Raw genomic sequence first — 55,941 nt, 5'->3', positions numbered from 1 at the left:
TTAGGGGACTTCGGTCCCGGAAAGCAGTGATTCGGAGGATCATCTGCATTTTCCCGATGTTATGGGCGTGCGTCCTTCGTCGAACTCTTGAGAATAGAATTCAGCAATGCTGGCATCACGTAATTGCGGGCAGAGCCCGATCATTCCGCGGCGTCGAGCTCCAGATCCACCATGAGCTCAGCAGCGATCGTCTCGAGCGCCTCACGGACATCGCCCTCATCGGCCGCGGCGGGCAGTCGCAGCTCGGCCTCCGCCTCGAAGAGCATGCCCCCGCCCTCCGGGGCTTCCCGGGTCCAGCTCCGCAGCCCGTCGATGGTGGCGCCCTGCGAGCGCAGTGCGGCGGTCACCTCACGGACCATCCCGGTGCGGTCCTGGCCCAGCAGATGCAGGCGCAGCGCCCGGTGAGGGCTCCCGGCGGGGCCGTCCGTCGTTCCCGCGGTCGCCTCCACCGCGAGACCGACCTCGTCGGCGAGTGCGGGGAGGGACTCCAGGAAGGCGCCGACGCGCTCATCAGGGAGGTCCACCTGCACGATCCCGGCGAACTTCCCCGCGAGCAGGGCGAGCTGGCTGTCGACCCAGTTGCCTCCCTGCTCGTCGACAGCAGCGGCGAGGGCTGCGACGAGGCCCGGGCGGTCGTCTCCGATGGCGGTCAGCAAGTAGGTCGTCATGCGCCCAGAGTAGCGCTCGAACCGGAGGCGGACCATGGAGTCCGTGATCAGACCCCTGATTTGTAGAGCCCATAGGTGTAGGCGTCGTAGATCGCCTCCCACGAGGCTTCGATGACGTTGGGGCCCACGCCCACGGTCTGGAACTCGAGCCCCCGCCCGGAGGTGCGCACCAGCACCCTGGTGGTGGCGTCCGTGCCGTGCTGGGCATCGAGGATGCGGACCTTGAAGTCGCGCAGCTCGAAGTCGTCGATCTCCGGGTGGTGCTCGCGCAGCGCCGCCCGCAGGGCGAGGTCCAGAGCGTTGACGGGTCCGTTGCCCTCGGCGATCGCGACCTCGCGGCGGCGGGGGCCCTCGCCTCCACCGACCAGCTTCACGGTCGCCTCGGATTCGAGGGTGCCATCGCGTCCGAGCTGCGAGGTGGCCCGCCAGGACTCCACGGTCGAATAGCTGGGTGCCCGCCCGAGCTCGTCGAGCAGGAGCAGCTCGAAGGAGGCGTCCGCGGCCTCATAGGAGTAACCGACCGACTCCCGCTGCTTGACGGTCGTGGCCAGGCGGGAGAGCAGCTCCGGGCGGTCGGCCAGGTCGAAGCCGAGCTCACGACCCTTGAGCTCGATGGAGGCGCGTCCGGCCATGTCGGAGATGATCATGCGCATGTCATTGCCGATCGTCCGGGGATCGGTGTGCTGATAGAGATCCGGATCGACCTTGATCGCGCTCGCATGCAGGCCCGCCTTGTGGGCGAAGGCGCTCGTGCCGACGTACGGGGCCCGCGCGTTCACCAGCATGTTGACGATCTCGCCGATCGCGTGGGCGATGCGGGTGGTCTCGGCGAAGTTCTCCGCCGGGACCAGGTCCATCCCCATCTTCAGCTGGAGGTCGGCCATGAGGGTGACCAGGTCGGCGTTGCCGGTGCGTTCACCGTAACCGTTGATGCAGCCCTGGACGTGGGTGATCCCGGCGCGCACCGCGGAGATCGCGTTCGCGACCGCGCAGCCGGTGTCGTTGTGGGTGTGGACGCCGAGTCGGGCGTCGTGCGCGCCGGCGGCCGCCAGCCGCTCCCGGAGCTCCTCGATGATCTCGGTGACCTGGTGCGGGAGCATCCCGCCATTGGTGTCGCACAGGACCATCACTGCGGCCCCGGCCTCGTGGGCGGCGAGCAGCACGGAGGTCGTGTACTCGGGGTCGTGCAGGAAGCCGTCGAAGAAGTGCTCGGCGTCGACGAACACCTCGCGGCCGAGCCCCACCAGGTGCTCCACCGTGTCCCGCACCATCGCGAGGTTCTCCTCGGCGGTGGTGCGCAGGGCGCCGGTGACGTGCCGGAGGTCCGACTTCGCGACCAGGGTGATGGTCGGGGCGCCCGAGTCCACGAGTGCCGCCACCTGGCGGTCCTCCCCCACTGCGACCCCGGCCTTGCGGGTCGCGCCGAAGGCGGCGAGCCGGGCGGTGCGCAGCTCGAGCTCGCCTGCGGCACGGGCGAAGAACTCGGTGTCGCGCGGGACGGCACCGGGCCAGCCGCCCTCGATGTAGGTCACCCCGAGCTCGTCGAGGTGACGCGCCACGGCCAGCTTGTCCGTGACCGATAGGGTGAGCCCCTCCTGCTGGGAGCCGTCACGCAGCGTCGTGTCGTAGAGGTGGAAGGCCTGGATCGGCGTCGTGGCGGGGCTGATCGTCATCGTGCGCTCAGACCAGCCGGGTCAGCCAGCTGTGACGGTCCGGGATCCGGCCGTACTGGATGTCGGTGAGCTCCTTGCGCAGGGCCAGCGTGACCTCGCCGGAGCCACCGTCCCCCACCGTCCAGGAACCGCCGTTGGCACGGAACTCACCGATCGGGTTGATGACAGCGGCGGTGCCGCAGGCGAACATCTCGGTGATCTCGCCGCTGCCGAGCTGCTCGAGCACCTCGCTCATCACCAGGCGCTGCTCGATCACCGTAAGGCCGCGATCCTCCGCGAGGCGCAGGATCGAGGAGCGGGTGACGCCCTCGAGGATCGAGCCGGTCAGCGCCGGGGTCAGCAGGCGGCCGTCCCGGGTGATCGCGAAGACGTTCATCCCGGAGAGCTCGTCGATGCTGGTGTGGGTCTCGGAATCGAGGAAGAGCACCTCGTCGGCCCCCTGCTCGGCGGCCTCGTTCTTGCCCAGCAGCGAGGAGGCGTAGTTGCCGCCGCACTTCGCCGCGCCGGTGCCGCCGGCTCCGGCGCGCGCGTACTCATCGGTGATCCACACGACCAGCGGCTGCACGCCACGCGGGAAGTACGGGCCGGCCGGGGAGGCTATCACGTAGTAGTCGACCGTGCGGGAGGCCCGCACGCCGAGAAACTCCTCGCTCGCGAACATGAAGGGCCGCAGATACAGCGACTCCTCGCTGGTGGCCTCGGGCACCCAGGGCTCATCGGCCGCAGTGGCGGCTTTCAGCGAGGCCAGGAAGTCCTCCACCGGCAGCTCGGGCAGCGCGAGCCGACGTGCTGAGCGCTGCATGCGTTCGGCGTTGGCCTCGGGACGGAAGGTCCACACCGAGCCGTCGGCATGGCGGAAGGCCTTGAGGCCCTCGAAGATCTCCTGGCCGTAGTGGAGCACCGCCGCGGCCGGCGAGAGCTGCAGCGGGCCGAAGGGCACCACCTCGGCGTCGCCCCAGCCACCGTCCGCGGTCCAGCGGGCGTGCACCATGAAGTCGGTGTAGTGCTGGCCGAAGCCCGGATCGGCGAGGATCTGCGCGCGCTCGTCGTCGCCGACGCGGCGAGTGGTGCTGGTCTGGGTGAAGTCGAGCGCGCTCACGGGATTCTCCTCGTTGCAGGGGGCAGTGTCAGTGTGTCAGGCTCCGGCGCTCAGCGCCCGGAGATCGCGGCGACCAGGTCGTCGCCGATCTGCGCAGTCCCACGGGCGGAGAGCTCCTCGGAACCGGCACGGGCGGCGAGGTCGTTCTCGACCGCGGCACGCACGGCGGCGGCCGGTTCGACATGCCCCAGGTGGTCCAAGAGCAGCGCGATCGAGAGCACCGTGGCGGTGGGGTCGGCGAGATCCTTGCTGGCGATGTCGGGGGCCGAGCCGTGGACCGGCTCGAACATCGAGGGGAAGGCACCGGTGGGGTTGATGTTGCCGCTCGCCGCGATGCCGATCCCGCCGCCGACGGCAGCCGCGAGGTCGGTGACGATATCTCCGAAGAGGTTGTCGGTGACGATGACGTCGAAGCGGGACGGATCGGTGACCAGGTAGATCATCATCGCATCGACGTGGGCGTAGTCCACCTCGACCTCCGGATGCTCGGCGCCGACCTGCTCGACGATGCGGCGGTAGAGGTGACCGGCGTGGACCAGCACGTTGTGCTTGTGGACCAGCGTGAGCTTCTTCCGGCGTGCCTCAGCCTGCGCGAAGGCGTAGCGCACCACGCGCTCGACACCGACGGCGGTGTTGAGGGAGACCTCGGTGGCGACCTCGAGCTCCGTGCCGGTGCGCAGCGAACCGCCGTTGCCGACGTAGGGGCCCTCGGTGCCCTCGCGGACCACTACGAAGTCCATCTCCCCGGGATCCGCCAGGGGCGAGACGACGCCGGGGTAGAGCTTGGTGGGGCGGAGGTTGACGTAGTGGTCGAAGGCGAAGCGGAGCTTGAGCAGCAGGCCGCGCTCGAGCACGCCCGAGGGCACGCCGGGATCGCCGACGGCACCCAGCAGAATCGCGTCGTGCTCCGCCAGCCGCGCCATGTCCTCGTCGGTGAGGGTCTCGCCGGTGCGATGCCAGCGGCCCGCGCCGAGGTCGAAATCAGTGGTCTCCACGGTGACGCCGACGGGCTCGAGAGCGGCGCGCAGTGCGCGCAGGCCCTGCGGGACGACCTCCTGGCCGATGCCATCACCCTCGATGACGGCGAGCTTCAGAACGGTCGAGGGGGCGGCGGCGCTGGGGGTGCTCATGACAGGACTCCGGTTCTTCGGGAAACGATCAGTAGACGAGGTCGACGGCGTGGATGGACCGCGCGTCGATCGCAGCGCCGAGCTCCTCGGCGAACTCGCGGTCCACGGACTCATCCAGGTTCAGGACCACCAGCGCCTCGGCGCCGCGGGTGTGGCCAACGCGAGAGACCTGCATGCCGGCGATGTTGACTCCGGCCTCACCGAGGCGGAGCCCGTAGGTGCCGATCAGGCCCGGGCCGTCCTCGTAGCGGATGATCAGCAGGTGGTCGCTCATCGCGACGTCCAGCGCGTGGCCGAAGACCTCGGTGAGCTTGTGCTCCTGATCCACGCCGCTGAGCGTGCCGGAGACGGTGACGACTGTGCTGTCGCGCAGGGTGCCGCGCAGGGTGACGACGTTGCGGAAGCGCTCGGAGTTCTCATCGGTGACCAGCTGCACCGTGATGCCACGCTCCTCGGCGAGCACCGGGGCGTTGACGTAGCTGACCTGCTCGGTGACCACCGAGCGGAACAGACCACGCAGCGCGGAGAGCTTCAACGCGGTGACATCGCGCGAGGCGATCTCGCCGTGCACCTCGATGTCGAGCAGCTCGGGCGCCTCCCCCGCGAGGGTCGTGAACAGCTGACCGAGCCGATCGGCCAGTGCCACGCCCGGCCGCACCAGGTCATCTATCGCGCCGCCGGCAACGTTGACCGCGTCGGGCACCAGCTCACCGGCCAGGGCCAGGCGCACCGACTTCGCGACCGCCACCCCGGCCTTCTCCTGCGCCTCGGCGGTCGAGGCGCCCAGGTGCGGGGTGAGGGTGACGTTGTCGAGCTCGAGCAGACGCTTCGCGGTGTCGGAAGCCGACGGCGGCTCAGAGGTGTAGACATCCAATGCGGCGCCGGCGATGCGGTCGGAGGAGAGCGCGTCGAAGAGGGCTTCCTCGTCGATCAGGCCGCCGCGGGCGGCGTTGACGACATGCAGGGAGGGCTTCGCGAGCGCGAACTGCTCAGCACCGATCAGACCGGTGGTCTCGGGGGTCTTGGGCATGTGCACGGTGACGACATCCGCCTCACCCATCAGCTCGTCGAGCTCGACCACGCGCGCGCCGAGCTCAGCGGCCCGGGCATGGTTGACATAGGGGTCGTAGGCCAGGAGATTCACGCCGAAGGGACGCAGCCGCTCGGCGACCAGCTGGCCGATACGGCCGAAGCCCACCACGCCCACCGTCTTGCCCAGCAGCTCCACACCGGTGAGCTGCTTGCGCTCCCACTTCCCGGCTTTCACCGAGGCATCGGCACGGCCGAGGTTGCGCAGCGAAGCCAGGATCAGCGCGACCGCGAGCTCGGCGGCGGAGGTGATGTTCGAGGTCGGAGCGTTGATGACCATGACGCCCGCGCTGGTGGCGGCGGGCACGTCCACGTTGTCCAGGCCCACGCCAGCTCGCGCGACCACCTTCAGCTGCTTCGCCGCGGCATAGACCTCGGCATCGACCTGGGTCGCGGAGCGGACCATCAAGGCATCGGCCTCCTGGACCGCCGCCAGCAGGGCGGGACGGTCGGTGCCGTCCACATTCCTGACCTCGATGTCCGACCCCAGGACCTCGACGGTCGCGGGCGACAGCTCTTCTGCGATGAGCACGACGGGACGCGTCACGGTAACTCCTCCGGTAAGGATGGTTGTCGTCGCACGCATCCTCGGGAGCGACGGGTACCGGGACAGCCTAGACCGCTGTCCGGCATGCGGTCACGCCTGTCAGGATGCGAGACGCTGGCCGGAATTGAAGCAGAGCCCGATGAGGATGCGAGACGCACGCAGCCCAGCCTCCTCCTGCGGGACGTCGTGCAGTGCACCACGTGCTGCTCCTCATCGAGGTGGAGCCTGATGCCACGGTGTTCGTCGAGTCAAGGCCCATGCCAATCGCGAACACCGCGAGATCGATACCGGGCACGTCGGCGCGTGCGACTTGGCTGACGTCCGAGAACGGGTGCGGGATGAGATGCCCAGCACGGGGTGCATCACGGATCCGCGATGGTCCCCGTTCGGGCGAGCCAGCCCGACCTCAGTCACTGACGGTCCTCCCGTCTCCGGCGGCAATGCGACGGTCAGGCCGCGAAGCACGTGCTCGGCCCATTCCTCCGGCACAACCATGCCGTCGATCAGCGGTAGGAAGGCGGGATCCTCGAAGTGCGCGCACGGCGCACCGTTGACCCAATACACCATGAGCACGGAGTCTGTGGTCTCGTCGAGGCAGAGTTCAAAGATCACGTTCCGCACCAGCAGCGGTTCCTCGCTCCCCTGCCGGACCGGCATCGCAAAGCGCACGGAGACACCTAGGCACGGAGGATGGGACCGACGGGGCCCCAAGCTCGAGATGCTCAGCCTCGGTGGCGACTTCAAGGATGCTCATCCGGGGCCCGACATCCGGATACTGGAGAGGCTCAAAGGCGTAGCGCTCCGGAGTGCCGGTTTCGGGATTGGGCGAGCCGGAAACCGGCCTCTTGTCGAACGACTCGTCGACGATCGCCGCATCGACGCACTCGAGGCCTAAGGTCTTGCGCAGTACGGACGCCACCTTAATGCACCGGGAGTTTCCTGCCTCGAGCAGCAACAGACGGTCGCGGATCTCGATGATCGCCTGCACGAGCACCCCAGTCGTCGACGACAGCACGGCCTGGCGACCGCCAAGGGCATTCCCGGCGCGCGGGCCGGTTCTGGGGGCTCCATGTTCAAGCTTGGGGAGCCTCGGTGACCAACAGCCCCGTACCGGTCTCCGCGCTCGAACTGCCCCGCGCCGATACCAAGCTCCGCGTCAGCCACATCGAAACCGAGATCTTTCTCGGTCGCACAGCCGTCGAAGGGACGGCCGGGCTCCTCTGCCGGGTCCTCGGAGGCCGGCTCAGAGGAACTACCCTCATCGTCTGCGGTGTCCTCCTGCAGTGCCCTTGCCTCCTGCAGATCGTCGCCGCCGGACAGCGGGAGGACCGAACATGCTCCCGTTGTGGTCACGACCCCAGGGGCGCTCAGGCCTGCCAGCGCGACCCCCTACTGTGGAGCCCGGCCGAGCTCGCCGGGCCACGCCACCGACCCGACCACTCCACAGGAGATCAGTGATGCCGGTCCCCACTCTCGAATCGCTGCGCGAGAGCCTCCAACGACTGCTTGAATCCCGGCGGGGAGCGCCCCTTGTGATCGCGCACCGTGGGACGCCGCTCGGCAGCTTCCCCGACAACACGCTGCGCGCGGCCGTCGGCGCGCTCCGCTCGGGCGCCGACGTCATCGAGACCGACGTGATTCGCTCAGTGGACGGCGAGTACTTCCTGTTCCACACCGGCTTCGAGCGCAAGCTCCTGGACGAGGATGTCGACGTCCGCACGCTGACGGCGCAGGAGCTCGAGGAGTGCATATTCCGGTGGAACGGAGGACCCCACACGCCGGGAATCGAGCGGCTCGATACGCTGCTGGACACCCTTCCGGAAGCATGGGTGAACATCGATCGCTCGTGGGGCCTGTGGCCGCACCTGCTGGACCATCTCACCGCACGCGGTGACGTGCACCGCCTGCTACTGAAGTCCCCGCCGCGGGACAAACATCTCGCGGCCCTCGCCGCCCATCCCATGCCCTTCCTCTATTTTCCCATCGTTCGCACGCGGGAGGAGCTGGCCACGGTCGAAGCAATCGAGGGGATCAACCTCATCGGCGCGGAGCTGCTCGCGGCGGAACCCGAGGATGACTTCGCCGATCCCGAGACCGTGGCGGAGGTGGCGCGCCGCCACCCCCTTGTGGTGCTCAACGCTCTCAACCTCGACAACAACGCGGTTCTGTACCTGCGCGCGGACGACGCGGTCTCGGTGCTCGACGATCCCGCCCTGGGCTGGGGCCGACTCGCCGATGTCGGCGCTACCGCCATCCAGACCGACTGGCCGCATCTGCTGCGCAAGTTCCTCGAGGAGCACTGCGGCTAAGCGGCTATCTCAGTTAGGAAGGCGCTCAAAGGAGCCCATATCGGGGAAGCGCTGTGCGAGAAAATTCCTCACCTGCCGGTCGGCCGCGTCCGGAGAGATCTCCTGGACGGCGTCGTTGAGGCAGAATGTCTGTAATGAGTCCTTGTCCCGTATAAGCCCCTCAAGCTCCGCGGCAGCAGTCTGCTCACCGATGCCCACATATCTATACCGAATCTTGCGCGTGACGGCACGAGTGGTCGCGTATGCGTAGTTCAGGTGGAGCCCGCCGGCAAGGGTGACGTCCTCCAGCCGGCGGAACTGAGACTGCCTCGTTCGCTGGATGACCTCCGGCCAGCATTCCTCGATCTCGAAGGAGATCGACCTGCGCAGCGCGTACGGCGCGTGGAACAGCTTCCGGGAGAGCCGCCTCCCGCACACTTGATGGACGAGATCGCGAGCGTTCTTCCCTGCAGCGTCGGGCGCTGGCTCTCCCTCCATCGGATCCCCGGGGCCGACTAGCGCCCTGGACAGATACACCGATGCCAGTCCGTTGGCGTGGAAAAAGAGATCGGGTGAGACCGGGGAGGATAGAAACATGTCGTCGTTAAAGTACAGGAAGTGTTCCGAAAGCCCTTCGATGCGGTGCAGGTTCGCCTCTATGGCCTGCGAGTTGAAGGTCGGGAGCACCGTACCCTCCGGGGCGATGTCACGATGGTCCACAACGGTGACCCAGTCCGTGTCCTCGCGCAGCCATTCGGGTCGCTGACAATCGGTGACGATATAGACGTGACGAATCCACGGCGCGTACTGCTCGAGAGCTCTGAGCGAGTATCGCAATTCGTCGTGGCCGACGAATCGGAGGTCTTCGGCCGCAGCTTCGGGCATCGGATGCCCGGAGCTCAACTCCAGGGCCGCGCGTTTGTGAGCAATCCATGAAGGGTCCGTCCCGTCAACCCAGGTATAGACCGCGTCGATCGGAAAGGTGACCTCCATCAGGTGCGGAATCCCCATCGGACTCGGCGAGGACCCTGAACTCGTAGACACCGTGAACGCCTCTGCAGGCAGGATTGAAGTTCTCGGGTTCCATACGGTGGAAGCGAACGATCCTTCCACGGCCGACGGGACCCACCGTTCGAGTGAGAATGCCGTGGAGAACCCGAACTTCTTCACCACGCGGCCCTCCACTTTAAACACGGCGGGAACCAGCACATGCGCCACGTTCGATGTCGCGAGCGCCTCGTCTCCGACGTTGAGTCGTCGAAACGCGACAGTCGAGGGGCGCGAACGGCGCACCGAGAGTCCCACAAGTGCGCCGGGAAGGGAGGCTTGCAAGTGACGCACAGCATGCGCCCATTCATCCTCCCGCACCCCGATCGTCTCACCGATGCGAGCGCGGTCCACCAGATCCACGTACCCGATACCGTCTTCACGAAGCAGCTGACGAGCCGCATGGGCGATTGCCCCTGCATAGGCCCGATCAGACTGGAGGGCCACGTCCAACGCAGGCAGGTAACGCTGGCCGAAGGGCCGGGGGGCCGCGAACTCTTGCCGGGATCCGTGTGGCGGAATTGGAAGGTTCGCATCCAACCTTCGGATGCGCCGCACCTCGGCATCACGGGAGAGCACGGCCACCACCAGACTGCTTGCGTGCCGAATCCTGTTGGCAACTCTCCTCATCGTCATCCCTTCATACTGTGTACGTCAGCTCACCGATACTGCCAGACTTTCTGGACTTTGCAGGCGAAGCGTCGAACTCACTGCTCGCTCTGCCCTAGATCGGCGGCCCCGCGCCGTTTGCGACGCCTATACTTTCGCCCGAAACCCTTCTGAGCCCCCTGCGCGCCGCTAGGCCCGCATGGGGGTGCGTCCAAATTTCACACTCAACGATGGGACTGCGTCGTCCCTGAGAGACGGCGTATTCTCATCCCCCTCAAGGAGCAACTATGCACCTCAGAGAGATCGCCTCGGCTCGACTCGGCTTGGCCGCTGGCCGAACCGAGAAGCGGCAGGTGGGCATCGAGGAGCGGAACGTCGACGTCATAGACGGTGCACGCCCTGCCGACGCGCTCCTGTGGAATCTGGTCGAGACGGTCCGGTTGCTCGATAGCACAGGAGTCGACTACTGGCTCGTTAGGCCAACGTCAGGGATCCGATTCACGATTGGGGTCCGAGAGTCTCAACGGAAGGAGATCTGGGATCTCATTGCCGGGAACATTCGTATCGGCCACACTACGTACGCCAGGCGGGTCCTCCCCCACTCGCACACGCGGACTCGGCTGATGGACCGTTCCTCTCGGGACCTCGAACGGCAACTTGCTGAGTCCAGCGTCATCCGTCTCATCCGGTTCGTTTCAGGCTCGGGCACGGCCCGCACCTTCGGCGAGGAATACTCGACGGAAATTGAATTCTGGGACGACATCTGCACGGACGACTCCGCCCACCAGTTCGACGACGAACTAATCGCACCAAGGCCCGGCGCCACCACCAGGCGTCTGCGGCTTTCCGAAGGCATGGTTCCGATGCCCCTATCACGCGCCACGGCATTGGCGCCGAAGGACTTCGAAGAGATCATCGTGGAGGTCCCCGCCTCCCAAGCCATAGTGCTACCGGGAGATATACAGTTCCCTATCGATGTCATCTATACCTGGGTCGATGGCGACGACCCTGCGTGGCTACTACAGAAGTCCGAGTACGACGGATCGACCGTCGCCCATGAGGAGTCAAACAGTGTGGCAAGATTTTCGTCGCGCGATGAGCTGATGTACTCACTCCGCTCAATACAGGACTTTGCGCCGTGGGTGCGGCATATCTACATCGTCACCGCAGATCAGCATCCGCACTGGCTCCGCTCGAACGACCATGTGACGATTGTCAGCCATGCTGAGATCTTCTCCGACCCCGATGCACTACCCACGTTCAACAGCCACGCGATCGAGTCTCAGATCCACCACATCGATTCCTTATCAGAGCACTTTATCTATTTGAATGACGATATGTTTTTCGGCCGCGCAGTGACCCCAGGCATGTTCTATTTCGGAAACGGAGCGGCCAAGCACAAACTTTCACCCTCGCGGGTGGCTCATTTCCAAAAGTCGGAATTGGACACGCCTGTTGATCAGGCGGTAAAGAACAGTCGCCGGATCATGGAGCAGAGTTACGGAGTCACACAGGCGCAAGTCCTCGAGCACTCCCCCTACCCGTTACATCGAAGCGTGCTGCAGCAGATCGAAGATGAGCACTCAGAAGCAGTCGCGCAGACCGCATCCCACCGGTTCCGACACATCGATGACCTGAATATCCCGTCGCATCTCGCGCATCATGTGGCATACCAGAAGCGGCAGTCCTTCCCGAGCAACTCAGTCACGTTCAGATATATCGGACTTCACCGCCCCGACCTTTCAAAGCTCCTCCTCCGTCTCCTCGCCAGGAGGGATGTGGATACTTTCTGCCTAAATGACACGTATGAGCCCGTCGACGTCCATGCCGCAGGGGAGGGCCTCCGCGAATTCCTCGAGAGCTACTTCCCAGTGCGCGCGCCCTGGGAGGAGACCAGATGAGGATTGCGATCATAGGCCACAACCTCTGGGGTGTCGGTGGCACGGTGCGAACCATATACAACCTCGCAGAGGGCCTCGGTTCGGAACACGAGGTTGAGCTGATCTCTGTGTACCAACGGACCGCCGGCGCCGCTTTCGAGCTGCCGGCCGGAACTACCCGGATTGCACTCGTAGACGGCCGGCCCGGTTCCGAAGATCGAAGGTCCGATGCGTACTTCCGACCGAGCAGCGAGATCCCTCCCACGGAGGAGCTTTACTCCCAGTACTCAGAGCTCAGCGATGCGCGCATACGCGAGTACCTCCAGCACTGCTCAGCTGATGTCATCATCGGCACCCGCCCGAGCCTGAACCTCCTGGTGGCAAGATTCGCTCCGTGTACTGCGGTCCGTATCGCCCAGGAACACACCGGTCATCAGCACATCGATGAACCGACGAGGGAACAGATGCGAGTTGACTACGGGGCGTTTGATTCGATCGTCACGGTCACCGAGACTGATGCGAAGCTGGTCCGCGAATCACTCAGACTCCCTCGGACCCCGGTCATAGCCATTCCGAACTCGATCCCAGTTCCGGAGATTCCGCTGTCCGATGGCGAGAGCAAACTCGTCATTGCCGCCGGAAGAGTCGAGCCCGCCAAGCGCTTCGAACTTCTCGTGCATGCCTTCGCCGCTCTCGCAGACGACTTCCCGGAATGGAATGTCCGGATCTACGGCTCCGGGTCCTCAATCCCAGAGCTTCGACGCCTGATCCAAGCTTATGATCTCACGGATCGAATTCGCCTCATGGGTTCGGTGCAGAACATGCGCGACGAATGGACGAAGGCCTCGATCGCCGTCTCGACATCGGATGCAGAGTCATTCGGAATGACACTCGTAGAAGCGATGCGAGCGGGGGTTCCTCTGATCAGCACCGACTGCCCCGTCGGCCCGCAGGAGATCCTGCACGATGGCGTGGACAGCGTGCTCGTCCCCACCGGTGATGCACCCTCGCTCTCTACTGCTCTAAAGGAGCTCATGGGGTCCGAGGGCACGCGTAGAGCATTGGCACAGGCAGGTGTCTCGCGCGGTGCCGACTTCGATGTGAAGACGATCGCACGCCGTCATCTCGCCCTGTTCAACGAGCACCGTCGTCCCCAACTCGCTCGAGCCCTACGCAGCATGTGGAAAGGTGGGTTGCGTAAGAGCCAACATCATCCTGATGTCACTACGGTGACCGCGATCGGACAGGTCGGCGGCGCGCTGCGCATTTCCATCGAACGACCAGCCTCCGCGAGATCGATACTTGCCACTCTGGAGATGACGAGTTCCCATGCCGCAGATCGGCCGGTCGAATTCCCGATATTTGGTCGCACGCAGGAGTTCTCGATCTCCCCCGATGCGTTCGGCAATGACGCTCTCTGGACTATCCGCTTAATCTCGGAGGAATCCCGACCAGGGCCCGTGGTGTTCAGGGTCGATAACCGAGAACTGCTCTACACCGAGGTGCCGCAAGGAAGGACAAAGCAGGTAGTCCCGTATATCACCGGCGAAGTCCTCAGAGCTCGAGCCTGGAAGCGAAACCGTCATACTGAAGTTCGCGCAGTGTCCGTACGGGAGAGCGGGATTCATATCACAGCGGAGGCGTCGTTCCCGCTGTCCACCTCAGGACGCATCGTCCTGACCCGCCGAAACGACAATACTGAGCTGGATGCCGAACGACCGTCGTTCTCGCTTGGGTCGGAGAACATTCTGCAATTCGGAGTTCCCGCACTCGCCCTCGCGACGGAAAGAATCTATACCCACGAAGATTGGGTCGTCACCTATCGGGATGAGTACGGCGACTCGAAGCTGGCGAGGATCTTGGACGATCTACCTGCTCACAAGCAGATTGATTCGTACCAGGCATGGAACACGTCAGATCTAACCGACGACTGCACCGAGGACACCGGGTCCATTGCTATTCGTCCATACTTCACACCACGCCAAGGTTTAGCCATCAGCGTCGTCGGCCACTGACGCCATCTCACTGCGCGCTTCTCTCTACCGGTTCACCTCAGTGCTCTGAACGGCTCTCGCGCCTTCCTTCGCCACGTTGCCTCCCGACGCGGTATGCTCCGACCCGTCATTCACCCAGGTGACGGCCACATTGCCGAAAAACGATCCCTCCTCTTCGTGAGGGTGGTGTCAAAGCGTGGAAGCAACATGGGGTTCGCCGGCAAGTAGTCGGGCGAAGGATTCTGTCGGGGTCAGGAAGCCGAGTCGGCGGCGAGGCCGATTGTTGATCTCCTCGGCGATGGTGGTGAGGTAGGGCTGGTGGTCGGGGATCACGGTGCCCTTGGGGAGGTACTCGCGGTAGAGCCGGTTCGTGTTCTCGTTGGACGGCCGCTGCCAGGGCGAGTGGGGGTCGGCGAAGTAGACCGGCATGTCTGTGGCCAGGGAAACTTTCGCGTGCTGCGCCATCTCGGAGCCCTGGTCCCATGCCAGCGAGGCCTGCATCATCCGGGGCAGCTCGGTGAAGTACTCGATGACCGCGTCCGCGGTGCCCTCGGCGTGTTTCGAGGGCAGGGCGAGCAGGCCGGTGAACCCGCTCATCCGCTCCACCAGCGTCGCTGCGCACGAGGACCCGTTCTTCCCAATGATCAGGTCGCCCTCCCAGTGCCCCGGCACCCGCCGCTGCGCGGCGTCCTCGCCCCGTTCCGCGATCGGGACCATCCCCACGATCGGCCCGCCCTTGGTCCGGCCGGTGGTGCGGGGCCGGCGCTTGGTCCGCTTGGACTGCAGGAAGATCCCGCGCCTGGCGAGTTCTCCGCGGGGGATCGCGTAGATGTACTGGTAGATCGCTTCTCCGCTGACGGTGCGGCCCTGAGCGTCGGGAGAGTTCGCCATGCGTTCAACGGTCGGGTCTGCGGCCTCCAGACGCAAGCGGCCCGCGATCTCGTTCGGCGTCCACGACGCCGCGAGGTCGACGTTCACCCTCGCCTGGAGCACCGGATCCTTCGCAACCTTCCGGACCTGTGGGCGAGAGCGCTGGCGTTGCGCTTTCACGTCCGCGGTCACGGCTTGATAGCCACGGGTCTTCGTCGAGTTCCGTCGTAGCTCCCTGGAGACCACTGACGGGCATCTGCCCAGGTGAGCAGCGATGCGACGGACTCCCCACCCGGCCTTCGATCCCGTCGAGATCTCCATCCGCTCCGTGAACGTGAGCCGCCGCCGCACCATCCCAGGCCTCCTCGCCTCGAGCCCCCACCGACCGGGAGTGTTGCTACGACGCTATGACACCACCGAGCAACACCCTGACGATGACGGCGGATGCACCGTGAGGTGCATCCGCCGTCATCGTGCTCTCGTCGATCAGCGCGCGGCGCTGCCCTCGGTGTAGTCCGAGTCGACGGCCTGGGCGCTCCAGGAGAACATCTTGCGGAGGTCCTTGCCCACGACCTCGATCTGGTGCTTCGCCTCGGTCTCGCGGAGCTCCTTGAACTCCGGTGCGCCGGCGTCCTGATCCTCGATGAAGCGCTTGGCGAAGGCGCCGCTCTGGATGTCCGCGAGGACGTCCTTCATGGCCTTCTTGGTGTCGGCGTTCACGATCCGCGGGCCGGAGACGTAGTCGCCGTACTCGGCGGTGTCGGAGATCGACCAGCGCTGCTTGGCGATGCCGCCCTCGAACATCAGGTCGACGATCAGCTTGAGCTCGTGGAGCACCTCGAAGTAGGCGATCTCCGGCTGGTAGCCCGCCTCGGAGAGAGTCTCGAAGCCGGCCTGGACCAGGTGGCTCATGCCGCCGCAGAGCACGGCCTGCTCACCGAAGAGGTCGGTCTCGGTCTCCTCGGTGAAGGTGGTCTTGATGACTCCGGCGCGGGTACCGCCGATGCCCTTGGCATAGGAGAGCGCGAGGTCCCAGGCGCCGCCGGTGGCGTCCTGCTCGACGGCGACGATGTCCGGGATACCACGGCCGGCGACGTACTCGCGGCGCACGGTATGGCCGGGGGCCTTCGGGGCGATCAGCAGCACGTCGACGCCCGCGGGGACCTCGATGTAGCCGAAGCGGATGTTGAAGCCGTGGGCGAAGGCGAGCGCCTTGCCCTCGCCCAGGTGCGGCTGGATCGACTCGGCATAGACCTTCCGCTGGTCCTGGTCGGGGGTGAGGATCATGATCAGATCCGCCCACTCGGAGACCTCGGCGACGGTGCCCACGCCCAGGCCCTGCTCCTCGGCCTTGGCACGGGACTTCGAGCCCTCGCGCAGGCCCACTCGGACCTCGACGCCGCTGTCGCGCAGGTTCAGCGCGTGGGCGTGGCCCTGGGAGCCGAAGCCGACGATGGCGACCTTCTTGCCCTGGATGATGGACAGGTCGGCGTTGTCGTCGTAGAAGATCTCAGCCACGATGTGCTCCTTCGTGTTCGGGGGTACGGGCGATAGGTCGATCCTATCGCCGGGTGTCTTACGTTATGAGAGGGCGTCTCAGCCCGAGAGATGCAGGTGGGCGAATGCGGCCCTGCCGCGTCAGCCCAGGAGGCTCCGGTCGGTGATCGCGCGTCCGCCTCGGCCGATCGCGACCTCGCCGGACTTCACGATCTCGCGGATGCCGAAGGACTCGAGCATCCCCAGCAACGCGCTGAGCTTGTCCTGGGTGCCGGTGGCCTCGACGGTCACCGAGTCGGCGGCCGCATCGACCACCTTGGCCCGGAACATCTGCACGATCTCCAGCACCGAGGTGCGGGTCGAGTTGTCCGCAGTCACCTTGATCAGGATGAGTTCGCGCTGGACCGTGGACCGGGCGTCGAGCTGGACGATCTTGAGCACGTTCACCAGCTTGTTCAGCTGCTTGGTGATCTGCTCGAGACGCCGCTGATCGACGTCGACCACCACGGTGATGCGGGAGATCTCCGGGTGCTCGGTTGGTCCGACCGCGAGCGAGGAGATGTTGTACCCGCGGCGCGAGAAGAGCGCGGTGACGCGGGTGAGCGCACCGGGCTTGTTCTCCACCAGGACCGAGAGGGTCTGGTTCTCGGGGGTCATGACGTAATCGGACGTGCTCGTCGGGTTTCCTGCGCCCGCAGAGCTTCCGGCGTTCATTGCACTCATGGCGTTCATGATCAGATGTCCCTCTCCCACTCGGGGCTCATGCCCTGCGCGATCTGGATCTCGTCGTTGGAGACGCCGGACGGCACCATCGGCCAGACCATCGCGTCGGCGCTGACGGTGAAGTCCACGATCACCGGGCGATCGTTGATCTCCATCGCCTGCTGGATGGTCGCGTCGATGTCCTCGTCCCGCTCGCAGCGCAGTCCGGCGCAGCCATAGGCGTCGGCGAGCTTGACGAAGTCGGGGATCCGGCGGGAGCCGTGCCCGGTGTTCAGGTCGGTGTTGGAGTAGCGCTTGTCGTAGAACAGGTTCTGCCACTGGCGCACCATGCCGAGGCTCGAGTTGTTGATGATCGCGACCTTGATCGGGATGTTGTTGATGACGCAGGTGGCGAGCTCCTGGTTGGTCATCTGGAAGCAGCCGTCGCCGTCGATGGACCACACCACCTTGTCCGGCTGACCCACCTTGGCACCCATCGCCGCCGGCACCGAGTAGCCCATGGTGCCCAGGCCCCCCGAGTTCAGCCAGGTGTAGGGGTTCTCGTACTTGATGAACTGGCTGGACCACATCTGGTGCTGGCCCACCCCTGCGACATAGATGGAGTCCGGTCCGGAGATCGCTCCGATGCGCGAGATCACCTTCTGGGGTGCGGTGAAGCCGTCCTCGGTCTCGGTCCAGCCCAGCGGGTAGTTGTCCCGGAGCATGTCCAGGGTGTTCCACCAGGTCTCGTAGTCACGGGTGTCGTCGGCCGCGATGCGATCCCGCAGCTCGGCGGTCAGAGCGCGGGCGATCTCGGCGGCCTGGCCGACGATCGGCACATCTGCCTCACGGTTCTTCGAGATCTCCGCCGGGTCGATGTCGGCGTGGACGACCTTCGCGCCGGGGGCGAAGGACTCGAGGACACCGGTGACGCGGTCGTCGAAGCGGGCCCCGATGTTGACAATCAGATCGGAGCGCTGCAGGGCCGAGACCGCGGAGACGGTGCCGTGCATGCCCGGCATGCCCAGGTGGCTGGGGTGGGAGTCGGGCAGTGCGCCGCGGGCCATCAGCGTGGTGACGAAGGGGGCGCCGGAGACATCGATCAGCTCGCCGACCTCCTCGGTCGCACGGCCGCGCAGCACACCGCCGCCGAGCAGGAAGACGGGGCGCTTGGCTGCCATCAGCAACGAGACCGCCTCACGGATCTGCTTGCTGTGCGGGCGCGGGTCGGGGCGGTAGCCGGGCAGATCGAGCGCTTCGGGCCACTCGAAGGTGGTCATCGCCTGCTGGGCGTCCTTGGTGACGTCCACCAGCACCACGCCGGGTCGACCGGTCGATGCGATGTGGAAGGCCTGCTTGATCACCTTGGGGATGTCCTCCGCCTTGGAGACCAGGAAGTTGTGCTTGGTGACCGGCATCGTCATCCCGACGATGTCCGCCTCCTGGAAGGCATCGGTGCCGATGAACATGGAGCCGACCTGGCCCGTGATCGCCACCATCGGGATCGAGTCCATCTGGGCATCGGCGATCGCCGTGATGAGGTTGGTCGCGCCGGGACCGGAGGTCGCCAGGCACACACCGACCTTGCCCGTGGCGTGGGCATAGCCGCTGGCCGCATGCCCGGCACCCTGCTCATGGCGAACCAGCACATGACGGAGGCCTTCGGCGTCCATCAGCGGGTCGTAGGTCGGCAGGATCGCACCGCCGGGAAGGCCGAAGACGACCTCTGCCCCGGCAAGCTTGAGGGACTCGACCAGCGCCTTGGCACCGGTCATCTGCTGTCCGTTCATCGGAACTCCTTCGTCGTCTCGGACGGTGGGCATGGCGGTGAACTGCTGCGTGGACCTCCTCGTCCCTCCGCCGTGCTGTCGCCGACGCACGAAAAAGCCCCTCCGCCAGGGACTCGGGAGGGGCGCGGATGACAGCTCGTAGTGACGAGGGGCGTCAGCCGCGCTCGGTAACTACGAGAAGGATCTTCTGCATGCCGACACATTAGGCCTTTTCACAGCGCAGAGGCCACCTGTCCGGATTGCGAGACCGGGCGGACAGCAGGGTCGTGCCGCGCCACCTGCGGCGCCCTGCCGGACCGACGAAGGTCCTGCGGAGAGCGCATTTCGTCGTCTACCTTATGAGCGACGCCACCCGGCCCCCGAGAGGTTCGAGAACAGCAGCCATGAGCACCCCAGGACACTCCCCACTCATCGCCCCCGCGGAGCACGCGCCGCTGGCCGATCAGCGCATCGTCGTGATCGGTGGCGGCATGACCGGTCATCGCTTCGCCGCGCGCCTTCGCGCGCAGGACCCCGAGGGGCGGTGGACGCTCACCGTCATCGGCGAGGAGCCACAGCAGCCCTACGACCGGGTGCACCTGTCGAACTGGTTCGCCTCCCGCAACGCCGACCTGCTCTCCCTGGACGTCTCCGTCTGGGAGGACCCGCGCATCAGCCTGCTCACCGGGGACAAGGCCGAGACGATCGACCGGGTCGCCGCTCACGTGACCACGACGTCCGGCACCACCATTCCCTACGACCGGCTGATCCTCGCCACCGGCTCCTGGGCCTGGGCGCCGCGTGCCGACGGAAGCGAGCTGCCGGGGATCTTCTCCTATCGCACCGTGGGCGACGTCGAGCAGATCGCCGAATGGGTGGCGCTCCGCGAGAAGACGCTGGGACGCCAGGTCCGCGGCGTTGTGGTCGGCGGCGGCGTGCTGGGCCTCGAGGCCGCGGCCGCGCTGCAGGATCTCGGTGCCGCCTCGACCGTGGTCGAGTTCGCCGACCGGGTGATGGCGGTCCAGCTCGACCAGGGCGGCGGGGAGATGCTGCGCCTGCTGATCCAGGACAAGGGCATCGACGTGCGCACCGGGGTCGGCGCCTCCCGCTTCCAGCCCGCCGGGGACGGACAGGTCGGCACCGCAGTGCTCTCCGACGACTCCACCCTCGACGCGGACGTGGTCATCTTCTCCACCGGCATCCGCCCCCGGGACCGGCTCGCCCGCGAGGCGGGGCTCGCGATCGGCGAGCGCGGCGGCGTGGTCGTCGGCGATTCCTGCCAGACCTCCGACCCCGCGATCTGGGCGATCGGCGAATGCGCCTCCTTCCAGGAGGCCTGCGCCGGGCTCATCGCCCCGGGCAACGACATGGCCGATGTGGTCGTGGACCGCTTCCTGGGCGGCACCCGCACCCATCAGCGCAAGGACGACGGCACCAAGCTCAAGGGAGTGGGGGTGGACGCCGCCGCCTTCGGCGACGTCAACGCCGTCACCGCCGGAGCCCTCGAGGTCGCCTTCGTTGACCCCGTGAACCGCAAGTACCGCAAGCTGGTGATGTCCGATGATGCGAAGGTGCTGCTGGGCGGCGTGTTCGTGGGAGACATCGAGCTGTTCTCCCAGCTGCGCCCTCTGATCGGCCGCGCCCTGGGCGCGGACCCGTCGGCCGTGATCGCCCCCGAGGGCGGGGACGCGATGGCCGATGCCGAGCTGCCCGACGATGCGGTGGTCTGCTCCTGCAACAACGTCTCCGCAGGCACCATCCGCGCCTCGGTGACCGAGCATGGCTGCACCACGCTCGGCGAGGTCAAGGAGTGCACGACCGCGGGCACGGTGTGCGGCTCGTGCGTGCCCACCCTGACGAAGCTGCTGAACAAGGAGCTCGAGCGCTCTGGCATCGCGGTCTCCACCGCGATGTGCGAGCACTTCGCCCATTCCCGCGCCGAGCTGTACCAGCTGGTCAAGGAGGGCGGTCAGCAGACCTTCACCGAGATCGTCACCGCCTTCGGCCGGGGCCGCGGCTGCGCGGTGTGCAAGCCGGTCGTCGCCTCGCTGCTGTCGAGCCTCGGCACCACCTCCGGGCGCCTGCACTCGCCTGTCGGCGAGCAGCTGGGATCGCTCCAGGACACCAACGACCACGTGATGGCGAACATCCAGAAGAACGGCACCTATTCGGTGATCCCCCGGATGCCCGCCGGAGAGGTCACGCCCGAGCAGCTGCTGGTCCTCGCCCAGGTCGCCATCGACTACGGCCTGTACCTCAAGCTCAACGGCGCCCAGCGGATCGGCATGTTCGGGGCGCGGCTGGATCAGCTGCCCGAGATCTGGCGGCGCCTGGTCGATGCTGGCTTCGAATCCGGCCACGCCTACGGGAAGTCGCTGCGGATGGTGAAGTCCTGTGTGGGCTCCACCTGGTGCCGCTACGGCGTGCAGGACTCCACCTCGATGGCCGTCGCGCTCGAGCGGCGATACCGCGGCCTGCGCTCCCCGCACAAGCTCAAGGTCGGGGTCTCCGGCTGTGCACGCGAGTGTGCCGAGGCCCGCGCGAAGGACGTCGGCGTGATCGCGACGACCAAGGGCTGGAACCTGTACGTCGGCGGCAACGGCGGCGCCCAGCCTGCCCACGCCCAGCTGCTCATCGAGGACCTCGATGACGAGACCCTCGTCAAGTGCATAGACCGCTTCCTGATGCTGTACATCCAAGAGGCCGACAAGGTCCAGCGCACCGCGCGCTGGGTCGAGGACCGCGCGGGCGGGATCGAGGAGCTGCGCCGGGTGATCGTCGAGGACTCCCTCGGCATCGGCGAGGAGCTCGAGGCGCAGATGGCCAACCACGTCGCGACCTATGAGGATGAGTGGACCGCCACCCTCGACGACCCGCAGCGCATGGCCAAGTTCGTCTCCTTCATCAACGCCCCCGGAGTGGCCGATCCGGATCTCGCCTGGGTGCCCGAGCGCGGTCAGATGCGACCGGCGAACGAGATGGACCAGCACACCGCGCCCGACCCTGTCCGGGCACGGGCACTGGCCTCACTCAGCCTGGGGGCGACCAGCCCGCTGGGCGATTCCGTCGACGGCGAGGAGATCCGCTGATGACCACCCAGGACCAGACCATGATCGATGTCTGCGCACTCAGCGACCTCTCGGTCGAGCGCGGTGCCGCGGCGCTGCTCGGAGACGACCAGGTGGCGGTGTTCCGCCTGGTCGACGACTCTGTACGCGCCTGCCAGCAACGCGACCCGTACTCCGGGACCAACGTGCTCTCACGCGGGCTGATCGGCTCGCATGAGGTCAGCAGTGACGGTGAGGAGCCCGGGGAACTGGTGCCCACGATCGCCTCACCGATGTACAAGCAGGCCTGGAACCTCGACACCGGTGAGGTGCTCGACGCCGGCGGCGGCGAAAAGCTCCCGATCGCAGTGCACGAGGCGCAGGTGCGGGACGGCCGGGTGCTGGTCTCCGCCACGCCCCGACCTCTCGCAGCCGGCGCCACCGGGATCGCCCCATGACCGCCGCCCTCCCCTCATTCGACGGGGTGCTGGGCGACGCGACGCTCTCCCCCGGTGCCGTGGCGCTGGTGGGCGGCGGGCCCGGCGCCCTCGACCTGATCACCGTGCGCGGGCTGCACCTGCTGCAGCAGGCGGACGTGGTGGTCGTGGACCGGCTGGGACCGCGCGGCCTCACCGAGCGGCTGGGCACGGAGGTGACGCTGATCGACGTGGGCAAGACCCCCGGGCATCCCTCCCGCGCTCAGGAGCAGATCGGGGCGCTGCTGGTCGAGCACGCCCGGGCCGGCCGTCGCGTGGTGCGGCTCAAGGGCGGGGACCCGTTCCTGCTGGGCCGCGGCGGCGAGGAGGTCCTGGCCTGCCGCGCCGCCGGCATCGAGGTGCAGGTGGTGCCCGGCGTGACCTCCGCCATCGCCGGCCCCGCGGCCGGGGATGTCCCGGTCACCCATCGCGGTGCCGCGGTCGCTCTGCACGTGGTCAACGCCCACGGAGATCTCGGTCCCGCGGATCTCGCGGCGCTCCGGGATCCCGGCACCACCACCGTGCTGATGATGGGCGTGGGGTGGCTGCCCCGGCTGGTCTCCCAAGCGCTGCTGAACGGCGTCGCCCCCGAGACCCCGGTCGCGGTGATCCAGAGCGCGACCCTGCCCGAGCAGCGGAGCGTGCGCGGCACCCTGGCCACGATCGAGAAGACGGTGCGGGAGGCCGGCATCGGCTACCCCGCGGTGATCACGGTGGGCCGCACCTCGGCCGAGGGGTTCCTGGGGGCTCACTCCCCCGGCTCCCCCGGATCGCCCGACTTCCCTGCCGCTCCCGGCGCCACCGACTCCCCTGCCGCTCCGGTACGCGGGGCGGGGCGGGAGGCGCTGCCTGCGACCGAGCTGGCGGACCGCGCCGCGGTGCCCGTGCTCATCGGCTGCGCGCACGGCACCCGGCTGCGCGAGGGCCGTGACGTGATCCGGGCGATCCTGCGCCGGATCGCCGAGCAGCTCCCCTCCGTCGCCGTGCGGGAGGCGTACGTGGATGTGCAGAGCCCGGAGGTCGCCGAGGTCGTGACCCAACTGGCGCCGGCGAGCACCACCGTGCGCACCCGCGAGGAGGACACCCCGCCGGCCGCGGTGGTGGTGCCGCTGCTGCTATCCACCGGTTTCCACGTGGGCGAGGACATCGCCGGCGCTGTCGCCGGTCACCAAGCGCTGGCCGCAGCGCCTCTCGGCCCTGATCCCCGGCTCGCCGAGGTGATGGCCCAGCGACTTCAGGAGGCAGGGGCCCAGCCTGATGACGCAGTGGTGATGGCGGTCGCCGGCACCCGCGACCGGGCGGGGCAGAAGATGGCCGCGCAGATGGGCGCGCTGCTCTCCGCACGGCTCCAGCGCGAGGTGACCGTCGGCTTCATCGCCGCGGCGCAGCCCACGGTCGCCGATGCCGTGACCCAGGCTCGGAAGCGCACCGGAGCCCGGGTGGTGGTCGCCACCTATCTGCTGGCTCCCGGCTACTTCCATGCCCAGCTGCGGCAGGTCGGCGCGGATCTGGTGGCGGCGCCGCTGGGAGACCACCCGTTGATCGCCGAGATCGCGGTGGACCGCTACCGCTCCGTGCTGGGCGCCTGAGGGATGGGATAGCGGGCAGGAGCTGGCGTCCCGCAACGCCGTAGCCCACGCCGTCCACGCTGCCCGCGCCGCACCCCACGCAGCACACGCAACTCACGCAACTCACGCAACTCACGCAACTCACGCAACTCACGCAACTCACGAGCATCCCCTCTGAGCTGTCGCCACGGCATATGCCAAGCGACAGCTCAGAGGGGATGGAGACCTGCTCGGCTCAGTCCAGAGCCTCAGTCCAGAGCCTCAGTCCAGGTGCCGGCGGGTGGCGCCGTAGGTCGCCGAGCGCACCAGGTGGGCGTAGACCTTGAGCGCCTGGGAGACCTTGCGGTCGCGGTTCTCAGGGCGCCACGGCAGCGGGCCCTTCGCCGCGCGGCGGCGCTCGAGCTCGTCCTCGGGCACATCCAGCTCGAGCAGGCGCTTGTCGACATCCATGATGATCTTGTCGCCGTCCTCGATCAGACCGATCAGCCCGCCCTCGGCCGCCTCCGGCGAGATGTGGCCGATGGAGACGCCGCTGGTGCCGCCGGAGAAGCGGCCGTCGGTGATCAGGGCACAGGTCTTACCCAGGCCCCGCCCCTTGAGGAACGAGGTCGGGTAGAGCATCTCCTGCATGCCGGGACCGCCCTGCGGACCCTCGTAGCGGATCACCACGACGTCGCCGGCCTTGACCGTCTTGTCGAGGATCTTCTGGACGGCCACCTCCTGGGAGTCGCAGACCACCGCGGTGCCCTCGAAGTGGAAGAGATCCTCGGTGATGCCGGCGGTCTTGAACACCGCACCGTCCCGCGCGAGGTTGCCCTTGAGCACGGCGAGGCCGCCGTCCTTGGTGTAGGCGTGCGGGACGGAGCGGACCACGCCGTTCTCCCCGTCGGTGTCCAACTCGTCCCAGGTGTTCGTGGTCGAGAAGGCCTGGGTGGTGCGCACTCCGCCGGGGGCGGCGTGGAAGAGCGCCTCGGCCTTCTTCGAGGCGGTGCCGCCGCGGATATCCCACTCCGCGAGCCAGCTGGCGAGGTCCGGGGAGTGGACGGTGTGGATGGAGTGGTCCAGCAGTCCGGCCCGGTCCAACTCGCCGAGGATCGCGGGGATCCCCCCGGCGCGGTGGACGTCCTCCACGTGCGCGGTGCCGTTCGGGGCGACCTTGGACAGGGTGGGCACCAGGCGCGAGATGCGGTCGATGTCGTCCAGGCCGAAGTCGACGCCGCCCTCGATCGCGACGGCGAGGATGTGCAGGATGGTGTTTGTCGAGCCGCCCATCGCCACGTCCATCGCCATGGCGTTCCCGAACGCGGCCTTGGTCGCGATCGAGCGCGGCAGCACCGACTCGTCGCCGTCCTCGTAGTAGCGCTTGGAGAGCTCGACGATCTTCCGCCCGGCCTCGAGGAAGAGCTCCTTGCGGAAGGCGTGCGTGGCGAGCGTGGTGCCGTTGCCCGGCAGGGAGAGGCCGAGCACCTCGGTGAGGCAGTTCATCGAGTTCGCGGTGAACATGCCGGAGCAGGAGCCGCAGGTGGGGCAGGCGTTCTCCTCCACCTCCGCCAGCTGTGCGTCGGTGATGGAGTCATCGGCCGACAGCGACATCGCATCGACCAGGTCGATGCGGTGCTCGGTGACGCCCTCGATCGGCTTGCCGGACTCCGAGGGGCCGCCAGAGACGAACACGACGGGGATGTTCAGCCGCATCGCGGCCATCATGTGGCCCGGGGTGATCTTGTCGCAGTTGGAGATGCACACCAGCGCGTCCGCGGTGTGGGCGTTGACCATGTACTCGATGGAGTCAGCGATGATGTCGCGGCTGGGCAGCGAGTAGAGCATGCCGCCGTGGCCCATGGCGATGCCGTCATCCACGGCGATGGTGTTGAACTCCTTGGAGACACCGCCGGCCTCCTCGATCGCCCCGGCGACCAGGTCCCCCATGTTCTTGAGGTGGACGTGGCCCGGCACGAACTGGGTGTAGGAGTTCGCGATCGCGATGATCGGTTTGCCGAAGTCGCCGCTCTTCATGCCGGTGGCGCGCCACAGGGCGCGAGCGCCGGCCATATTGCGGCCGTGGGTCGAGGTGCGGGAACGGAGCTGAACCATGCAGGCATGCTACGCCGCCATGCGAGATGCCGGTGTCACCATCCGGACAGCGGACGGTGAGGTCTCTGGTCGTCTAACGTCCCGTCTGCTCCACGAGGAGGTAGACCGCCGAGTCCTCGATGAAGCTGTCGTGGCCGATCCCGAACCAGGTGCCCGCGGCGTCGGCGGGTCGCTCGCCCTCGACCTCGCAGACCATCGAGCGCTCGAACTCCTCGCCCTCGTCGCAGGCTGCGGTGATCTCCACATCGGAGGGCCCGTCGCTGACCTGGGTCGCGCGGAAGCCCTCCTCGGTCGCGGCGGCGATCGTCTCGGGGGTCTCGTCCTGGCCCACCAGATAGGCGAAGTGGAAAGTCTGGTCTGCCTGCAGCCGGAGCTCCCCGGCGTCCTCGGCGGCGGCGCGCACGATCAGGGCGGTGTTCCCGTTGGTGGTTCGCACCAGGGCCACATCCCAGGTTTCGGAGACATCCTCGAGGGCGTCTCCTTCGATGCTGCCGCCGGTGCACCTGATCTGCTCCCCGAGGAGAACGTCACCGGGACAGTCCGGGTTGCTCACCGTGGCCTCCAGGAAGGTGCTGACCTGGCTGCCGACCTCCTCGGCGGGGACCTTCTCGGCGCCGTCGAGGAGGGGCAGGAAGAGGTAGTGGCTGCCGGGGTCGGTGGGATCGGCGGTGTGTGCTCCTCCCCCGTCGCTCGCCGCAGGGTCAGCGCCCTCCGCGCCGGGCTCGGTCTCCTCGGACTCGGACGGGGCCGGAGTCGTCGCGCCGGGCTGCTGCGTGGTCGTCGGACTCGGCGCGGACGGCTGCGTCGGCTCATCGCCGCCGCGCGTGCAGCCCGCCAGCGCGAGAGCTGCGACAGCGACCAGCGCAGCCCCCCGGGTGGTGCTCCGGCGCAGACTGCGCGCAGCTCTGCGCACGCCCCTGGTCCCCTGCATGCTCATGACGGCCGTTCCCCCAGTGCAACGCTGCCGGCCCGTGCTCGTCCCGGACGGTTCCGGGTGGACCTCCGGATGACGGTAATCGGCGTCGCTCGGCGGGTCCACCCGGCAGGGGCCGGCTCAGCACCTCCCCTGCCCGAGGTCACCTCCCCCGGCCGGGTCCTTCGCGAGAGCATCGCCGTCGAGGTCCGGCGCTGCGTCGAGGTCCTGCGCTGCGTCGGGATCGATCGCCAGGCCCCACCCCTCCGGTGCGCCCATCGGAGAGGTGAGCTCTTCGTCGTGGTGGTCCGCACGAACCGGGAAGTCCGGGTCCTCGGCGAGCTGTCGATGCAGATCCGACAGCCGCAGCTCCTCGGTCAGGGTCCGCACGCGCTCAGCCGCAACCTGCTCGGGGGTGGGCTCATGGTCGCCCATGCCCACCTGGAGCGCGGGTTCGACCTCTTCCAACGCGCCGATGCTCACGCGGTACTTGTGACGCAGGATCTCCAGCCGCAGCACGCGGGCGAGGAAGTAGATGCCGAGCAGGTTCGGGAGGGCCATGAGGAAGAACATGGCGTCGGAGAAGGCGATCACCGAGTCCAGCGAGATCGCTGCACCGACCACGATGGCCAGCACCCAGATGATGCGGAACCCGGTCTTCACGCCGTTGCTGCTGCCGAAGAGGAACATCGCGTTCAGCTCGCCGTAGTAGGCGTAGGCGAGGATCGTCGAGAAGCCGAACAGCGTCACCGCGATGGTGAGCAGGATGGGGAACCAGCCGGTCACCGTCGCGAAGGCGCTCGCGGTGAGGGCCACTCCGTCGGCGTCTCCGGTGGTGTACACGCCGGTGACCACGATCGCGAGGGCGGTGAGCATGCAGATGCCGATCGAGTCGACCAGCGGCTCCCACATCGCGGTGAAGCCCTCGGTGGCGGGCTCCTTGGTCTTCGAGGCGCTGTGCGCCATCCCGGCGGATCCGACACCCGCCGCGTTGGAGAACAGGGCTCGCTGGATGCCGATCACGGCGACGCCGATGATGCCGCCGGTGACTCCGTCCGCCGTGAAGGCACCGGTGAAGATCTGACCGAAGGCCTGCGGGACGGCGGTGATGTTGACAGCCAGGATGATCAGGATGCAGGCGGTGTAGAGCACGGCCATGGCAGGTGTGAGTGCGGAGGTCCAGCGCGCGATCGACTTCACGCCGCCGAGCACCACGGCGCCGGCGAGCACCGCGAGCACCACCCCGATGACCCAGCTGTTCCCCTGCAGGAAGCCGCTGCCCGTCGCGCCGGAGATGATGGCTGCGACCTGATTGGCCTGGAAGAGGTTTCCGGCACCGAACACACCGACCAGGGCGAAGACCGCATACAGGACCGCCAGCACGCCGCCCAGGCGCTTGCGGCCGATCGAGGCGAGGCCATCCCGCAGGTAGTACATGGGGCCGCCCTCGGTGGTCCCGTCCTCGTTGACCTTGCGGAACAGCACTCCAAGGGTGGCTTCGGCCATCTTCACGCTCATCGCGAAGAAGCCGAAGATCGCGATCCACAGCGCCGCACCCGGCCCTCCCGCGCTGATCGCCACCGCGACGCCGGCGATGTTGCCCAGCCCCACCGTGCCCGAGAGCTCGGTGGCCAGCGCCTGGTAGCTCGAGACCTCCCCCGGATCGGTCTTGGCGGTGTATCGCCCGCGGATCACCCGGATCGAGTGCTTGAGCCCGGTGATCGGCTGGAAGCGCAGCCAGACCGTGAGGAACACCGCGGCGGCCATCAGCCAGACCACGATGACGGGCACTCCGCCGAAGACCGGGACCTCGAAGAACACGACGGCGCTGAGCCAGTCCGCGATCGGGCCGAAGTATCGTTCCACGGCTGCGTCTATGCCTGTCATCGGGCGCGTTCTCCTCCGGCGGGATGGTCCGCCTGTGGTGTCGGTGTCATGGCGCCGCTGCCGTCACCCGACGATCCGGGGAGGCGCTGGCGCACGGGCATCGACGACTGTACAGACGCTGAGATACCGGTGAGTCAGTGCTGTGGGCGGCGCAGGAGAGGTGGGTTCTCGCTGGCCACATGGCCGAAGCGTGGCCGGAGGCTCCCCTTTGTCGGACAATCTGGCACCGAGACAATTTGCCAAGTCTTGACCTTTGGTATGCGGTCGTTCACAACGACGCCGCCCGTCGGCGGTGCCGGTGCCCGCCACCGCCCCAGAGCCCGAGCCCGAGCCCGAGCCCGAGCAGAGCCCGCACCTGTACCCGGGCCTGGACCCGGAACGGCGGACGGCCCGGCCCCGCCTGAGGCGGGGTCGGGCCGTCCACAGATCACGGACCTCAGCTCACGCCGAGCTTCTCCATGATGATCTCGCGCACGCGGCCGGCGTCGGCCTGGCCGCGGGTGGCCTTCATGATCGGGCCGATGAGGGCGCCGATGGCCTGGACCTTGCCGCTGCGGATCTTCGCGACCACATCGGGGTTGTCGGCGATCGCCTGATCCACGGCGCCGGTGAGCACCGAGTCGTCGGAGACCACTGCGAGGCCCTCGGCCTCGACGATCGCGGTCGGGTCGCCCTGGCCCTCGAGCACCTTGGTGAGGACCTGCTTGGCGATCTTGTCGTTGATCTTCTTCCCGTCGACCAGGCTCTGCAGCTCGGCGACCTGGGTGGGGGTGACGTCGAGCGCAGTGAAATCGAGATCGCGGTCCTTCGCGATGCGGGCCAGCTCACCCATCCACCACTTGCGGGCGCTCTGCGCACTCGCACCGGCGGCGACGGTCGCCTCGATGAGATCGAGGGCGTCGGCATTGATGACGTCCCGCATCTCGAGGTCGCTGAAGCCCCATTCGCCTCGCAGACGACGCCGACGCGCGGCGGGCAGCTCGGGCAGGCTCGTGCGGATCTCCTCGACCCACTCCCGGCTCGGCGCGACCGGCACGAGGTCCGGCTCGGGGAAGTAGCGGTAGTCCTCCGCATCGGACTTCGGGCGGCCCGAGGAGGTGCCGCCGGTGTCCTCGTGGAAGTGGCGCGTCTCCTGGATGACCTTCTGGCCTGCGTCGAGCACGCCTGCCTGGCGGGAGATCTCGTAGCGGACCGTGCGCTCGATCGAGCGGAAGGAGTTCACGTTCTTCGTCTCGGTGCGGGTGCCCAGCTCCGCCTCGGGGCTGTCCCGCAGGGAGACGTTGATGTCGGCGCGCACGTTGCCGCGCTCCATCTTCGCCTCGGAGACGTCCAGCGCCCGGAAGATGTCGCGCAGGGTGCGCACGTAGGCCGCGGCGACCTCGGGGGCGCGCCCCTTGGTGTTCGGGATCGGCTTGGTGACGATCTCGACCAGCGGCACACCGGCGCGGTTGTAATCGACCTGCGAGTGAGTCGCTCCGTGGATGCGCCCGGTGGAGCCCCCGACGTGGGTGTTCTTCCCGGCGTCCTCCTCCATGTGGGCGCGCTCGATCTCCACCCGGATGATCTCGCCATCCTCCAGCTCGATGTCGACCCAGCCCTCATAGGCGATGGGCTCGTCGTACTGCGAGGTCTGGAAGTTCTTCGTGAGGTCGGGGTAGAAGTACTGCTTGCGCGAGAAGCGGCAGGTCTCGGCGATCGAGCAGTTCAGCGCCAGACCGATCTTGATCGCGTACTCGACGGCCTTGTGGTTCACGACCGGCAGCGCGCCGGGCAGGCCGAGCGAGGTGGGGGTGATCGCCGTGTTCGGCTCGGCCGCGAAGATGTTCGGCGCGCCGTCGAACATCTTGGTGGCGGTGCCCAGCTCGACGTGGACCTCGATGCCGAGCACGGGGTCGAAGCGCGAGATGGCCTCGTCGTAGTCGACGAGTTCGATATCGGATGCAGTGCTCATCAGTTCGCTCCTCCGGTGAGCTCGGGGGCCTTGGCCAGCAGGGGTCCGCCCCAGGAGTCTTCGAGCAGTGCCTCCAGGGCGCCGCCCACGCGGTACAGGCGCTCGTCGGCGCGGGCCGGGGCGAGGAACTGGATGCCGGCGGGCAGGCCGTCCTCGGCGAGGCCGCTGGGCAGCGAGATGCCCGGCACGCCGGCGAGGTTGGCGGGGATGGTGGCGATGTCGTTCATGTACATCGCGGTGGGATCGTCGACCTTCTCGCCGAGGCGGAAGGCGACCGTCGGGGCGGTCGGCGAGGCGAGCACGTCGACCTGTTCGAAGGCGGCGGCGAAGTCGCGCTGGACGAGCGTGCGCACCTTCTGGGCGCTGCCGTAGTAGGCGTCGAAGTAGCCGGCCGACAGGGCGTAGGTGCCCAGCAGGATGCGGCGCTTGACCTCGTCGCCGAAGCCGGCGCCGCGCGTCGCCTTCATGACGTTCTCGGCGGTGGGGTGGTCCTCGGGGACCACGCGCAGGCCGAAGCGCATGCCATCGAACTTCGCGAGGTTGCTCGACGCCTCCGAGGGCATGATCAGGTAGTAGGCGCCCAGCGCGTAGCGGAAGTTCGGGCACGAGACGCGCACGATCTCCGCTCCGGCGCGCTCGAGCTGCTCGAGCGACTCGGCGAAGCGGGCGCTGACCTCGGGGGCGAAGCCCTCGCCCTCGAGCTCCTCGATGACACCCACGCGCAGGCCCTTGACGTCCTTGCTGCGGGCGGCCGCGGCGAAGGGGCCGACGGCATCGGTGAGGGAGGTCGAGTCATGCGGGTCGTGCCCGGCGATCAGCTCATGCAGCAGCGCCGAATCCTCGACGGTGCGGGTCACGGGGCCGGCCTGGTCCAGCGAGCTGGCCATGGCGATCAGCCCGTAGCGGGAGACGGAGCCGTAGGTGGGCTTGACGCCCACGGTGCCGGTGACGGCGCCAGGCTGACGGATCGAGCCGCCGGTGTCGGTGCCGATCGCGAGCGGGGCCTCGTAGGCGCCCACTGCCGCGGCGGAGCCGCCGCCGGAGCCGCCGGGGATCCGGTCGCGGTCCCAAGGGTTGCGGGTGGGGCCGTAGGCGCTGGTCTCGGTGGACGAGCCCATCGCGAACTCGTCCATGTTGGTCTTGCCGAGGATCGGCAGACCGGCCTTGCGCAGGGCCGTGACCAGGGTCGCGTCGTAGGGAGGGATCCACCCCTCGAGGATCTTGGAGCCCGCGGTGGTGGGCTGGCCCTCGGTGACCACGACGTCCTTGACGGCGATGGGGACGCCGGCCAGACCGTGCAGCTGCTCGCCGGCTGCGCGGCGGGTGTCGACCTCGCGGGCGGCGTCGAGGGCCTCGTCGGTGTTGACGTGGAGGAAAGCGTTCAGATCGCCGTCGACGGCGGCGATGCGGTCCAGGTGGGCGCGGGTGAGCTCCTCGGAGGAGATCTCACCGGCGGTCAGCGCGGCGGCCTGGGCGGCGGCGCTGCGGCGGATGATGTCGGTCTGGTTCTGGGGGGTCATCTGTGGGGTCACTCCTCGCCCAGGATCTGCGGGACGGCGAAGCGGCCGTCCTGCGCCTCAGGAGCGCCGGCGAGCGCCTGCTCCTGGGTCAAGGTGGTCTCGACGACGTCCTCACGGAAGACGTTCGTCATGGCAATGGGGTGGGACGTCGCGGGAACATCCTCGGTGGCGACCTCGGACACGGAGGCGACAGCATCCATGATGGAGTCGAACTCGCCGGCGAAGCGGTCGATCTCCTCATCGGTGAGCTGGATCCGTGCGAGGTCGGCGAGGCGTGCGACGTCATCTCGTCCGATCGAAGGCATGTGGGTCATTCTAGGTCGACGCAGTGACCTCGCGGGCCGACGGGCCCCGGCGCACGGGAAGGGAGAGCGGGATCATGGCCCCCGATCCCACCGCGATCCCACCGCCCGGCGCATCCGGCGTGGCGCCGCTGAGCGCCGCTGAGCGCCACGGAGCAGCTGCGACCTGCCACAGAGCTCCGTGAACGAGCCTTCACCCGTTCACTCGCTGAGCGGCGCCCCCGGAACGGCTGCCGCTGCCGGCACCCGGTAGTGATAGCCGCCGATCCGGCGGAAGCCGAGGTCCCGGTACAGGGTGCGGGCAGGGGTGTTGTCCGACTCGACCTCGAGCAGGACCCGCTGCGCTCCCTGGACCGCGGCGAGGGCGAGGAGCGTGCCGGACATGGCGCGGCCCAGGCCCCGGCGTCGTTGCGCGGGGTCGACCGCGACCATGTTGAGCACCGCGACGGTCTCCTTCCCCACCTCGACCAGGGCGGCGCGGCCCACGGCGGCGTCCGGCGTCTGCCCGGCGGGAAGGCGCACCTGGACCGCGGGAGTGCCGGCGAGGATGTCGTGCATCGTGCGGCGGGAGTCCTCTCCTTCGCGCGGAGCGAGCCGCCAGGCGGCCGCGAACCAGTCCTCGTCGAGTCCGCCGGTGGCGATCACTGCCGAGGGGTGCGGGCGGGGCAGAGCGCCGGACAGCGCCAGCTCCAGGATCTCGCTGCCGCCGACGCTGCGGTCCCCGCGGGCGGCGAGCAGCTCATCCAGCTCCTCCGGGGTGACGCCCTCGATGATCCGGTGGACAGGATGCTCTCCCGCCATCGTGACCAGTGACTCCACCCGGTCCAGCGCTGCGGCGAGCGCTTCGGGGGAGGTCGGGGGGTCGAGCGCGATGATGCTGTGTGCACGCTTGGTGACGCCGCGTGAGCGCAGCAGCGCGAAGCCGTCGACGTCGAGCCGCTGCAACGGCCGCCAGCCGGCGATGAGCGCCTCGCCGAGTCGGGAGCCCGTGAGCGGGCGGGGGGCCGAGGAACGGGAGCTGGAGCGGGTACGTCGGGTCACCGGGCAGAGCCTACCTATCCTGCCGCGGAGCCGCCGGGCTCCCCGCGCGGTGCCGCCCCGCCGCTTCGGTAGACTCCTGCTTCCCCCACCGACCATGAAGGGACCTCGACATGTCCGTCGACCCGAACATCGATTACCACGCCCACGACCCTGAGGACGGCGAGCAGCGGTCGGATGATCCCGTGCTCCGTGAGGCTCAGGAGCTCGAGGCACGGATGCGCCGCGCGCTGGCCACCAAGGAGGATCCGCTGCGCGATGGCGAGTCGACCTCGGAGCGTCTGCGTCGCCTCGAGCAGGAGCAGGCCGCCCAGAGCCCCTCGGAGGACTGACGGCGCGGTGCCGCAGCTCCTCAGCGGAGCGCCGCGACTCATCCGTCGTGCGGACTTGTCACACTGAGGGCATGACTGCCGGCATCGACTCCCCCACCTCCCCTGCACTCTCCCTCCGCGAGGAGGCCCGCGAGGCGCTCGAAGCGCTGACCGGTCACGTGGGGGCAGACTTCCACGACGGGCAGTTCGAGGCGATCTCCGCGCTGGTCCAGGACCGGCGTCGGGTGCTGGTGGTCCAGCGCACCGGCTGGGGCAAGTCCGCGGTGTACTTCCTGGCCGCGCTGCTGCAGCGCCGTCGGGGTGCTGGTCCGGCCCTGATCGTCTCGCCGCTGATCGCCCTCATGCGCGACCAGGTCGCCGCCGCCCGCCGCGCCGGGGTGCGGGCGGAGGCGATCAGCTCCGCGAACCCCACCGAGTGGTCCGATATCGAGCAGGCTCTGGCCGCGGACCAGATCGATGTGCTGCTGGTCTCCCCCGAGCGGCTGGTCAATCCCCGCTTCCGGGAGGAGCAGCTGCCTCGCCTGGTGGAGCGCTGCGGCCTGCTGGTGATCGATGAGGCCCACTGCATCTCCGACTGGGGCCATGACTTCCGGCCCGACTACCGCCGGCTGCGGGATCTGGTCGCCGAGCTCGGCCCGGACGTGCCGGTGCTCGCGACCACCGCGACCGCGAACTCGCGGGTGGTCGCGGATGTCGCCGAGCAGCTGGGCGTCCAGGCACCGCAGGGCACCGACGCCGAGAGCGAGGTGCTCACCCTGCGCGGCCCGCTGACCCGCGCGTCGCTGCGCCTGGGGTCGCTCTCGCTCGATGACGATCGGGCCCGCCTGTCCTATCTGGTGGAGCATCTGGACCAGCTGCCGGGCTCGGGCATCATCTACACCCTCACGGTTTCCGCGGCGGAGGACCTCGCTGAGCTGCTGGACCGCCCGGACCGCCGGGTGCGCGCCTACACCGGCCGCACCGATCCGGAGGAGCGAGCCGAGCTGGAACGGGCGCTGAAGGACAACGAGGTCAAAGCGCTCGCGGCCACCAGCGCGCTGGGCATGGGGTTCGACAAGCCGGATCTGGGGTTCGTGGTCCACCTCGGCGCACCGAGCTCGCCCGTCGCCTACTACCAGCAGGTGGGCCGTGCCGGTCGTGCCACCGAGACCGCGGACGTGCTGCTGCTGCCCGGCCGGGAGGATCGCGCGATCTGGGAGTACTTCGCGACTGCATCGATGCCCTCGCAGGAGAACGCGAGCGCGGTGCTCAGCGCCCTGGCCTCCTCGGAGCGACCGCTGTCCACCCCGGCGCTCGAAGCACGAGTGGACGTGCGCCGCACCGCACTCGAGCTGCTGCTGAAGGTGCTCGCGGTCGACGGAGCGGTGCAGAACGTCAAGGGCGGCTGGATCGCGACCGGAACGCCCTGGACCTACGACGGGCCGCGCTACGAGAACGTCGCCCGAGCACGCCGCGAGGAGCAGCAGGCGATGCTCGAGTACGAGCGGCTGCGCAGCGGGGATCCGCAGCAGTGCCGGATGCTGTTCCTCGCCCGGCAGCTCGATGATGACACCGCGACCCCCTGCGGTCGCTGCGATATCTGCGCGGGCCCCTGGTACCCGGGGCCGGGCACGGGATCAGCGCTGCCCTCCCCGGAGCAGGGCAGCGCTGCGGAGCAGGTCTCCGCGCTGCTGGAGCGGGTCGGGGTGCCGGTGGCTCCGCGCGCGCAGTGGCCCCAGGGGCTGGACCGCCTGGGCGTGGTCGACGAGAACGGGCGCACCCCGCGCGGGAACATCCCGGCGGGACTGCGCGCCGAGGAGGGACGAGCGCTGGCGCGTTCCTCCGACCTCGGCTGGGCTGCTCTGCTGCGTCAGGTGCTGCGCACCGACGAGGAGGGCCGTCCGGTGGACTCCGAGGTGCCGGAGGCGCTGGGACGTCGCATCGTCGAGGTGCTCGCCGCCTGGGACTGGGAGCAGCGCCCGGCGGCCGTGGTCGCGGTCCCGTCGCTGACCCGTCCGCATCTGGTGAGCTCCCTCGCCGCTGGCATCGCGTCCGTGGGCCGGCTCGCCGACCTCGGGCAGCTCGGGCTCGCCCCGGGCGCCGCGCCCCTGCGCGCGGGCGGGAACAGTGCCTTCCGGCTGGCAGACCTCTGGGACCGCTTCGTGGTCACCGAGGAGCTGCAGCAGCAGCTCGAGGCGCAGGAGGGGGCTCCGCTGCTGCTGGTGGACGACACCATCTCCTCGCGCTGGACGATGACCGTCGCCGCCCGCGCGCTGCGACGTGCCGGGTCCGGACCGGTGCTGCCCCTCGCCCTCGCTCTGGAGGCGTGAGCCGCCGGGCGGCGACCCCGTCCGACGGCGCGATCACTCCCCCGGAGTCTCCTCCGCCGCAGAATCATGGAGCTGCTCGGGTTCGAGGGCGACCGCCTCGGCGCCGCCGGCGAGTAGGGCCACAAATCCGGCCTCGTCGAGGATCCGCAGCCCGAGGTCCCGAGCCTTGGTCTCCTTCGTCCCGGCGTTCTCCCCGACCACCACGAAGTCGGTCTTCTTCGAGACCGAGCCGGAGGCCTTCCCGCCCCGGGAGATGATCGCCTCCTTCGCCCCGTCGCGCGTGAATCCCTCGAGGCCGCCGGTGACCACCACGGTCAGGCCCTCGAGGGTCCTCACGAATCCCTCGGCGACCTCATCAGCCATCCGCACGCCCGAGTTCGCCCAGCCGTCGACCAGCTCGCGATGCCAGTCCACGGCGAACCATTCGACGACTGCCTCGGCGATGATCCCGCCGACCCCGTCGGTGTCCGAGAGCTGCTCGACGCTCGCCGCCCGGATCGCCTCCATCGAGCCGTAGGCCGTGGCGAGGGACCGCGCGGCCGCAGGTCCCACATGGCGGATCGAGAGCGCGACCAGCACCCGCCACAGCGGCTGCTCCTTCGCCTTCTCGAGCTCGTTCATCAGCGTCTCGGTGGACTTCAGCACTGCCGGCTGCTTCTGCTGCTTCCAGAGCGCCTCGCGCTTGTAATGGCGGAACTGGGGGCGGGACCAGAAGGCGGGCTGGATCCTCCAATCGCCGGTCGGCTCCCCGTCCCGGCGCTCCGGCTGCCAGACGTACACGTCCTGCAGGGCTGCGGGGGTGAGGTCGAAGAGGTCGGAGCCGGTGGTGATCACGGGCTGCTGGAGGGCGGGCAGCAGCGGATCGTCGACCGCGGTGATCCGCAGCAGCGGCACTCCGTCGGTGCCGTCGGTGACCTCACCGTTCTTGATCACCACGAAGTTGTGCTGCTCGGTGTCCGCGGCATCGCGGATCGGCAGGTGGACGGCATGCCCTGCGGCGAGCGCGGCGAGTGCCTCACCACGGCGCTTGTCGGGATCGGTCAGCGCGATCGCGCTCTCCTCGCCGAGCGACTCGATGTCGAAGGCCCCGCGGGAGCCTGCGTGCTCGACCCTGCCGGCGACCTGGGCGGGGCAGTCCTTCTGATTGGGGCAGCGCCAGTCCTTGTCCCCCTCCTTCTCGGGGCGGATCTCGGTGCCGCAGGCCGGGCAGTGGGTGGGCATCACGAAGAGGCGCTCGCTGCCATCTCGCAGTGACTCGACCGGGCCGAGGATCTCGGGGATCACGTCTCCTGCCTTGCGCAGGATGATGGTGTCGCCGATCAGCACCCCCTTGCGCTCGACGTCGAACTGGTTGTGCAGCGTCGCCTTCTCGACGGTCGATCCCGCCACGGTGACCGGCTCCATCACGCCGAACGGCGTCACCCTGCCGGTACGGCCCACCTGCACCTGGATGTCCAGCAGCTTGGTGGTGACCTCCTCGGGCGGGTACTTGAAAGCCGTCGCCCAGCGCGGGGCACGGGAGGTGGAGCCCAGTGCGCGCTGCTGGGCGAAGGTATCGATCTTGACGACGATCCCGTCGATCTCGTGCTCGACGTCGTGGCGGTGCTCGCCGTGGTGCTCGACGTAGCTGACCACCTCATCGATCGACTCGGTGACGGCCATGTAGCGGCTGGTGGGCAGCCCCCACGAGGCGAGCAGCTCGTACATCTCGCTCTGAGAGGCCACCGGCGGGTCCGGCCAGGCCCCGAGCCCGTGCACCGTGAGCCTCAGCGCGGCCAGCCTGGCCTCCCCGGCCTCTCGCTCCAGGCCGTCCTTCTTCTCCAGCTGCTGGCGCAGTCCGCCGGCAGCCGTGTTCCGCGGATTGGCGAAGCTGGGGAACCGCCGGGTGGCGGCGAGCAGCTCGCGCTGCTCATCGAAGGGCCGACGGCCGCTGGCCTGCCGGGATTCCCAGCGGGTGCGGGACTCCTCGACGGCGCGCTCGCGCAGCTCGAGCTGGAACTCGTTCAGGCGCGTGAAGTCCTCCGTGGGCATGAACACCTCGCCGCGCACCTCGACCAGCGCCGGATGGCCGGTGCCCTCGAGCCGCTGCGGGATCTGGACGATGCGCAGAGCATTTGCGGTGACGTCTTCGCCGGTGCGCCCGTCGCCGCGGGTCGCCGCGGTGATCAGCTCGCCGTGCTCGTAGCGGAGGTTGATGGCGAGTCCGTCGATCTTGAGCTCGGTGAGATAACGGGCCTGTCCACCGAGCTCCGCGGCGGCGTGCGTGCACCACTCCCGCAGCTCGTCGATCGAGAACACGTTGTCCAGGCTCTGCATCCGCTCTGCATGGTCGATCGTGGGCAGGCCCGCGGCGGCGGCCCCGCCGACGGTGCGGGTGGGAGAATCCTCGGCCGCCAGCTGCGGATTCGCCTCCTCGAGCGAGCGCAGCTCCTGCTCGAGCCGGTCGTACTCGGCATCGGCCATGGTGGGCGAATCATGCTCGTAGTAGTCCGCGCGCGCCTGCTCGATCTGCGCGGTGAGAGAGGCGATGCGCTGCTGCGCGGGCTCATCGGCGGTGCGGGGTCCTTGCTCGTTCGTGGTCACCAGAACATTGTGACGCACGGGTGCGACTGTCAGGCTCAGGCGGCCAGGCGCTCCGCCCAGGACGGTGCGACCCGCAGCAACGCCTCGAGAGCCGGTTCGTCGAGCAGGGTCGATGCCTCCGGCTGTGCGGAGGGGTCGACCAGACCGCTGTGCATCGCATGGGAGGCTCCCGTATGGGCGATCACGGCGACCCCCGCGGCATCGGCGTCGCTGTGGCCCAGGCGTCGCCAGGTCTCGAACATCATCTCCAGCTCGGGGCCGAGCAGCCCGCCGGGCCGAGGGTCGACGACCAGTTCGAAGGCGCAGCCGTCATCGCAGGCTTCCGCGATGCCCTCCCAGAGGGCGCGGCCCTCGGGGGTGGTCAGTGCGGGAAGTCGGCGCGGGGCGATCGCCATCCGGCGTGCACCGGCGTCGCGGGCGGCGCGCAGCAGCGAGATGTCAGCGCCGACCCCGAGGGTGACGGAGCTCGCGTCCAGACCGTATTCCTCGAGCGCGACGAACAAGCAGCGCCAGAGCACCCCGATCTCCGGGGCCGGGATCGGCGCGTAGCGACGTCGGCCGGAGGGGGTCGGGATCCGGCCCTGATGAACCGCCGCCACAGCATCCTCGCGCAGCAGCACGTGCAGCTGCGCGCCGGGGACCCGGTCGTGCAGCGAGGTCAGATGGTCGACCAGCCCTTCGGCCAGCAGCATCGGCAGGTCACGCACGGCCCCGGGGTCGCCCAGGGTCCGCTCCCCCGACTGCAGGAAGGTGGCGCCGGAGAGGGTGGCCGGGCCCAGCGCGGTCGTCATCAGCGGACCCTCATAGCCCAGCAGCGCGATGCGTGCCGCATCGAGCATCCGCTCTCTCAGCTCGCGAGCATGCTGCCAGGCTCGTCCGGTGCCGGAGCCCAGGCGCCAGCCGTAGCTGACGAGATCGCCGGTGGTCTCGGCGAGCAGGGCCAGGCTTGCCGGCAGCAGGTGGTCGGTCTCGTCACGGCCGAGGGCCGAGGGCAGGTAGAGCCGGGTCGCGATCTGCTCCTCGAGGTCATCACCGAGCAGGGCGCGCAGGCGCATCAGCGCCGCGAGCGGCGGGTCGGCCGGAAGTTCGAGCCGATCAGCCTGCTCGGCGGTGGGAGCACGGTAGGTGCCGTCTCCGGTGAGGGTGACCAGGGGCTTCATCGGCGGCGCTCCAGGGTGGCGGCGGCGAGGACTCGGTCCCCGTCATAGAGGACGAGGGTCTGTCCGGGGGCGACGCCGCGGATCGGGGTGCTGAGCCGCACCCGCAGGCCGGTGCCCGTCGCAGGGGTCTCGAGGACCTCGGCGGGGGTCGCCTCGCCGTGGGCACGGATCTGGGCATGGACCTGGCGTCCCACCTCGAGCGGCTCGAAGGAGACCACGTCGGTCGCGAGCAGCTCTCGCGTGGACAGCAGCTCGCCGGCTCCGATCACCACCTGGCGGGAGGCGGGGTCGATGTCCACTACGTAGCGGGGAGCGCCGTCGGGTGCGGGCTGCTCGATCCCCAGACCCTTGCGCTGTCCGATCGTGAAGCCGTGGGTGCCGCGGTGGGCGCCGAGCACCTTCCCCTGATCATCGAGGACCTCACCGGGTGCCTCTCCCAGATGGCGCTCGAGGAAGCCGCGGGTGTCCCCGTCGGCGACGAAGCAGATGTCGTAGCTGTCGGGCTTGGTGGAGACGCCGAGCCCGCGGGCTCGGGCCTCTGCTCGCACCTCGGCCTTGGTCTCGTACTCGCCGAGGGGGAACAGGGAGCGGCCCACGGCCTCCGGTCCCATCACCGCCAACACATAGGACTGGTCTTTCGCCATATTGCGCGAGCGGTGCAGGGACGGCGCACCGTCCGGGCCGTCGGTGCGGATCGAGGCGTAGTGGCCCGTGCACACGGCATCGAAGCCCAGCAGGGTGGCGCGCTCCATGAGTGAAGCGAACTTGATCCGCTCGTTGCAGCGCACGCAGGGGTTCGGGGTGCGGCCTGCCGCGTATTCGGACAGGAAATCCTCGACCACCAGGTCGTGGAAGTCATCGGAGAGGTCCCAGACGTAGTACGGGATGCCGATGCGATCGGCGGCACGGCGGGCGTCCGAGGCATCCTCCACCGTGCAGCAGCCGCGGGAGCCGGTGCGGGTCTGGTCGCGGTTCTTCGACAGCGCCATGTGCACGCCGACCACCTCGTGCCCGGCCTCGGCGGCGCGCGCCGCGGCGACCGCGGAATCCACCCCGCCGCTCATCGCTGCCAGCACCTTCACCCCGTCCACCTTCCCTCGTCCGATTCTCCAGTCTACGGAGACGAGGCTGTTCGGCCGAGGGGTGGGGAACGTGATGTTCGCCCCGGATCGCGCGTCGGAGATGGCGTCGGGGCAACGCCGGAGGCGGCGTCGCAGGCAGCGTCGGGGGCAACGCCGGAACCAGACCGTGCCGGCAGCGGCTGGTGCCCTCAGCCCATCAGCGCGCCGACGGCGCGGGCCCTGGTGAGAGCTTCGGGAAGCGCTGCCAGCAGGATCTCGATATCTCGCTCAGTGCTGGTCCAGCCCAAGGAGAGGCGCAGCGCACCGCGCGCCTGCTGATCGGTGACGCCCATCGCAGCGAGCACCGGGCTGGCCTGGGTCACCCCGGCGGAGCAGGCGGAGCCCGCCGCTGAGTCCACGCCGCGCTCATCGAGCAGGAACAGCAGGGAGTCCGAGTCCGCGCCGGGGAACACCACATGCACGATGTGGCCCGACTGCGGGGTGCCGTCGGCGAGGGTGAAGCGGGCCTGCGGATCGATCGCGCGGATTCCTGCCCGCAGCGTTCCCGCCAGCGCCCGCAGCCGCGCGGACTGCTCCTCGCGCTCGGTGAGGGCCTCTCCCAGAGCTGCCGCGAAGGCGGCGGTGTGAGCCGCGTCCAGCGTTCCCGAGCGCACGCCCCGCTGCTGCCCGCCGCCGGTGCTGAACGCAGCGAAGGGCACTCCGGGCCTGGCCACCAGCACCCCCACCCCCACGGGCGCGCCGAGCTTGTGCCCGGACAGGGACATCAGATCCACGTCGTCCCAGCTCGGCAGCGGGACGTGTCCTGCTGCCTGCACCGCATCGGTGTGCACCAGGGTGCCGTGCTCCCGGGCGGCCGCGGCGAGTGCGGCGAGGTCCTGCAGCGCGCCGGTCTCATTGTTGACCAGGGCTGCGCTGACCACGCCCACAGCACCATCGGCCAGCGCCTCGGCGACGCCCTGGGCACGCAGAGCACCCTGGTGGTCCACCGGGAGCTCGCGCACCTCGATCCCGGGATCGCCGGCGGTCAGGGAGCGTGCCGTGGCGAGCACGGCGGGATGGTCGGTCGCGGCGACGGCGACCGCGGTACGTGCCGGATCCTTCTGCTGGGCGCCGAGGCCGACGGAGCGGATCGCGAGATTGTCCGCCTCGGTGCCGCCGGAGGTCATGATCAGCCAGCTGCGAGGCACGTCGAGTAGCGCGGCGATCCGGGCCAGGGACTCGTCGAGCACACCGCGCGCCCGTCGGCCCGAGGCGTGCACGGAGGAGGGGTTGCCCCGCACCGCGGAGGCCTCGAGGAAGGCGTCCCGGGCTGCGGGGCGCAGCACCGTGGTCGCGGCGTGGTCGAGGTAGGCGCGCTCCTCCGTCCCGAGGGTCACCATGGCTTCACCGGATCGTCCTGCGAGCCGCCGGGCTCTTCCTCGCCGTCCCCGCCCTGCGCATCGCGATTGCGTTCCTCGAGCTCGTCGTCCTTCTGGTCCTCCTCCGAGTTGCCGCTGGTGGGCGCCTCCTCCTCGGGGCCGCCCCCTTCGGGGTCCTCACGGGAGGGATCGCCGGGATCCGTCTGTCCCGGCGACCCGCGCTGCTCCTCGCCGCGTGCGTCGGGGTCGTTGCCGGCCTCTTCATCGGCCTCGCGCCGCTTCTCCTCGACGCGTTCGCCGTTGCCCTCGGTGGTCTCGGAGTCCTCGTTCCCGGCTCCTCCGCCGCCCTGGCCCTCGCCCTCGCCCTCGCCGCCCCCGCCTCCGCCGGCGCAGGGAGCGAGCAGCTCCTCAGCCTCGAAGAGCCGATCAGCGCGCTGCTGCGGGTCCTCGAGCAGATCAGCCTGGCGCTCGATCGAGATCGCGAGGTTGTTGAGGATCTTGCACTGGGCGTGCATCGGCGAGTTCAGGTCGCTATGACCATTCCATTCCTCCAGGGCCTGGCGCAGCTCCTCCTCGGCGGCGGCGTCCTCGCCCTGCTGCAGCAGGGCGGTGCCCTGGGACAGATGAGGCAGATACGGCTCGAACCAGTTGGCGAACTCCACCGGTCCCAGGCGCTCGATGGCCGCGGGATAGTCCCCGTCCTCGTAGGCGCTCAGAGAGGTCGCCTGGGTGATCGGCATGGAGACGAACTTGACCGTCAACAGGGCCAGCGCCAGGATCAGCGGGGAGAGGATCGCGAACACGATGATGCGGGTCAGGCGCAGCCGCTTCACGTTCAGACCGAAGTCCTTGGGGCTGCCGCTCTGGTCCTGCGCGAGCGTGGTCCCGGGACCCCCGGTGGCTGCCGTGCCCGCAGCCTCCGCGCTGCGGGGATGCTCTGCCAGTGGTGTGCTCATCGCTGCGCTCCTGAGATGTCGTAGCGGTCGAGCCGGCGGGGCAGCCGGTAGGTCATCTCGCCGAGCTCCCAGATCAGCAGGGCGGCCAGTGGGATCGCGGCCACCCAGTACCAGTCCTCGAAGCTCGCGACCCCCCGTGTGGACTCGATCGGGATCGGCCGGAGGGTGATCCCCTCCATCGTGCCCTCGATCGGTGCTGCCGGGTCCGTGCGGTGCAGGTACGGCACTCCGATCTCTCCGGCGATCGTCTGCAGCTGCTGCTCGTCGATGCTCGAGATGCCCTGCTGGCCATCCGGTCCGGTGATGTATTCGCCGTGGTCCTGGCCGCCCTCGGCCTTCATGGGCCCGCCCTCGGGGGTGCCATAGCCGAGCACCGCCCCGCCGTCCACGAAGCCCGCGGCCTGGCTGAAGGACTCGGAGTCGCGTTCGTCGGTGTTCTCCCCGTCGGAGAGGAAGTACACCAGCACGCTCGAGTCGGGATCCTCGGACCGGGCCTCGGAGATCTCCACCAGCAGCGGGGTCAGCGCACGGTCGACGTTCGACCCCGTCGAATAGGAGGTGGGCTCGGTGGTCAGGGTGTCGATCCACGCGCGGGCGGCACCGGCATCCGTGGTCAGCGGCAGCTGCTGGGTGGCCGTGGAGTCGAAGGCGATGATCGAGTACCTCGCGCCCTCGGTGAGGCCCATGATCTGCTCCATATCCGCTTTCACCCCCTCCAGCCGCGGCTGCTCGCCCGCATAGTCCTCGGCGTTCATCGAGCCGGTGCGGTCCACCACGAAGAACACGTTCGCGTTCATCCGCTGGGTCTGCTCACCCTCGATCGGGGTGACCGGGCGCAGTGCGACCACCAGCAGCAGCAGGACCATCAGCAGGCGGCGCAGCCAGGCGGTGCGCTGGCGCGGCCGCCGCACCAGCAGCACTGTGCACAGGACCAGCATCGCGCCGAACAGGGGGATCGTCGCCCACAGCGGCATCAGGTGCTCGAAATACATCAGCGGGCCCTCCATCCCAGGATCAGGATCCCGACGAGCGAGAGGAAGGTGAGGACGAATCCGAGCGCGGGATGGTCCGTGCGGACCACGGTCGGGGTCGCCCCCAGCACCTCCGCCTGCGTCTTCTGGATCTGGTTGATGATCGAGGGGATGGCCTCCGGGTCCGAGGACTCGTACAGCTCGCCGTCCTGGTCCTCGGTGGCCGTCTCCAGCTCCTCGAAGCACTGGGGACCGCACTCGTAGGCCCCGGGGTAGAAGGTGTACAGATCGATGTCACGTGAGGCGACCCTCTCGGTCGCCTCGTCGAGGGTGAAGATCGGCTCGCCGTTGACCTCGTTGTCGGTCGCGAAGATGATCGAGCGCGATCGATCCTGCTCCGCCTGGTCGAAGACCTGCGCGCAGGAGGCGAGGCCGTCCGGGACGATCGACGCCTCATCGGCGATCCCTCGGGTGCCGTCGACGAAGTCCACGTACTGACGCACCTTGTCGTCGGAGTAGTCCTGAGTGCCCAGGCGGTAGCCGAACTCGTCGAAGTCGATCGCCTCGGACCCGGCCTCGAGCTCCCGCTTGATCAGGTCGTAGTCATTGGTCAGCGGGAACACGGTGCGACTGGTCGAGTTGAAGATCGACAGCGCCACCCGCTCCCCCTCGAAGCCGTCCACCATCTCGGCGAAGGTCGAGAGGATCTCGGTGTCGTACTCATACATCGACCCCGAGACGTCCAGGCACAGCACGATGTCCCGCGAGGAGAACTCCGGGGTCTCGATCCGTTCGCTCGCGATCCGCCCGGACAGCAGCGATGCCGCGATCACGGCGAACACCGCGATCCCCACCTGGAGCACGCGCACCACCCGGGCCGTGCGCTGCGCCCGCACGAAGCTCGGGATCCGGTCCATGTACTGCGAGTTCGCCACCAGCACCGGGGAACGACGCATGGCGCGTCGGTTCCAGAAAGTAATCGCCCAGACAGCGATCGCTGCCAGCAGCAGCAGCGCGGTGACCCACCAGAAGATCATGACCATGAGCGGATCACCTCCCGCGCGCGACGCACGGATTCGCGCAGGTCGCGGTCCGAGGACATCGCGAAGTCCGGCTCGTACAGGTCGGCGATGAGCTCGCCGACCGCGCGGGTGCGCTGATCGGCCAGCAGGGTCGCCAGGTCCTGGCTGGTGACGTCGTGCCCAGTCGTGCGCCGCACGAAGCGGCGCATCACACCGGTGAGCTCGTGATGGCCGTCCCGCGCCTCGAGCTGGCCCGCCTCATGGCGATCGGCGATGTCGTTCACGGCGCGCAGGAACTCCGCCTTCAGGGTCTCGACGTCGCTGGGGCGGCGACGGTAGGCGATGCGCTTCTCGATCGCCCGCGTGATCTTCAGGGTGCCCACGATCAGCGCCGTGATCACCAGGACGCACAGCACCGCGAGGATCACCCAGGCGATCGAGTACTGCGGAGGGGCGATGATCTCCGGGGGCGCGGGTTCGGCCAGCAGCACGCCGGCGACCAGCTCAGGAACGGCCATGGCGATACTCCCTCGACCGCAGCAGCGAGACCATGTCGTCCACCACGGTGCTCTCCCCCTGCGTGAGCATGTGGCTGATGTGCAGTCGGTCCAGCATCTCCTCGATGCCCTCGCGACGCGCCTGCCGGTACGCCGCGACGTCATGGGCGACCCGTTTCGAGGTGCGTGCCATGGCGCCGATCTCACGGGGCGAGTCCACGTCGATCACATCGTGGTCCAGCGCGGCGCCCTGCAGCGGGTCCGCATCGGCGATGCGGATCACGATCAGATCGTGGCGCGTCTTCAGTCGCCGCAGCAGTGTGAAGTCCTCGACGGTGGGGTGGGCCTCGTCGGTGATGATCGTCATCAGGGTCGAGTGCGTGGTGACCCGGAAGGCGCGTTCGAGCAGCCAGGAGGTGTTCGCGGCACCGGCCGCCGTGGTGGTCGCCTGCTGCGCGGTGCGCAGCAGCAGCTCGAGATGCCCATCGCTCGAGCGGGAGGGCAGCTGGATCGGGCGGCTCTCCTGACCCGCGACCATTCCCACCAGATCGCCGTTCTTCTGGGCCAGGAAGCAGACCATCCCGGCGGCCATGATCATCGCGTCCCGCTTGGAGCTGCCGTCGGCGGCGGTGGCCGCCATCGCCGCGGAGGTGTCGACGACGATCGAGAGATGGCGCACCCGCTCCTCGTTGAACTGCCGGATCAGCGGCTCTCCCGAGCGGGCGGTGGCCTTCCAGTCGATATCGGAGATCTTGTCGCCGGGCTGGTAGTACTTCAGGTCGTCGAAGTCCTCGCCGCTGCCCTTGAACAGCGACCGCCCCCGGCCCTGGATGAGTCCACGTGCCCGGTTCGAGGTGTGCAGATCCACCCGTGCCTTGACACGGGTCAGCAGCGACGTGGCCATCGAGTCGTCCGGTCCCCCTCAGTCGTTCTCGGTCGTTCTCAGTCGTCTGGGCCGCTCAGGGCATCGGCACGGCGTGGAACACCGCGTCGATGATCTGTTCCGGCTTGATGCCGCTGGCGAGTGCGTCGAAGGTGAGCACCAGGCGGTGGCGCAGCACCCCGTGCCGCATCGCCCGCACGTCATCAGGGGTGACGTAGTCGCGTCCGTTGAGCAGCGCGTGCGCCTGGCCCACCTTCATCAGCGCGAGCGAGCCGCGAGGGCTGGCCCCGACCCGCACGGACTGGGTGAGGTTCGGGACCGGGCGCGGGCCGGATCCTCGGGTGGTGAAGATCAGATCGATGATGTACCGCTTGACCGCGGGATCGACGTACACCTGATCCACCATCTCCTGGAGGAAGCGGACGTCCTGGAGGGTCACGGTGCCCACCGCCTCGCGCGGGCCGGTGAGGCTCCCGGCGGTCGAGCGGTCGAGGATCTCATGCTCCTCGGCCGGTCGCGGGTAGGTCAGGATCTCCTTCATCAGGAAGCGGTCCATCTGCGCCTCGGGGAGGACATAGGTGCCCTCCTCCTCGATCGGGTTCTGGGTCGCGAGCACCATGAACGGCTCCGGCAGGCGGTACACCTCGCCACCGATGGAGGTCTGCCGCTCCTGCATCGCCTCCAGCATCGCGGACTGCGTCTTGGCGCTCGAGCGGTTGATCTCGTCCAGCAGCACCACGTTCGCGTGCACGGGGCCCAGCTGAGTGGTGAAGGTCCCCGTGCCCGAGGAGTAGATCTGGGTGCCGATGATGTCATTGGGCATCAGGTCGGGGGTGCACTGGATGCGCGCGAAGGAGCCGGTGATCGAGGAGGCCAGGGCGCTCGCGGCGGTGGTCTTGGCCAGACCCGGCACGGACTCCAGCAGCACGTGCCCTCCCGCCGCCAGGGCGGCGATCAGCGTCGTGCGCAGGTTCTCCTGGCCCACCACGCGGGAGTGGAAGACCCGGGAGATGGTGGAGATGATCGCTCCGGCGCGCTCGAGGTCGCCGGGCGCGATGGCAGCGCTCGAGGGCGCGAACCCGCCGGGCCGCTGCGCGGCCCCCGGCGCAGGCCGGCCCGGTCCCGAGGCAGAGGACTCCGACAGTCCGGGCGGCGGACCCGGCACCATGGGACGCGCCTGATTCCCGGCGTGCTGGCTGGGTGGATTGCTCATGCGCTGCGGCTCCCCCGTCATGCGTTCGACTCGTGCGACTGGTACTGCTCATGCTCGGCGACCACGACCCGAGGCCCTGCTCCTCCCCCGAGGAGGCCGGAGGCCGGACCGGTCGCGGCCATGCTGAGGACCCGCCGGCCGCCGGCAGCGGATCACGGATCACCTCGCCGATCCTAGCGGCACCGGTCACCCCGGGTGCGAGTCGGTCTCGTCCCGGGCGTCGGTGGTGGGACAATGCCATGGTGCAAGCAGACCACTTCGATCGCGCGACACCCCCCGTCGCCCCCACCTCACCGGGGCTGCTGGTGGACGCGCAGGGTCGGGGCACCTTCGCCGTCGCGGCTCCGAGGGCGGAATCGATCGACCTCTGCATCCGCCAGGGTTCCACCGAGCACCGTCAGCGGCTGCGGCACTTCGACGGAGGTCTGCGCTGGGACCGGGTCAGCGGGATGACGCCCGGCACCCGCTACGGGCTCCGCGTCGATGGGCCCTGGGATCCCGGCGCCGGGCTGCTGTGCAACCCTCGAAAGCTCCTGTTGGACCCCTGGGCCCGCGGGGTCTCGCACTCCTCGTCGCTGCTGAGCTCGTTCTTCCCCTTCGAGGTCGATGCGATGCTCGACCGGGTGGGTGAGACGCCGATCCGCAGCGAGGTCGACAACGGTGACGACGCGATCTGGTCCGTGGTCGTCGCCGACGACTTCGACTGGCAGGGGGATCTGCGCCCGCTCGTGGACTGGGACTCCACAGTGCTCTACGAGGTGCACGTCAAGGGGTTCACCCAGCTGCATCCCGAGCTCCCGCCCGAGCAGCGCGGCACCTATGCCGGGTTGGGCCATCCCGCGGTGACCAGCTACCTGCGCAGCCTCGGGGTGACCACCGTGGAGCTGCTCCCCCTGCACGCTGCGATGGACGAGCCGCACCTGACCCGGCTGGGTCTGACCAACTACTGGGGCTACTCGACCCTGTCGTACTTCGCCCCGGACCCCTCTCTCGCCACCCCGGCAGCCCAGCACGCCGGCGCCCAGGCGGTGCTCGACGAGGTCAAGACCATGGTGCGGAACCTGCACGCGGCCGGTTTCGAGGTCATCCTGGACGTGGTCTACAACCACACCGCCGAGGGCGGTGCCGATGGACCTGCGCTCTCGCTGCGCGGACTGGACAACCTCGAGTACTACTGGATCGACCACGGCACCTTCTTCGACGTCACCGGGACCGGCGGCACCCTGGACCCGCGGTCACGGCACGTGATGGACCTGATCCTCGCCTCGCTGCGCTACTGGGTGCAGGAGGTCCACGTGGACGGCTTCCGCTTCGATCTGGCGGCCACGCTGGGCCGGGACGATCGCGGCTTCAGCCCCGATCATCCGCTGCTGCGCGCGATCCTCACCGATCCCGTGCTGCGCGGCGTCAAGCTCATCGCCGAACCCTGGGACGTGGGCACCGGCGGCTGGCAGACCGGGAACTTCCCCGCCCCCTTCACGGAATGGAACGACGCCTTCCGCGATGACGTGCGTGCCTTCTGGCTCTCGGACCGGGCGATGCGCGAGCGCTCGGGCAATGACGCGATCGGCGGCATCCGCGACCTCGCCACCCGCCTGGCCGGTTCCTCCGACCTGCTCACCGGGCAGGATCCCCTCGAGCTCCCGGCCGGACGCAGCCTCCGCTCCCCCTGGGCATCGGTCAACTACGTCACCGCCCATGACGGCTTCACGCTGCGGGACCTCACCGTCTACGAGACCAAGCGCAATGAGGCCAACGGCGAGGACAACCGCGACGGCACCTCCGACAACCGCTCCTTCCATCACGGATATGAGGGGGAGGTCGGCTCGGGCGTCGAGGGGGCGGCAGAGGTCGAGGAGGCACGGCGTCGCACCACCCGCAGCATCCTGGCCACACTGCTGCTGGCCTCGGGCACCCCGATGCTCACCGCCGGGGACGAGCGCTATCGCACCCAGCAGGGCAACAACAACGCCTACTGCCAGGACAACGAGATCTCCTGGATGGACTGGAGCCGCAGCCGCCGCAGCGACCAGCTGCGCGAGACCGTCTCCCGACTGCTGCAGCTGCGCGGCGAGCATCCGCAGCTGCGCGCGCCGCACTTCCTGCGCCCCGCCGACCCGGCGGCGCTCGATGCCGGGCAGGTCGCCTGGTTCGGTGCCGAGGGTCTGCCGATCGCACACGAGGAGTGGATGGATCCCTCCCAGCACCTGCTCGCCATGCTGCGGCCGGCGATCCCGGGTCGGGAGGGTTCCGAGCACCTGCTCGTGATCCTCTCCACCGAGGCCGAGGAGGTCGCGCTGCGCCTGCCCAGGGCTCCCTGGCCGCAGGGCACCGCACGGATCCTCCTGGACACCGCCCTGGAGACCCCCGAGGGTCTTCCGCTCACACCGCTGGTGGAGCGGAGCGTCATGGTGGAGCCCGGCAGCGTGGTGGTCATCGGGATCAGCCCCGACGGCGCAGAGGGGACGCCCGAGCGGCTATCGTGAGGACCGTCACCGCGACCGTCGCAGAGCACCTCGTCAAGGACGAGAGCTCAGGCAGGAGAGGCCATGTCCGAGACCACTGACCGCACGGGGCTGGACGCCGGCATCGGCCGTATCCCGATCATGGCGGTGCAACCCGTCGTCGACGGCGGGAGGTACCCGGCACGCTGCGTCGAGGGCGAGACCGTCACGGTCAGCGCCAACACGTTCCGCGAGGGGCACGATGCGATGGGCGTGCAGCTGGTGCTGGTCTCCCCCGACGGTGAGGAGCAGCGGCGCGCGCTCGATCCCGTCGAGCCCGGGCTGGACCTCTGGGAGACCACCATCCGCCCCGATCAGACCGGCCGCTGGAACTTCCGGATCAAGTCGTTCTCCGCGCCGTACAGCACCTGGGCGCACATCGCCGAGGTGAAGATCCCCGCGGAGATGGACGTCGACCTGGTCTGCGCCGAGGGCGCGCTGGTGCTGAAGCGGGTGCTCGCCGAGATCGACGGCGGGATCCGGCCGGCCGCCGACGGCCCGCTGCTCCGCGCCGCCCTCGAGAGCCTGCGCTCCCCCGGTCTGCCGGCCTCCGCGCGAGTCGCCCCGGCGCTCGCCGCAGATCTGCGCGGCATCCTCACGGAGCGTCCGCTGCGCGAGGGGGTGACCGTCGCGGGACCGTTCCCGCTCGAGGTCCAGCGCCGTCGGGCCCTGTACGGCTCCTGGTACGAGTTCTTCCCCCGCTCGGAGGGAGCCCGCTTCGACCCCGAGCACGGCTGGACCTCCGGCACCTTCCGCACCGCGGCCGAGTCCCTGGACCGGATCGCCGAGATGGGCTTCGACGTCGCCTACCTGACGCCGATCCACCCGATCGGCTCGACCTTCCGCAAGGGCCGCAACAACACCCTCGACCCGCTGCCCGGAGACCCGGGCTCCCCCTACGCGATCGGTGCTGCGGAGGGCGGGCATGATGCGCTCCACCCTGAGCTGGGCACCATGGAGGACTTCGACGCCTTCATCTCCCGGGCGAAGGAGCTCGACCTCGAGGTCGCGATGGACATCGCACTGCAGTGCTCCCCGGATCATCCCTGGGTGAAGGAGCATCCTGAGTGGTTCACGGTGCAGGCGGACGGCACGATCGCCTATGCCGAGAACCCGCCGAAGAAGTACCAGGACATCTACCCGCTCAGCTTCGACACCGACTACGAGGGTCTCTACGCCGCGATCCGCGACATGCTCGAGCTGTGGGTGGCGCACGGGGTGACGCTGTTCCGGGTCGACAACCCCCACACCAAACCGGTGCGCTTCTGGGAAGAGCTCCTGGCCGAGTTCGCCCAGACGCATCCCGAGGTCATCTTCCTGGCCGAGGCCTTCACCCGGCCCACCATGATGCACACCCTGGGCAAGGTCGGCTTCCACCAGAGCTACACCTACTACACCTGGCGCGAGAGCGCCAAAGAGCTGCGCGAATACCTCGAGGAGCTGGTCGAGACCGCCCCCTTCATGCGGCCGAGCTTCTGGCCCACCACGCATGACATCCTCACCCCGTTCATGAGCGAGGGCGGTCGGCGGGCCTTCGTGCTGCGCGCCATCCTGGCCGCGACGCTGGTCCCGACCTGGGGCATCTACAGCGGCTATGAGCTCGTGGAGGACGTCCCCCGGCCCGGCGCCCAGGAGCAGATCGACAACGAGAAGTACGAGTTCAAGCCGCGCGACTACGCCGGCGCGCTGGCCCGGGGCGAGAGCCTCGAGCCGCTGCTGGGGACCCTGAACCGGATCCGCCGCGAGCACCCCTCGCTGCAGACCCTCACCACGATCCGCTTCCATGAGGCCGACGACGAACAGGTGCTGGTCTTTTCCAAGCACCTCGACGCCGCAGGCAGCGGGACCGGTGCCCCGGACACAGTGCTGGTGGTCTCGCTGACCGCGCACGACCGCGATGCCTGGACCACTCTGAGCCTGGATCTCGATGCGCTCGGGGTGGGCGAGAGCTTCGAGGTCGAAGATCTGCTGACCGGTGAACGGTTCCGCTGGGGACGCGATCCCTACGTGATCCTGAGCGCCGAAGACCGTCCCGCGCACGTCCTGCGGATCATCCACCCCGAGGAGAGCTGACATGTCCGACACTCCCGCCCGCGCTGACACTCCCGCCCGCGCTGCGACGCCGACGCCCCCTGATGCGGGAGCGGCGTCCCTCCCTGCTCAGGGTTCCCGCTCCGCTCAGGGTTCCCGCTCCACGCCGGTGATGCCGCTGGGTGAGCATGAGCTGGGCGCCACCGCGACCGGCAGCTACCACGAGCCCCACTCGGTGCTCGGTGCCCACGAGTACGAGGGGGCGACCACTGTGCGCACCCTCAAGCCGCTCGCGCACGAGGTCTCGGTGCTGCTCCCGGACGGCGCCGTCCACGCCATGGAGCACGAGTACGACGGCATCTGGGTGGCGACCCTGCCGCTGCCCGAGCTGCCCTCCTACCGGATCCGGGTGACCTGGTCCGAGGGCACCGCCGCGGTGGACGTCGAGGAGCCGTATCGCTTCCTGCCGACCATCGGCGAACTGGATCTGCACCTCATCCAGGAGGGTCGCCACGAGGAGCTGTGGCGCGCGCTGGGCTCGCATGTGCGCACCGTCGAGGAGGGCCCGGACACGATCGCGGGAACCTCCTTCACCGTCTGGGCCCCGAACGCGCGCGCCGTGCAGGTGGTGGGCTCGTTCAACGGCTGGGATGGTCGGATGCACGCGATGCGTTCGCTGGGCTCGGCCGGGGTGTGGGAGATCTTCATCCCCGGTGCCGGCGACGGCGAGACGTACAAGTATCGGATCCTCGGCGCCGACGGGACCTGGCGCGACAAGGCGGACCCGATGGCCCGCTTCGCGGAGGTGCCACCGGCCACCGGCTCCGTGATCACCACCAGCAGCTTCGAGTGGACCGACGAGCACTGGCTGGCCGAGCGCGCCGCCCATGATGCGGTCGCCTCGCGGATGTCCATCTACGAGGTGCATCTGGCCAGCTGGAGGCCGGGCCTGGGCTATCGGGAGCTGGCCGTCGAGCTGACCGACTATGTGCGCGACATGGGATTCACCCATGTCGAGTTCATGCCGGTGGCCGAGCATCCCTTCGGAGGCTCCTGGGGATACCAGGTGACCGGGTACTACGCCCCCACCTCACGGCTGGGCACGCCTGATGAGCTGCGCCATCTGATCGACACCCTCCATGGAGCCGGCATCGGCGTGATCCTGGACTGGGTCCCGGCCCACTTCCCGAAGGACGAGTGGGCGCTGGGCCGTTTCGACGGCACACCGCTGTACGAGCATGCCGATCCACGTCGCGGGGAGCATCCGGACTGGGGCACCTACGTGTTCGACACCGGCCGCAATGAGGTGCGCAACTTCCTGGTCGCCAATGCGTGCTACTGGCTCGAGGAGTTCCATGTCGACGGCCTGCGGGTCGATGCCGTCGCCTCGATGCTGTACCGGGACTACTCCCGTGAGGAAGGGCAGTGGCTGCCCAACCACCACGGCGGCCGTGAGGATCTCGAGAACATCGCCTTCCTCCAGGAGACCACCGCCACCGCCTACAAGCGGGCCCCGGGCATCATGATGATCGCCGAGGAGTCCACCTCCTTCCCCGGTGTCACCCGCCCCACCGACACCGGCGGGCTCGGCTTCGGGTTCAAGTGGAACATGGGCTGGATGCACGACACCCTCGAGTACCTCGGGCAGGATCCCGTGCATCGCCAGTACCACCACGGCGAGCTGACCTTCTCGATGGTCTACCAGTACTCCGAGAACTTCGTGCTCCCGCTGAGCCATGACGAGGTCGTGCATGGCAAGGGGTCGCTGCTGCGCAAGGCCCCGGGCGATGACTGGCAGCAGGCGGCGAACCTGCGCGCCTATCTTGCCTTCCAGTGGTCGCATCCGGGCAAGCAGCTGGTGTTCATGGGCATCGAGTTCGCCCAGGGTACCGAGTGGTCGGAGCAGGCCGGACTGCCCTGGTGGCTGTTGGAGTACCCGTTGCACCGGGGTGTCCAGCAGCTGGTGAAGGATCTCAACGCCCTCCAGGCGGAGTTCCCCGCCTTCTACGAGCGCGACCAGGACCCGGGCGGCTTCGAATGGCTGATCGGTGACGATGCGAGCCACAACTCGCTGTCCTTCGTGCGTCGCGATCAGGCCGGCGATCCGGTGGTGGTGGTCCTGAACCTCTCGGCGGAGCCCTGGCACGAGTACCGGATCCCGTTGCCCGAGGGCGGGAGCTGGCTCGAGGTGCTGAACACCGACGCTCCGGTCTACGGCGGCGGCGGCGTGGGGAACCTCGGCCGGGTGCACGCGGAGCCGCTGCCGCAGCATGGCCGCGACTACTCGGTGCGGCTGTCGGTGCCGCCGCTGGGCGCGGTGGTGCTGGTCCCCGAACGGCTGCGGGCGGGCTGACCGCGCACCGCCGGGTCACACCGCCGGATCACTCCGCCAGATCACTCCGCCAGGTCCGCCCCGGCTGACTGCAGATGGACGATGCGCGGCCCGCTCCCCCGAGGGAACGGGCCGCGCATCGCGTGGGGCCGGGCATGTCAGAACAGACCTGTCAGAAGAGACCTGTCAGAAGGGACCTGTCAGAACAGCAGGTTCGCCATGCGCTTGCGTGCCGGCGCCACCCGCGGGTCCTCTGCACCCGCCACCTCGAACAGCTCCAGCAGACGTGTCCGCACGATGTCCTTGGTCTCCTGATCGGCGCCGCGCAACAGGTCCAGCAGACGCGCGAAGGCGTCCTCCACATGACCACCGAGCATGTCGAGATCCGCGGTCAGCAGCTGGGCTCCCAGATCGGTGGGGCGCTGCGCAGATGCTTCCCGGGCTGCGGCGAGCTCGGTGCCCTGAGTGCGCCGCATCAGGTTCACCATCGCCAGGCCGGCCTTCGCCTCAGCATCTGCCGGCGCTTCCTGCAGCTGCTTCTGGTAAGCGGCCACGGCCGCGTCGAGATCGCCACGCTCGATCGCCGCATAGGCCTCGGCGATCAGCGGCGGCAGCGGCTCTTCGGCGGGAGCCTCTTGCGCGCCGTCGCCGGCGGGGATATCCATGCCCTGCTGGCGGGCCACTTCGAGCACCTGGGCGAGGAGATTGTCGATCTCTGCATCCGGGAGCACGGCCTGCACGATCGGCTGGATCTGGCCCATGATCAGCAGCAGCAGGGTGGGAAGCTGCTCGACGCGCAGCGCGGTGGCGACCCGCTGCTGGGTGTCGGCGTCGACGAGCGCGAGCCTGATCGCCCCGCCCCGCCCGTCGACCGAACGACGCAGAGAGGCGAGGAACTGCTCTCCCTCGGGGACCCGCGAGCTGGTCACCAGCAGCAGGGTGGGCACCTGCTGGGAGTCCGTGATCAGCTGTTCGAGACCCTGCTCGGTGACAGCGACCTCGTGCGCCGACGGGGTGCCGGCACCGGGTGCTGCGCCGGCGGAGGCGGCG

At 68.7% G+C, this 55,941-nt stretch carries 40 protein-coding genes (1 of these 40 only partly in view); 11 read left to right on the top strand and 29 right to left on the bottom strand.

Annotation, left to right across the window (positions count from 1 at the left end; translation table 11 throughout):
• Positions 1-140 precede the first annotated feature (140 nt).
• From ACT3T9_RS11505 to ACT3T9_RS11480, 6 genes are all read right to left on the bottom strand, one after another.
• Positions 141-668, bottom strand: coding sequence for a glycine cleavage system protein R (locus ACT3T9_RS11505; RefSeq protein ID WP_442332907.1), 528 nt, complete (start codon positions 666-668; stop codon positions 141-143).
• A gap of 47 nt (positions 669-715) precedes the next feature.
• Positions 716-2,341, bottom strand: a complete 1,626-nt coding sequence (gene cimA, locus ACT3T9_RS11500) for a citramalate synthase (RefSeq protein WP_444606654.1) — start codon at positions 2,339-2,341, stop codon at positions 716-718.
• Positions 2,342-2,348: 7 nt separating this feature from the next.
• The gene (locus ACT3T9_RS11495; protein ID WP_441446256.1) at positions 2,349-3,440 is read right to left on the bottom strand and encodes a branched-chain amino acid aminotransferase; all 1,092 of its coding nucleotides are present in this window, start codon (positions 3,438-3,440) and stop codon (positions 2,349-2,351) included.
• A 50-nt stretch (positions 3,441-3,490) separates the two neighbouring features.
• Entirely contained in the window at positions 3,491-4,570 is a 1,080-nt protein-coding gene (locus ACT3T9_RS11490) for a 3-isopropylmalate dehydrogenase (RefSeq protein WP_444606653.1), read from the bottom strand.
• A gap of 28 nt (positions 4,571-4,598) precedes the next feature.
• Positions 4,599-6,206, bottom strand: a complete 1,608-nt coding sequence (gene serA / locus ACT3T9_RS11485) for a phosphoglycerate dehydrogenase (RefSeq protein WP_444606652.1) — start codon at positions 6,204-6,206, stop codon at positions 4,599-4,601.
• A gap of 601 nt (positions 6,207-6,807) precedes the next feature.
• Complete coding sequence (locus ACT3T9_RS11480) at positions 6,808-7,221, bottom strand: hypothetical protein (protein ID WP_444606651.1); 414 nt, start codon at positions 7,219-7,221, stop codon at positions 6,808-6,810.
• Between the two features lie 442 nt (positions 7,222-7,663).
• Between ACT3T9_RS11480 and ACT3T9_RS11475 the strand changes: the two genes are divergently transcribed.
• The gene (locus ACT3T9_RS11475; RefSeq protein WP_444606650.1) at positions 7,664-8,515 is read left to right on the top strand and encodes a glycerophosphodiester phosphodiesterase family protein; all 852 of its coding nucleotides are present in this window, start codon (positions 7,664-7,666) and stop codon (positions 8,513-8,515) included.
• Positions 8,516-8,524: 9 nt separating this feature from the next.
• Here the strand turns inward: ACT3T9_RS11475 and ACT3T9_RS11470 are convergent, their stop codons facing one another.
• Positions 8,525-10,177 carry a Stealth CR1 domain-containing protein gene (locus ACT3T9_RS11470; protein WP_444606649.1) on the bottom strand — a complete coding sequence of 551 codons (1,653 nt, stop codon included), beginning with the start codon at positions 10,175-10,177 and terminating at the stop codon, positions 8,525-8,527.
• 260 nt (positions 10,178-10,437) lie between these two features.
• Here ACT3T9_RS11470 and ACT3T9_RS11465 point away from each other — a divergent pair, with 260 nt between their 5' ends.
• Positions 10,438-12,051, top strand: coding sequence for a stealth family protein (locus ACT3T9_RS11465; protein WP_444606648.1), 1,614 nt, complete (start codon positions 10,438-10,440; stop codon positions 12,049-12,051).
• A complete protein-coding gene (locus ACT3T9_RS11460; protein ID WP_444606647.1) occupies positions 12,048-14,045 on the top strand; it encodes a glycosyltransferase family 4 protein in 1,998 nt (665 codons plus the stop codon). The genes ACT3T9_RS11465 and ACT3T9_RS11460 overlap by 4 nt, the downstream gene beginning before the upstream one ends.
• A gap of 168 nt (positions 14,046-14,213) precedes the next feature.
• On the opposite strand, the gene ACT3T9_RS11455 is transcribed toward ACT3T9_RS11460, so the two are convergent.
• The 4 genes from ACT3T9_RS11455 to ACT3T9_RS11440 all read right to left on the bottom strand — a co-directional run bounded on the left by ACT3T9_RS11455 (position 14,214) and on the right by ACT3T9_RS11440 (position 18,916).
• Positions 14,214-15,248: an IS30 family transposase gene (locus ACT3T9_RS11455; RefSeq protein ID WP_444606646.1), complete on the bottom strand. Its 1,035-nt coding sequence runs from the start codon at positions 15,246-15,248 to the stop codon at positions 14,214-14,216.
• 132 nt (positions 15,249-15,380) lie between these two features.
• Complete coding sequence (gene ilvC / locus ACT3T9_RS11450) at positions 15,381-16,412, bottom strand: ketol-acid reductoisomerase (protein WP_444606645.1); 1,032 nt, start codon at positions 16,410-16,412, stop codon at positions 15,381-15,383.
• A 120-nt stretch (positions 16,413-16,532) separates the two neighbouring features.
• Positions 16,533-17,048, bottom strand: coding sequence for an acetolactate synthase small subunit (ilvN, locus tag ACT3T9_RS11445; protein WP_345080766.1), 516 nt, complete (start codon positions 17,046-17,048; stop codon positions 16,533-16,535).
• Positions 17,049-17,125: 77 nt separating this feature from the next.
• Complete coding sequence (locus ACT3T9_RS11440; protein ID WP_444502628.1) at positions 17,126-18,916, bottom strand: acetolactate synthase large subunit; 1,791 nt, start codon at positions 18,914-18,916, stop codon at positions 17,126-17,128.
• A gap of 350 nt (positions 18,917-19,266) precedes the next feature.
• Here ACT3T9_RS11440 and nirB point away from each other — a divergent pair, with 350 nt between their 5' ends.
• The 3 genes from nirB to cobA are packed head-to-tail and all read left to right on the top strand — an operon-like array spanning position 19,267 to position 23,974.
• On the top strand, positions 19,267-21,951 hold the full coding sequence (gene nirB, locus ACT3T9_RS11435) for a nitrite reductase large subunit NirB (protein WP_441444810.1): 2,685 nt from the start codon (positions 19,267-19,269) through the stop codon (positions 21,949-21,951).
• Complete coding sequence (gene nirD, locus ACT3T9_RS11430; protein ID WP_441444809.1) at positions 21,951-22,367, top strand: nitrite reductase small subunit NirD; 417 nt, start codon at positions 21,951-21,953, stop codon at positions 22,365-22,367. The genes nirB and nirD overlap by 1 nt, the downstream gene beginning before the upstream one ends.
• On the top strand, positions 22,364-23,974 hold the full coding sequence (cobA, locus tag ACT3T9_RS11425; protein WP_444606644.1) for a uroporphyrinogen-III C-methyltransferase: 1,611 nt from the start codon (positions 22,364-22,366) through the stop codon (positions 23,972-23,974). The genes nirD and cobA overlap by 4 nt, the downstream gene beginning before the upstream one ends.
• 240 nt (positions 23,975-24,214) lie before the next feature.
• Here the strand turns inward: cobA and ilvD are convergent, their stop codons facing one another.
• The 7 genes from ilvD to ACT3T9_RS11390 all read right to left on the bottom strand — a co-directional run bounded on the left by ilvD (position 24,215) and on the right by ACT3T9_RS11390 (position 33,661).
• Complete coding sequence (ilvD, locus tag ACT3T9_RS11420) at positions 24,215-26,047, bottom strand: dihydroxy-acid dehydratase (RefSeq protein WP_441444807.1); 1,833 nt, start codon at positions 26,045-26,047, stop codon at positions 24,215-24,217.
• A gap of 73 nt (positions 26,048-26,120) precedes the next feature.
• Entirely contained in the window at positions 26,121-26,984 is an 864-nt protein-coding gene (locus ACT3T9_RS11415) for a hypothetical protein (RefSeq protein WP_444606643.1), read from the bottom strand.
• Between the two features lie 117 nt (positions 26,985-27,101).
• A complete protein-coding gene (locus ACT3T9_RS11410) occupies positions 27,102-28,847 on the bottom strand; it encodes an alanine/glycine:cation symporter family protein (protein WP_444606642.1) in 1,746 nt (581 codons plus the stop codon).
• A 436-nt stretch (positions 28,848-29,283) separates the two neighbouring features.
• Complete coding sequence (gene gatB / locus ACT3T9_RS11405) at positions 29,284-30,798, bottom strand: Asp-tRNA(Asn)/Glu-tRNA(Gln) amidotransferase subunit GatB (protein WP_444606641.1); 1,515 nt, start codon at positions 30,796-30,798, stop codon at positions 29,284-29,286.
• Positions 30,798-32,318 (bottom strand): Asp-tRNA(Asn)/Glu-tRNA(Gln) amidotransferase subunit GatA, encoded by a 1,521-nt coding sequence (gene gatA, locus ACT3T9_RS11400; protein WP_441444803.1) that lies wholly within the window; start codon positions 32,316-32,318, stop codon positions 30,798-30,800. Before gatA ends, gatB begins: the two co-directional genes overlap by 1 nt.
• 8 nt (positions 32,319-32,326) lie before the next feature.
• Complete coding sequence (gene gatC / locus ACT3T9_RS11395; RefSeq protein WP_193116046.1) at positions 32,327-32,623, bottom strand: Asp-tRNA(Asn)/Glu-tRNA(Gln) amidotransferase subunit GatC; 297 nt, start codon at positions 32,621-32,623, stop codon at positions 32,327-32,329.
• A 198-nt stretch (positions 32,624-32,821) separates the two neighbouring features.
• Complete coding sequence (locus tag ACT3T9_RS11390; RefSeq protein ID WP_444606640.1) at positions 32,822-33,661, bottom strand: GNAT family N-acetyltransferase; 840 nt, start codon at positions 33,659-33,661, stop codon at positions 32,822-32,824.
• A gap of 110 nt (positions 33,662-33,771) precedes the next feature.
• Here ACT3T9_RS11390 and ACT3T9_RS11385 point away from each other — a divergent pair, with 110 nt between their 5' ends.
• Both ACT3T9_RS11385 and ACT3T9_RS11380 read left to right on the top strand, forming a co-directional pair.
• Positions 33,772-33,990: a hypothetical protein gene (locus ACT3T9_RS11385; RefSeq protein ID WP_441444801.1), complete on the top strand. Its 219-nt coding sequence runs from the start codon at positions 33,772-33,774 to the stop codon at positions 33,988-33,990.
• Between the two features lie 71 nt (positions 33,991-34,061).
• Positions 34,062-36,299: a RecQ family ATP-dependent DNA helicase gene (locus tag ACT3T9_RS11380; RefSeq protein WP_441444800.1), complete on the top strand. Its 2,238-nt coding sequence runs from the start codon at positions 34,062-34,064 to the stop codon at positions 36,297-36,299.
• A gap of 33 nt (positions 36,300-36,332) precedes the next feature.
• Here the strand turns inward: ACT3T9_RS11380 and ACT3T9_RS11375 are convergent, their stop codons facing one another.
• The 10 genes from ACT3T9_RS11375 to ACT3T9_RS11330 form a co-directional block, all read right to left on the bottom strand.
• Entirely contained in the window at positions 36,333-38,882 is a 2,550-nt protein-coding gene (locus tag ACT3T9_RS11375; protein ID WP_444606639.1) for an NAD-dependent DNA ligase LigA, read from the bottom strand.
• A gap of 35 nt (positions 38,883-38,917) precedes the next feature.
• A complete protein-coding gene (locus tag ACT3T9_RS11370; RefSeq protein ID WP_444502633.1) occupies positions 38,918-40,042 on the bottom strand; it encodes a hypothetical protein in 1,125 nt (374 codons plus the stop codon).
• Positions 40,039-41,124 (bottom strand): tRNA 2-thiouridine(34) synthase MnmA, encoded by a 1,086-nt coding sequence (mnmA, locus tag ACT3T9_RS11365; RefSeq protein WP_444606638.1) that lies wholly within the window; start codon positions 41,122-41,124, stop codon positions 40,039-40,041. The genes ACT3T9_RS11370 and mnmA overlap by 4 nt, the downstream gene beginning before the upstream one ends.
• A 188-nt stretch (positions 41,125-41,312) precedes the next feature.
• Complete coding sequence (locus ACT3T9_RS11360) at positions 41,313-42,503, bottom strand: cysteine desulfurase family protein (RefSeq protein WP_441444796.1); 1,191 nt, start codon at positions 42,501-42,503, stop codon at positions 41,313-41,315.
• On the bottom strand, positions 42,497-43,438 hold the full coding sequence (locus tag ACT3T9_RS11355; protein ID WP_444606637.1) for a hypothetical protein: 942 nt from the start codon (positions 43,436-43,438) through the stop codon (positions 42,497-42,499). Before ACT3T9_RS11355 ends, ACT3T9_RS11360 begins: the two co-directional genes overlap by 7 nt.
• Complete coding sequence (locus ACT3T9_RS11350) at positions 43,435-44,430, bottom strand: vWA domain-containing protein (protein ID WP_444606636.1); 996 nt, start codon at positions 44,428-44,430, stop codon at positions 43,435-43,437. The genes ACT3T9_RS11355 and ACT3T9_RS11350 overlap by 4 nt, the downstream gene beginning before the upstream one ends.
• Positions 44,430-45,452, bottom strand: a complete 1,023-nt coding sequence (locus ACT3T9_RS11345) for a vWA domain-containing protein (RefSeq protein WP_442332478.1) — start codon at positions 45,450-45,452, stop codon at positions 44,430-44,432. Before ACT3T9_RS11345 ends, ACT3T9_RS11350 begins: the two co-directional genes overlap by 1 nt.
• Positions 45,443-45,949 carry a hypothetical protein gene (locus tag ACT3T9_RS11340; protein ID WP_442332479.1) on the bottom strand — a complete coding sequence of 169 codons (507 nt, stop codon included), beginning with the start codon at positions 45,947-45,949 and terminating at the stop codon, positions 45,443-45,445. The genes ACT3T9_RS11345 and ACT3T9_RS11340 overlap by 10 nt, the downstream gene beginning before the upstream one ends.
• The gene (locus tag ACT3T9_RS11335; RefSeq protein ID WP_444606635.1) at positions 45,936-46,832 is read right to left on the bottom strand and encodes a DUF58 domain-containing protein; all 897 of its coding nucleotides are present in this window, start codon (positions 46,830-46,832) and stop codon (positions 45,936-45,938) included. The genes ACT3T9_RS11340 and ACT3T9_RS11335 overlap by 14 nt, the downstream gene beginning before the upstream one ends.
• A gap of 55 nt (positions 46,833-46,887) precedes the next feature.
• The gene (locus ACT3T9_RS11330) at positions 46,888-48,024 is read right to left on the bottom strand and encodes an AAA family ATPase (protein ID WP_444606634.1); all 1,137 of its coding nucleotides are present in this window, start codon (positions 48,022-48,024) and stop codon (positions 46,888-46,890) included.
• Positions 48,025-48,263: 239 nt separating this feature from the next.
• Here ACT3T9_RS11330 and glgX point away from each other — a divergent pair, with 239 nt between their 5' ends.
• From glgX to glgB, 3 genes are all read left to right on the top strand, one after another.
• Positions 48,264-50,510 (top strand): glycogen debranching protein GlgX, encoded by a 2,247-nt coding sequence (gene glgX / locus ACT3T9_RS11325; protein ID WP_444606633.1) that lies wholly within the window; start codon positions 48,264-48,266, stop codon positions 50,508-50,510.
• Positions 50,511-50,573: 63 nt separating this feature from the next.
• Positions 50,574-52,601 carry an alpha-1,4-glucan--maltose-1-phosphate maltosyltransferase gene (locus ACT3T9_RS11320; RefSeq protein WP_444606632.1) on the top strand — a complete coding sequence of 676 codons (2,028 nt, stop codon included), beginning with the start codon at positions 50,574-50,576 and terminating at the stop codon, positions 52,599-52,601.
• A 130-nt stretch (positions 52,602-52,731) separates the two neighbouring features.
• On the top strand, positions 52,732-54,912 hold the full coding sequence (gene glgB, locus ACT3T9_RS11315; RefSeq protein WP_444606655.1) for a 1,4-alpha-glucan branching protein GlgB: 2,181 nt from the start codon (positions 52,732-52,734) through the stop codon (positions 54,910-54,912).
• Positions 54,913-55,091: 179 nt separating this feature from the next.
• On the opposite strand, the gene ACT3T9_RS11310 is transcribed toward glgB, so the two are convergent.
• Positions 55,092-55,941, bottom strand: the 3' portion of a protein-coding gene (locus ACT3T9_RS11310; RefSeq protein ID WP_441444788.1) for a tetratricopeptide repeat protein. The gene runs 56 nt beyond the window's last position; 850 of the gene's 906 nt are visible here — the last part of the coding sequence; its start codon lies beyond the right edge, outside the window — the gene reads right to left on this strand; its stop codon occupies positions 55,092-55,094.

The sequence above is a fragment of the Brachybacterium sp. AOP29-B2-41 genome, assembly GCF_052378395.1.
Lineage (GTDB): Bacteria > Actinomycetota > Actinomycetes > Actinomycetales > Dermabacteraceae > Brachybacterium.
This window is presented reverse-complemented; position numbering and strand designations above follow the sequence as displayed.

What these genes read in the sequence shown, in the direction of transcription:
- ACT3T9_RS11505 (WP_442332907.1), bottom strand. Translation starts at nt 668, where the DNA reads ATGACGACCTACTTGCTGACCGCCATCGGAGACGACCGCCCGGGCCTC.
- cimA (WP_444606654.1), bottom strand. Translation starts at nt 2,341, where the DNA reads ATGACGATCAGCCCCGCCACGACGCCGATCCAGGCCTTCCACCTCTAC.
- ACT3T9_RS11490 (WP_444606653.1), bottom strand. Translation starts at nt 4,570, where the DNA reads ATGAGCACCCCCAGCGCCGCCGCCCCCTCGACCGTTCTGAAGCTCGCC.
- ACT3T9_RS11475 (WP_444606650.1), top strand. Translation starts at nt 7,664, where the DNA reads ATGCCGGTCCCCACTCTCGAATCGCTGCGCGAGAGCCTCCAACGACTG.
- ACT3T9_RS11470 (WP_444606649.1), bottom strand. Translation starts at nt 10,177, where the DNA reads ATGACGATGAGGAGAGTTGCCAACAGGATTCGGCACGCAAGCAGTCTG.
- ACT3T9_RS11465 (WP_444606648.1), top strand. Translation starts at nt 10,438, where the DNA reads ATGCACCTCAGAGAGATCGCCTCGGCTCGACTCGGCTTGGCCGCTGGC.
- ACT3T9_RS11460 (WP_444606647.1), top strand. Translation starts at nt 12,048, where the DNA reads ATGAGGATTGCGATCATAGGCCACAACCTCTGGGGTGTCGGTGGCACG.
- ACT3T9_RS11455 (WP_444606646.1), bottom strand. Translation starts at nt 15,248, where the DNA reads ATGGTGCGGCGGCGGCTCACGTTCACGGAGCGGATGGAGATCTCGACG.
- ilvN (WP_345080766.1), bottom strand. Translation starts at nt 17,048, where the DNA reads ATGACCCCCGAGAACCAGACCCTCTCGGTCCTGGTGGAGAACAAGCCC.
- ACT3T9_RS11440 (WP_444502628.1), bottom strand. Translation starts at nt 18,916, where the DNA reads ATGCCCACCGTCCGAGACGACGAAGGAGTTCCGATGAACGGACAGCAG.
- nirB (WP_441444810.1), top strand. Translation starts at nt 19,267, where the DNA reads ATGAGCACCCCAGGACACTCCCCACTCATCGCCCCCGCGGAGCACGCG.
- nirD (WP_441444809.1), top strand. Translation starts at nt 21,951, where the DNA reads ATGACCACCCAGGACCAGACCATGATCGATGTCTGCGCACTCAGCGAC.
- cobA (WP_444606644.1), top strand. Translation starts at nt 22,364, where the DNA reads ATGACCGCCGCCCTCCCCTCATTCGACGGGGTGCTGGGCGACGCGACG.
- ilvD (WP_441444807.1), bottom strand. Translation starts at nt 26,047, where the DNA reads ATGGTTCAGCTCCGTTCCCGCACCTCGACCCACGGCCGCAATATGGCC.
- ACT3T9_RS11415 (WP_444606643.1), bottom strand. Translation starts at nt 26,984, where the DNA reads ATGAGCATGCAGGGGACCAGGGGCGTGCGCAGAGCTGCGCGCAGTCTG.
- ACT3T9_RS11410 (WP_444606642.1), bottom strand. Translation starts at nt 28,847, where the DNA reads ATGACAGGCATAGACGCAGCCGTGGAACGATACTTCGGCCCGATCGCG.
- gatB (WP_444606641.1), bottom strand. Translation starts at nt 30,798, where the DNA reads ATGAGCACTGCATCCGATATCGAACTCGTCGACTACGACGAGGCCATC.
- gatA (WP_441444803.1), bottom strand. Translation starts at nt 32,318, where the DNA reads ATGACCCCCCAGAACCAGACCGACATCATCCGCCGCAGCGCCGCCGCC.
- gatC (WP_193116046.1), bottom strand. Translation starts at nt 32,623, where the DNA reads ATGCCTTCGATCGGACGAGATGACGTCGCACGCCTCGCCGACCTCGCA.
- ACT3T9_RS11385 (WP_441444801.1), top strand. Translation starts at nt 33,772, where the DNA reads ATGTCCGTCGACCCGAACATCGATTACCACGCCCACGACCCTGAGGAC.
- ACT3T9_RS11380 (WP_441444800.1), top strand. Translation starts at nt 34,062, where the DNA reads ATGACTGCCGGCATCGACTCCCCCACCTCCCCTGCACTCTCCCTCCGC.
- ACT3T9_RS11370 (WP_444502633.1), bottom strand. Translation starts at nt 40,042, where the DNA reads ATGAAGCCCCTGGTCACCCTCACCGGAGACGGCACCTACCGTGCTCCC.
- ACT3T9_RS11360 (WP_441444796.1), bottom strand. Translation starts at nt 42,503, where the DNA reads ATGGTGACCCTCGGGACGGAGGAGCGCGCCTACCTCGACCACGCCGCG.
- ACT3T9_RS11355 (WP_444606637.1), bottom strand. Translation starts at nt 43,438, where the DNA reads ATGAGCACACCACTGGCAGAGCATCCCCGCAGCGCGGAGGCTGCGGGC.
- ACT3T9_RS11350 (WP_444606636.1), bottom strand. Translation starts at nt 44,430, where the DNA reads ATGTATTTCGAGCACCTGATGCCGCTGTGGGCGACGATCCCCCTGTTC.
- ACT3T9_RS11345 (WP_442332478.1), bottom strand. Translation starts at nt 45,452, where the DNA reads ATGGTCATGATCTTCTGGTGGGTCACCGCGCTGCTGCTGCTGGCAGCG.
- ACT3T9_RS11340 (WP_442332479.1), bottom strand. Translation starts at nt 45,949, where the DNA reads ATGGCCGTTCCTGAGCTGGTCGCCGGCGTGCTGCTGGCCGAACCCGCG.
- ACT3T9_RS11335 (WP_444606635.1), bottom strand. Translation starts at nt 46,832, where the DNA reads ATGGCCACGTCGCTGCTGACCCGTGTCAAGGCACGGGTGGATCTGCAC.
- ACT3T9_RS11330 (WP_444606634.1), bottom strand. Translation starts at nt 48,024, where the DNA reads ATGAGCAATCCACCCAGCCAGCACGCCGGGAATCAGGCGCGTCCCATG.
- glgX (WP_444606633.1), top strand. Translation starts at nt 48,264, where the DNA reads ATGGTGCAAGCAGACCACTTCGATCGCGCGACACCCCCCGTCGCCCCC.
- ACT3T9_RS11320 (WP_444606632.1), top strand. Translation starts at nt 50,574, where the DNA reads ATGTCCGAGACCACTGACCGCACGGGGCTGGACGCCGGCATCGGCCGT.
- glgB (WP_444606655.1), top strand. Translation starts at nt 52,732, where the DNA reads ATGCCGCTGGGTGAGCATGAGCTGGGCGCCACCGCGACCGGCAGCTAC.